This is a genomic window from Rhodoferax sp. (assembly GCF_023700745.1).
In the GTDB taxonomy this organism is placed as follows: domain Bacteria; phylum Pseudomonadota; class Gammaproteobacteria; order Burkholderiales; family Burkholderiaceae_C; genus Rhodoferax.
This window is the reverse complement of record NZ_JAMPYG010000008.1, coordinates 57,672-113,537: the sequence shown is the minus strand read 5'-3', so window position 1 is coordinate 113,537 and position 55,866 is coordinate 57,672. Positions and strand designations below refer to the sequence as shown.

52 protein-coding genes and 1 other RNA gene (2 of these 53 running past the window's edge) are annotated in these 55,866 nt (G+C 62.0%); 24 read left to right on the top strand and 29 right to left on the bottom strand.

Going from position 1 to position 55,866, the window contains the following annotated elements; translation table 11 throughout:
• The 7 genes from NDJ10_RS08520 to NDJ10_RS08490 all read right to left on the bottom strand — a co-directional run.
• Window positions 1-692, bottom strand: partial view of an enoyl-CoA hydratase gene (locus tag NDJ10_RS08520; protein ID WP_296161127.1) — the 5' portion only. 85 nt of this gene lie to the left of the window's left edge; only the first 692 of its 777 coding nucleotides appear in the window; the start codon lies at window positions 690-692; the stop codon falls past the left edge of the window.
• A 19-nt stretch (window positions 693-711) separates the two neighbouring features.
• The gene (locus tag NDJ10_RS08515) at window positions 712-1,908 is read right to left on the bottom strand and encodes an acetyl-CoA C-acyltransferase (RefSeq protein ID WP_296161125.1); all 1,197 of its coding nucleotides are present in this window, start codon (window positions 1,906-1,908) and stop codon (window positions 712-714) included.
• 96 nt (window positions 1,909-2,004) lie between these two features.
• Window positions 2,005-4,404: a 3-hydroxyacyl-CoA dehydrogenase/enoyl-CoA hydratase family protein gene (locus tag NDJ10_RS08510; RefSeq protein WP_296161122.1), complete on the bottom strand. Its 2,400-nt coding sequence runs from the start codon at window positions 4,402-4,404 to the stop codon at window positions 2,005-2,007.
• 22 nt (window positions 4,405-4,426) lie between these two features.
• Window positions 4,427-6,223, bottom strand: coding sequence for an acyl-CoA dehydrogenase C-terminal domain-containing protein (locus NDJ10_RS08505; RefSeq protein WP_296161120.1), 1,797 nt, complete (start codon window positions 6,221-6,223; stop codon window positions 4,427-4,429).
• An 84-nt stretch (window positions 6,224-6,307) separates the two neighbouring features.
• Window positions 6,308-6,988 (bottom strand): TetR/AcrR family transcriptional regulator, encoded by a 681-nt coding sequence (locus NDJ10_RS08500; protein WP_296161118.1) that lies wholly within the window; start codon window positions 6,986-6,988, stop codon window positions 6,308-6,310.
• 143 nt (window positions 6,989-7,131) lie between these two features.
• Window positions 7,132-8,169, bottom strand: coding sequence for a serine/threonine protein kinase (locus NDJ10_RS08495; protein ID WP_296161117.1), 1,038 nt, complete (start codon window positions 8,167-8,169; stop codon window positions 7,132-7,134).
• On the bottom strand, window positions 8,162-10,516 hold the full coding sequence (locus NDJ10_RS08490) for an ATPase, T2SS/T4P/T4SS family (RefSeq protein WP_296161114.1): 2,355 nt from the start codon (window positions 10,514-10,516) through the stop codon (window positions 8,162-8,164). The genes NDJ10_RS08495 and NDJ10_RS08490 overlap by 8 nt, the downstream gene beginning before the upstream one ends.
• 426 nt (window positions 10,517-10,942) lie before the next feature.
• Here NDJ10_RS08490 and NDJ10_RS08485 point away from each other — a divergent pair, with 426 nt between their 5' ends.
• The 7 genes from NDJ10_RS08485 (at window position 10,943) to NDJ10_RS08455 (ending at window position 19,388) form a co-directional block, all read left to right on the top strand.
• Entirely contained in the window at window positions 10,943-12,535 is a 1,593-nt protein-coding gene (locus NDJ10_RS08485; protein WP_296161112.1) for a choline dehydrogenase, read from the top strand.
• 31 nt (window positions 12,536-12,566) lie between these two features.
• Window positions 12,567-13,610 carry an L-glyceraldehyde 3-phosphate reductase gene (mgrA, locus tag NDJ10_RS08480; RefSeq protein WP_363318695.1) on the top strand — a complete coding sequence of 348 codons (1,044 nt, stop codon included), beginning with the start codon at window positions 12,567-12,569 and terminating at the stop codon, window positions 13,608-13,610.
• Window positions 13,607-14,494 carry a DMT family transporter gene (locus tag NDJ10_RS08475; RefSeq protein ID WP_296161110.1) on the top strand — a complete coding sequence of 296 codons (888 nt, stop codon included), beginning with the start codon at window positions 13,607-13,609 and terminating at the stop codon, window positions 14,492-14,494. The genes mgrA and NDJ10_RS08475 overlap by 4 nt, the downstream gene beginning before the upstream one ends.
• Before the next feature lie 28 nt (window positions 14,495-14,522).
• Complete coding sequence (locus NDJ10_RS08470; protein WP_296161107.1) at window positions 14,523-15,725, top strand: threonine ammonia-lyase; 1,203 nt, start codon at window positions 14,523-14,525, stop codon at window positions 15,723-15,725.
• 186 nt (window positions 15,726-15,911) lie between these two features.
• Window positions 15,912-17,759, top strand: a complete 1,848-nt coding sequence (locus tag NDJ10_RS08465) for a phosphoenolpyruvate carboxykinase (GTP) (protein WP_296161105.1) — start codon at window positions 15,912-15,914, stop codon at window positions 17,757-17,759.
• A 74-nt stretch (window positions 17,760-17,833) separates the two neighbouring features.
• Window positions 17,834-18,253, top strand: coding sequence for a universal stress protein (locus NDJ10_RS08460; protein WP_296161101.1), 420 nt, complete (start codon window positions 17,834-17,836; stop codon window positions 18,251-18,253).
• Window positions 18,254-18,296: 43 nt separating this feature from the next.
• Window positions 18,297-19,388 (top strand): NDP-sugar synthase, encoded by a 1,092-nt coding sequence (locus NDJ10_RS08455; RefSeq protein ID WP_296161203.1) that lies wholly within the window; start codon window positions 18,297-18,299, stop codon window positions 19,386-19,388.
• A gap of 18 nt (window positions 19,389-19,406) precedes the next feature.
• On the opposite strand, the gene NDJ10_RS08450 is transcribed toward NDJ10_RS08455, so the two are convergent.
• Window positions 19,407-20,672, bottom strand: a complete 1,266-nt coding sequence (locus NDJ10_RS08450; protein ID WP_296161099.1) for an anion transporter — start codon at window positions 20,670-20,672, stop codon at window positions 19,407-19,409.
• A gap of 58 nt (window positions 20,673-20,730) precedes the next feature.
• Here NDJ10_RS08450 and NDJ10_RS08445 point away from each other — a divergent pair, with 58 nt between their 5' ends.
• Window positions 20,731-20,940 (top strand): hypothetical protein, encoded by a 210-nt coding sequence (locus NDJ10_RS08445; RefSeq protein WP_296161097.1) that lies wholly within the window; start codon window positions 20,731-20,733, stop codon window positions 20,938-20,940.
• Here NDJ10_RS08445 and NDJ10_RS08440 read toward each other — a convergent pair.
• Complete coding sequence (locus NDJ10_RS08440; RefSeq protein WP_296161095.1) at window positions 20,937-21,875, bottom strand: LysR family transcriptional regulator; 939 nt, start codon at window positions 21,873-21,875, stop codon at window positions 20,937-20,939. The two genes, NDJ10_RS08445 and NDJ10_RS08440, sit on opposite strands and share 4 nt — an antisense overlap.
• A gap of 86 nt (window positions 21,876-21,961) precedes the next feature.
• On the opposite strand from NDJ10_RS08440, the gene NDJ10_RS08435 reads away from it, so the two are divergent.
• Window positions 21,962-23,311, top strand: coding sequence for an aspartate aminotransferase family protein (locus NDJ10_RS08435; RefSeq protein WP_296161093.1), 1,350 nt, complete (start codon window positions 21,962-21,964; stop codon window positions 23,309-23,311).
• 78 nt (window positions 23,312-23,389) lie between these two features.
• Window positions 23,390-24,913 (top strand): CoA-acylating methylmalonate-semialdehyde dehydrogenase, encoded by a 1,524-nt coding sequence (locus NDJ10_RS08430; RefSeq protein WP_296161092.1) that lies wholly within the window; start codon window positions 23,390-23,392, stop codon window positions 24,911-24,913.
• Between the two features lie 12 nt (window positions 24,914-24,925).
• On the opposite strand, the gene NDJ10_RS08425 is transcribed toward NDJ10_RS08430, so the two are convergent.
• Window positions 24,926-25,339: a YbaN family protein gene (locus NDJ10_RS08425; RefSeq protein WP_296161089.1), complete on the bottom strand. Its 414-nt coding sequence runs from the start codon at window positions 25,337-25,339 to the stop codon at window positions 24,926-24,928.
• Between the two features lie 84 nt (window positions 25,340-25,423).
• Here NDJ10_RS08425 and ald point away from each other — a divergent pair, with 84 nt between their 5' ends.
• On the top strand, window positions 25,424-26,539 hold the full coding sequence (gene ald / locus NDJ10_RS08420; protein WP_296161087.1) for an alanine dehydrogenase: 1,116 nt from the start codon (window positions 25,424-25,426) through the stop codon (window positions 26,537-26,539).
• 53 nt (window positions 26,540-26,592) lie between these two features.
• The gene (locus tag NDJ10_RS08415; protein WP_296161085.1) at window positions 26,593-28,569 is read left to right on the top strand and encodes an ATP-binding cassette domain-containing protein; all 1,977 of its coding nucleotides are present in this window, start codon (window positions 26,593-26,595) and stop codon (window positions 28,567-28,569) included.
• Between the two features lie 10 nt (window positions 28,570-28,579).
• Here NDJ10_RS08415 and NDJ10_RS08410 read toward each other — a convergent pair whose 3' ends face one another.
• Entirely contained in the window at window positions 28,580-29,068 is a 489-nt protein-coding gene (locus NDJ10_RS08410; RefSeq protein WP_296161083.1) for a MarR family transcriptional regulator, read from the bottom strand.
• Window positions 29,069-29,139: 71 nt separating this feature from the next.
• Window positions 29,140-29,895, bottom strand: coding sequence for a dihydrodipicolinate reductase C-terminal domain-containing protein (locus tag NDJ10_RS08405; RefSeq protein ID WP_296161081.1), 756 nt, complete (start codon window positions 29,893-29,895; stop codon window positions 29,140-29,142).
• 154 nt (window positions 29,896-30,049) lie between these two features.
• On the opposite strand from NDJ10_RS08405, the gene NDJ10_RS08400 reads away from it, so the two are divergent.
• The 3 genes from NDJ10_RS08400 (at window position 30,050) to hemG (ending at window position 32,676) form a co-directional block, all read left to right on the top strand.
• Window positions 30,050-31,384 (top strand): chloride channel protein, encoded by a 1,335-nt coding sequence (locus NDJ10_RS08400; RefSeq protein ID WP_296161079.1) that lies wholly within the window; start codon window positions 30,050-30,052, stop codon window positions 31,382-31,384.
• Window positions 31,385-31,593: 209 nt separating this feature from the next.
• Window positions 31,594-32,112: a flavin reductase family protein gene (locus tag NDJ10_RS08395; protein ID WP_296161078.1), complete on the top strand. Its 519-nt coding sequence runs from the start codon at window positions 31,594-31,596 to the stop codon at window positions 32,110-32,112.
• Between the two features lie 15 nt (window positions 32,113-32,127).
• Window positions 32,128-32,676: a menaquinone-dependent protoporphyrinogen IX dehydrogenase gene (gene hemG, locus NDJ10_RS08390; RefSeq protein WP_296161076.1), complete on the top strand. Its 549-nt coding sequence runs from the start codon at window positions 32,128-32,130 to the stop codon at window positions 32,674-32,676.
• Here hemG and NDJ10_RS08385 read toward each other — a convergent pair.
• Genes NDJ10_RS08385 through NDJ10_RS08375 form a run of 3 tightly spaced genes read right to left on the bottom strand, consistent with a single transcriptional unit; the run spans window position 32,666 to window position 34,471 of the window.
• Entirely contained in the window at window positions 32,666-33,238 is a 573-nt protein-coding gene (locus NDJ10_RS08385) for a YceI family protein (protein WP_296161074.1), read from the bottom strand. The two genes, hemG and NDJ10_RS08385, sit on opposite strands and share 11 nt — an antisense overlap.
• Before the next feature lie 53 nt (window positions 33,239-33,291).
• A complete protein-coding gene (locus NDJ10_RS08380; RefSeq protein WP_296161072.1) occupies window positions 33,292-33,867 on the bottom strand; it encodes a YceI family protein in 576 nt (191 codons plus the stop codon).
• A 28-nt stretch (window positions 33,868-33,895) separates the two neighbouring features.
• Complete coding sequence (locus NDJ10_RS08375) at window positions 33,896-34,471, bottom strand: cytochrome b (RefSeq protein ID WP_296161070.1); 576 nt, start codon at window positions 34,469-34,471, stop codon at window positions 33,896-33,898.
• Window positions 34,472-34,653: 182 nt separating this feature from the next.
• Here NDJ10_RS08375 and NDJ10_RS08370 point away from each other — a divergent pair, with 182 nt between their 5' ends.
• The 3 genes from NDJ10_RS08370 to NDJ10_RS08360 are packed head-to-tail and all read left to right on the top strand — an operon-like array spanning window position 34,654 to window position 36,675.
• The gene (locus tag NDJ10_RS08370) at window positions 34,654-35,481 is read left to right on the top strand and encodes a class III extradiol ring-cleavage dioxygenase (protein ID WP_296161068.1); all 828 of its coding nucleotides are present in this window, start codon (window positions 34,654-34,656) and stop codon (window positions 35,479-35,481) included.
• On the top strand, window positions 35,478-36,173 hold the full coding sequence (locus NDJ10_RS08365) for an alpha/beta hydrolase-fold protein (protein WP_296161066.1): 696 nt from the start codon (window positions 35,478-35,480) through the stop codon (window positions 36,171-36,173). Before NDJ10_RS08370 ends, NDJ10_RS08365 begins: the two co-directional genes overlap by 4 nt.
• Before the next feature lies 1 nt (window position 36,174).
• Window positions 36,175-36,675: a hypothetical protein gene (locus NDJ10_RS08360; RefSeq protein WP_296161064.1), complete on the top strand. Its 501-nt coding sequence runs from the start codon at window positions 36,175-36,177 to the stop codon at window positions 36,673-36,675.
• 27 nt (window positions 36,676-36,702) lie between these two features.
• Here the strand turns inward: NDJ10_RS08360 and NDJ10_RS08355 are convergent, their stop codons facing one another.
• Both NDJ10_RS08355 and NDJ10_RS08350 read right to left on the bottom strand, forming a co-directional pair.
• Complete coding sequence (locus tag NDJ10_RS08355; protein WP_296161062.1) at window positions 36,703-37,950, bottom strand: CaiB/BaiF CoA-transferase family protein; 1,248 nt, start codon at window positions 37,948-37,950, stop codon at window positions 36,703-36,705.
• 362 nt (window positions 37,951-38,312) lie between these two features.
• Window positions 38,313-39,506: an acyl-CoA dehydrogenase gene (locus NDJ10_RS08350; protein WP_296161059.1), complete on the bottom strand. Its 1,194-nt coding sequence runs from the start codon at window positions 39,504-39,506 to the stop codon at window positions 38,313-38,315.
• 161 nt (window positions 39,507-39,667) lie between these two features.
• On the opposite strand from NDJ10_RS08350, the gene NDJ10_RS08345 reads away from it, so the two are divergent.
• From NDJ10_RS08345 to htpX, 3 genes are all read left to right on the top strand, one after another.
• A complete protein-coding gene (locus tag NDJ10_RS08345) occupies window positions 39,668-40,582 on the top strand; it encodes a LysR substrate-binding domain-containing protein (protein ID WP_296161058.1) in 915 nt (304 codons plus the stop codon).
• A gap of 80 nt (window positions 40,583-40,662) precedes the next feature.
• Window positions 40,663-41,799: an aminotransferase class V-fold PLP-dependent enzyme gene (locus NDJ10_RS08340; RefSeq protein ID WP_296161057.1), complete on the top strand. Its 1,137-nt coding sequence runs from the start codon at window positions 40,663-40,665 to the stop codon at window positions 41,797-41,799.
• Between the two features lie 133 nt (window positions 41,800-41,932).
• Window positions 41,933-42,808: a protease HtpX gene (htpX, locus tag NDJ10_RS08335; RefSeq protein WP_296161056.1), complete on the top strand. Its 876-nt coding sequence runs from the start codon at window positions 41,933-41,935 to the stop codon at window positions 42,806-42,808.
• Window positions 42,809-42,813: 5 nt separating this feature from the next.
• Here the strand turns inward: htpX and NDJ10_RS08330 are convergent, their stop codons facing one another.
• Both NDJ10_RS08330 and cysK read right to left on the bottom strand, forming a co-directional pair.
• Complete coding sequence (locus NDJ10_RS08330) at window positions 42,814-44,547, bottom strand: FAD-dependent protein (protein ID WP_296161053.1); 1,734 nt, start codon at window positions 44,545-44,547, stop codon at window positions 42,814-42,816.
• Window positions 44,548-44,638: 91 nt separating this feature from the next.
• Entirely contained in the window at window positions 44,639-45,556 is a 918-nt protein-coding gene (gene cysK, locus NDJ10_RS08325) for a cysteine synthase A (RefSeq protein ID WP_296161051.1), read from the bottom strand.
• Window positions 45,557-45,671: 115 nt separating this feature from the next.
• On the opposite strand from cysK, the gene rnpB reads away from it, so the two are divergent.
• Window positions 45,672-46,015: RNase P RNA component class A (gene rnpB / locus NDJ10_RS08320), an RNA gene on the top strand.
• A gap of 1 nt (window position 46,016) precedes the next feature.
• Here rnpB and NDJ10_RS08315 read toward each other — a convergent pair.
• A complete protein-coding gene (locus NDJ10_RS08315) occupies window positions 46,017-46,541 on the bottom strand; it encodes an Rrf2 family transcriptional regulator (RefSeq protein WP_296161049.1) in 525 nt (174 codons plus the stop codon).
• A 137-nt stretch (window positions 46,542-46,678) separates the two neighbouring features.
• Here NDJ10_RS08315 and nhaR point away from each other — a divergent pair, with 137 nt between their 5' ends.
• Both nhaR and ddpX read left to right on the top strand, forming a co-directional pair.
• Window positions 46,679-47,575 carry a transcriptional activator NhaR gene (gene nhaR / locus NDJ10_RS08310; protein ID WP_296161200.1) on the top strand — a complete coding sequence of 299 codons (897 nt, stop codon included), beginning with the start codon at window positions 46,679-46,681 and terminating at the stop codon, window positions 47,573-47,575.
• A gap of 34 nt (window positions 47,576-47,609) precedes the next feature.
• Complete coding sequence (ddpX, locus tag NDJ10_RS08305) at window positions 47,610-48,158, top strand: D-alanyl-D-alanine dipeptidase (protein WP_296161047.1); 549 nt, start codon at window positions 47,610-47,612, stop codon at window positions 48,156-48,158.
• Window positions 48,159-48,181: 23 nt separating this feature from the next.
• Here the strand turns inward: ddpX and NDJ10_RS08300 are convergent, their stop codons facing one another.
• The 9 genes from NDJ10_RS08300 to NDJ10_RS08260 form a co-directional block, all read right to left on the bottom strand.
• Window positions 48,182-48,979 (bottom strand): RNA pseudouridine synthase, encoded by a 798-nt coding sequence (locus NDJ10_RS08300; protein WP_296161045.1) that lies wholly within the window; start codon window positions 48,977-48,979, stop codon window positions 48,182-48,184.
• A 46-nt stretch (window positions 48,980-49,025) separates the two neighbouring features.
• Window positions 49,026-49,844 (bottom strand): M90 family metallopeptidase, encoded by an 819-nt coding sequence (locus NDJ10_RS08295; RefSeq protein ID WP_296161043.1) that lies wholly within the window; start codon window positions 49,842-49,844, stop codon window positions 49,026-49,028.
• Window positions 49,845-49,857: 13 nt separating this feature from the next.
• A complete protein-coding gene (locus NDJ10_RS08290) occupies window positions 49,858-51,576 on the bottom strand; it encodes an MBL fold metallo-hydrolase (protein ID WP_296161040.1) in 1,719 nt (572 codons plus the stop codon).
• 182 nt (window positions 51,577-51,758) lie between these two features.
• Window positions 51,759-52,307 carry a crossover junction endodeoxyribonuclease RuvC gene (gene ruvC / locus NDJ10_RS08285; protein ID WP_296161038.1) on the bottom strand — a complete coding sequence of 183 codons (549 nt, stop codon included), beginning with the start codon at window positions 52,305-52,307 and terminating at the stop codon, window positions 51,759-51,761.
• Between the two features lie 20 nt (window positions 52,308-52,327).
• Window positions 52,328-53,323: a phosphatidate cytidylyltransferase gene (locus tag NDJ10_RS08280; protein ID WP_296161036.1), complete on the bottom strand. Its 996-nt coding sequence runs from the start codon at window positions 53,321-53,323 to the stop codon at window positions 52,328-52,330.
• A 3-nt stretch (window positions 53,324-53,326) separates the two neighbouring features.
• The gene (locus NDJ10_RS08275) at window positions 53,327-54,001 is read right to left on the bottom strand and encodes a lysophospholipid acyltransferase family protein (RefSeq protein WP_296161034.1); all 675 of its coding nucleotides are present in this window, start codon (window positions 53,999-54,001) and stop codon (window positions 53,327-53,329) included.
• Complete coding sequence (locus NDJ10_RS08270; RefSeq protein WP_296161032.1) at window positions 53,998-54,777, bottom strand: transglycosylase domain-containing protein; 780 nt, start codon at window positions 54,775-54,777, stop codon at window positions 53,998-54,000. Before NDJ10_RS08270 ends, NDJ10_RS08275 begins: the two co-directional genes overlap by 4 nt.
• Before the next feature lie 3 nt (window positions 54,778-54,780).
• Window positions 54,781-55,617, bottom strand: a complete 837-nt coding sequence (gene aroE / locus NDJ10_RS08265) for a shikimate dehydrogenase (protein ID WP_296161030.1) — start codon at window positions 55,615-55,617, stop codon at window positions 54,781-54,783.
• A 21-nt stretch (window positions 55,618-55,638) separates the two neighbouring features.
• Window positions 55,639-55,866 carry the 3' end of a TonB family protein gene (locus NDJ10_RS08260; RefSeq protein WP_296161028.1) on the bottom strand. Its footprint extends 627 nt past the window's final position, so only the last 228 of its 855 coding nucleotides appear in the window; its start codon lies off the right edge, out of view; it ends in the stop codon at window positions 55,639-55,641.

The following is a 55,866-nucleotide window of genomic DNA, read 5'->3' as shown; positions in this document are numbered from 1 at the left end:
AACAGCGTGCCTTCTTCGGCCATGCGCTCGGCCACCAGGCTGGCTTGGCCCTGCTTCATCAAAAGCTTGGTGGCGAGCAGCGAAGTCAAGGGCTTGGCGGCCAGTTTTTGCGCCTGGCGCCGGGCCAGGGCGTTGGCTTCGGCGGGTGGCACGATGCGGCTGATCAGACCCATCTCCAGTGCCGCCTCGGCCAAGAAGGGCTCGCCCAGCAACAGCGCCTCGGCCGCGCGGCCATAGCCCATGCGCTGTGGTGCCAGCAGGCTGGAAGCGGCCTCGGGGCAGACGCCCAGGTTGACAAAGGGCATGGAAAAGGCGGCGTTGTCACCGGCATAGACCAGGTCGCAATGGAACAGCAGGGTGGTGCCAATGCCCACCGCCGGGCCGCACACCGCGGCCACAATGGGTTTGCTGAAGCTGCTGATGGCGCGCATGAAACGGAACACCGGTGCCTCCAGCGTGGTGGGCGGGTTCTGCAGGAAGTCGGCAATGTCGTTGCCGGCGCTGAAAATGGTTTCGTGCCCCTGGATCACCAGCACCCGTACCGCAGTGTCCGCCTGCGCCTGCTCCAGCACATCGGCCATGCCGGCGTACATGGCGGTGGTGAAGGAGTTCTTTTTGGCGACGCGGTGGATCGTGAGGGTGGTGATACCTCCGGCGGAGTCGAGCAGAAGATCAGGGGACAAATTTTTCATGGGCCGTAGCGTACCAGACTCAGACCCGTTCGAAGATGCCGGCGGCGCCCTGGCCCATGCCGATGCACATGGTGACCATGCCGTATTTGCCCTGGGTGCGCTGCAGGGCATGGATCAGCGTGGCCGCGCGAATGGCGCCGGTGGCGCCCAGCGGGTGGCCCAGCGCAATGGCGCCGCCCATCGGGTTGACCCGGGCCGGGTCCAGTCCCAGGGTGTTGATGACCGCCAGTGACTGCGCGGCAAAGGCTTCGTTGAGCTCGATCCAGTCGATCTGGCCGAGCGTCAAGCCGGCATGGCGCAGTGCCACTGGAATCGCTTCGATCGGACCGATGCCCATGAACTGCGGCGGCACCCCTTTGGCCGCAAAACTGACAAAACGCGCCAGCGGCTTCAGGCCAAACTGCTTCACGGCCTTTTCGCTGGCCAGGATCAATGCACCGGCACCGTCGGAGGTTTGCGAGCTGTTGCCCGCCGTCACCGTGCCACGCGCCGCAAACGGGTTTTTCAGCTTGGCCAGGCCTTCCAGCGAGGTGTCGGCGCGCGCGCCTTCGTCCAGCGTCACCACGCGTTTGCTCTCGATGACTTCACCGGTGGCCAGGTTGGGCGAACGGTCGATGACCTCGATGGGCGTGGTTTCAGCGCTGAAATAGCCGGCTGCCTGCGCGGCCAGGGCGCGCTGGTGCGATTGCAGCGCAAAGGCATCCTGTGCTTCGCGGCTGACCTTCCACTGCGTGGCCACTTTTTCGGCGGTCAGTCCCATGCCGTAGGCGATGCCGATGTTTTCGTCCTGGTCGAACATCATCGGCGAGTAGGAGGGCGCATTGCCACCCATGGGCACCATGCTCATGCTCTCGACACCGGCGGCCATCATGACGTCTGCTTCTCCGACCCGAATGCGGTCGGCGGCAGTCTGGATCGCCGACACCCCCGACGCGCAAAAGCGGTTGATGGTGATGCCGCCCACGCTCACCGGCAGGCCGGCCAGCACGGCAGCGGTGCGTGCAATGTTCAGGCCCTGCTGTCCCTCGGGCATGGCGCAGCCGCAGACAATGTCTTCGATCGCGTTGGGGTCCAGTCCCGGCACCTGCGCCAGCGCCGACTGCAGCACCTTGACCAGCAGGTCGTCCGGGCGCATGTTTCTGAAAAAACCGCGTGATGACTTGCCAATAGGCGAGCGTGTGGCCGCGACGATATAGGCTTCTTGAATTTGTTTCATATTCATATCTCAATCAATTAGGGAAAGAGCAATTTCTTAATCAGTTGAGGACAGAGCAAAATTGCTGCGCAATTCTTGGTCTGTCCCGCAAACACATTAATTTCGAACCGGTTTGCCGTTTTGCATCATGCCCATGATGCGTTCCTGCGTTTTCGGGTTGCCCAGCAGGGTGCCAAAGGCCTGGCGTTCCAGTGTCATCAGGTAGTCCTCGTCGACCAGACTGCCGGCATCGACATCGCCACCACAGACCACCCAGGCAATCTGGCAGCCAATGAAGTAGTCGTAAGCGCTGATGAAGCCGCCGTCGCGCATGTTCACCAGGCTGCCCTTGATGGTGGCCAGGCCGCTGCGGCCCGCCACCGGGAACTGGCGTTTGAGCGGCGGCTGGTAGCCGCTGTCGAACATCGCCTTGGCCTCGTTGATGGCGACAAAAAGCAGCTCGTCCTTGTGCGGCACGATCACGTCGCTGTCCAGCAAATAACCGAGTTTGCGTGATTCGAGCGCGCTGGTGCCGACCTTGGCCATGGCGGCCGCAGTGAAGCCCTCGCTCAGGAACGGCAGCAGGTCCTTGCCGGTGGACAGCGCGGCGTTTTCGGCCGCGCGCCGGGCAATGTAGGCCAGGCCACCGCCACCGGGTACCAAGCCCACACCGACCTCGACCAGACCGATGTAGCTCTCCATTGCCGCCACACGTTTGGCGGTGTAGGCGGCCAGCTCGCAGCCGCCACCCAGCGCCAGGCCGCGCACGGCAGCCACCACCGGCACGTTGGCATAACGCAGTTTCAGCATGGCTTGCTGCATGTCGTATTCGGCAGTCGCAATCGCCTTGACCCCACCGGTCATGAAGGTCGGTAGCATGGCCTGCAAGTCGGCCCCGGCGGAGAACACCTCGTCGTTGGACCAGATCACCATGCCTTGGTACCTGTCTTCGGCCAGCGCCAGGCCTTGCAGCAGGCCGGCGATCACGTCCGGACCGATCGCGTGCATCTTGGTCTTGATACTGGCAATCACCACCGCATCATCGAGCGTCCACAGGCGGATGGCATCGTCTTCGAACAAGGTGGTGCCGGCCTGGGCCGCAGAGGGCGCCTGCGCGCCCAGCACACTTTCGGGGAAGTGCTGGCGCGCATACACGGGCAGCTGGCGCACCGGGACAAACTGGCCGCTGGAGGGGTTCCAGGAACCCTGCGGCGTGTGCACGCCACCGGCTTCAGCCACCGGACCCTTGAACACCCAATCCGGCAGCGGCGCGTTGCACAGTGCCTTACCCGCGTCGATGTCTTCCTTCACCATGTTGGCCACGGTGAGCCAGCCGGCTTCCTGCCAGAGCTCGAATGGGCCCTGTTTCATGCCGAAGCCCCAGCGCATGCAAAAGTCGACGTCGCGTGCGTTGTCGGCAATGGTGCCCAGATGCACGGCGGCGTAATGGAAAGCGTTGCGCAAAATTGCCCACAGGAATTGCCCTTGCGCGCCCTCGCTGTTGCGCAGCAGCTGCAGGCGTTCGCCGGCGGGCTTTTTCAGCATGCGGGTATAGACCTCGTCGGCTTTTTCGCCGCCCGGCACATAGGTTTTGGTGGCCAGGTCAAAACGCATGACATCGCGGCCGACTTTTTTGAAAAAACCAGCCTTGGTTTTTTGCCCCAGGTGGCCCATCTCCAGCAGGGTTTTCAGGACCTCGGGGGTGGCAAAACTGGCGTAGAACGGATCGCTCTCCAGGTTCAAGGTGTCCTGCAGCGTCTTGATGACATGGGCCATGGTGTCGAGCCCCACCACGTCGGCGGTACGGAAGGTGCCCGAGCTGGCGCGACCGAGCTTTTTGCCGGTCAGGTCATCGACCACGTCGTAGCTCAGGCCGAAGTTCTGCACCTCTTTCATGGTGGCCAGCATGCCGGCCACGCCAACCCGGTTGGCAATGAAGTTGGGCGTGTCCTTGGCGCGCACCACGCCCTTGCCCAGCTTGCTGGTGACAAAGGCTTCGAGGTCGTCAAGGATGTGTGCCTGGGTGGTTGGCGTGTTGATCAACTCCACCAGCAGCATGTAGCGCGGCGGGTTGAAGAAGTGGATGCCGCAAAAGCGCGGCTTGATTTCCTCGGGCAGCACCTCACTGAGTTTGGTGATGGACAGCCCCGAGGTGTTGGACGCGACAATGGCATGCGGTGCGACGAATGGGGCGATTTTTTTGTACAGGTCCAGCTTCCAGTCCATGCGCTCGGCGATGGCCTCGATCACCAGGTCACAGTCCCGGAGCAGTTCCATGTGCTCCTCGTAGTTGGCTTGTCTGATCAGCGCAGCGTCTTCAACCACGCCCAGCGGTGACGGCTTGAGTTTTTTCAGGCCCTCCACAGCCCGGCTGACGATGCCGTTTTTCAGGCCCTCTTTGGCCGGTAAATCGAACAAAATGACGGGCACTTTGCAATTGACCAGGTGCGCGGCAATTTGCGCTCCCATGACACCCGCGCCGAGCACGGCGACTTTTTTGACATTGAAACGAGTCATGTTGGTTTCCTTGAGTGATTGATCAGGCGAGTGCGGCGTCGGTGTCCATCAGTACTTTACTGCCAGTGCGTGCAGTGCGCATCAGGGTGGTGGTTTCGGGGAATAGTTTGGCAAAATAAAAGCGTGCCGTTTGCAGCTTGGCCACGTAAAACGGGTCGGTATTGCCAGCGGCAATCTGACGCAGTGCCACCTGCGCCATGCGTGCCCAGAAGTAGCCAAACACCAGGTGACCGGCGACGCGCAGGTAGTCCACGGCGGCCGCGCCCACTTCGTCAGGATTCTGGAAGCCCTTGAAACCGAGTTCGGTGGTGAACTTGGTCATTTGCTCGCCCAGCATGGCGATCGGGGTGATGAACTCGGCCATCTTTTCATTGACGCCTTCTTCTGCCACCAGTGTGCCAATCAGCTTGCCAAATTTCTTGAGCGTGGCGCCGTTGTTGCCCAGGATCTTGCGGCCCAGCAGGTCCAGACTCTGGATCGTGTTGGTGCCTTCGTAAATCATGTTGATACGGGCGTCGCGCACAAACTGTTCCATGCCCCATTCCTTGATGTAGCCGTGACCGCCAAACACCTGCAGGCAGCCCGAGATGGCGGCCCAGCCGTTGTCGGTGATGAAGGCTTTGACGATGGGCGTCAGCATGGCCAGCAATTCGCCCGACTCCTTGCGCACCGCTTCATCGGGGTGGTGGTGTTCTTTTTCCAGCAACATGGAGCTGAAGCACATCAGGGCGCGGCCACCTTCGGCGTAGGCTTTCGCGGTGAGCAGCATCCTGCGCACATCGGGGTGGACGAGGATCGGGTCCGCCGGTTTGTCTGTCGCCTTGGGGCCGGTCAGGGAGCGCATCTGGATGCGATCCTTGGCATAGGCCAGGGCGTTCTGGAACGCCACTTCGGTCAGGCCCAGCGACTGGTTACCAACGCCCAGGCGCGCCGCGTTCATCATCACGAACATGCCCTGCATGCCCTTGTTGGGCTGGCCCACCAGCGTGCCCACGGCGCCGTCGAGAACGATCTGCGCGGTGACGTTGGACTTGATGCCCATTTTGTGTTCCAAGCCGCCGCAGTAAATGCCATTGCGCGCTCCCAGTGAGCCATCGGCATTGACCAGGAATTTGGGGACGATGAACAGGCTCACGCCCTTGATGCCGGGGGGCGCATCGGGCAGGCGGGCCAGCACCAGGTGGATGATGTTGCTGGTCAGGTCGTGTTCACCGGCGCTGATGAAAATCTTGTTGCCGGTGAGTTTGTAGCTGCCGTCGACCTGCGGTTCGGCCTTGGTGCGCATCAGGCCCAGGTCGGTGCCGCAATGGGGCTCGGTCAGGCACATGGTGCCGGTCCACTCGCCGCTGCTCATTTTGTGCAGGTAGGCGGCTTTTTGCTCTGGCGTGCCATGGGTTTCGAGCGCGGCATAGGCGCCGTGCGTCAGGCCGGGATACATGGCCCAGGCCTGGTTGGCCGAGTTCATCATCTCGTAAAAGCACTGGTTCACGATGAGCGGCAGGCCCTGACCGCCAAATTCGGGCTCGCAGGACAGCGCGGCCCAGCCGCTATCGACATACTGGGCGTAGGCCTCTTTGTAGCCGGCAGGAGTGGTGACCGCATGGCTGGCGGCATCGTAGGTGCAGCCCTCGGTGTCGCCGCTGATATTGAGCGGCAGCAGCACCTCACTGGCAAATTTTCCGCCTTCTTCGAGCACCGCGTTGATGGTGTCGGCGTCGATCTCGGCATGCACCGGCATGGCCTGCAAATCGGCCATGACATTGAGCACTTCGTGCATGATGAATTGCATGTCGCGCAGCGGCGGGGTATAGGTGGCCATAGTGGGTTCTCCTTGAGTCTGAATTGAATGAGTTGAATGGATTTAGTACAAATGCAAATTGTCAGAACGCATGTTCATGGCGCGTCAGTGACGTGGGAAACCGGGGATTTGGGGTTTGCCATAACGCAGCAGGATGTTTTCGAATCCGGTATTGGCGCGGGCAATGGCGCCAGGGCTCTTCAGGAAGCGGGCTTCGTAGTGCAGCGCCAGAATCAGGCCATGGATCTCGAACGCCATCTGTGCCTCATCGGCATCGGGCACCAGATGCCCTTCCTGCTTGGCCAGCACCACGGCGCGGTGCATGGCCGCCAGCCAGGTCTGCACCGAGTTGGCCAAGGCGTCGCGCACCGGGCCGGGGCGGTCGTCAAACTCGACCGCACCGCTGATGAAAATGCAGCCCGACTGAATTTCGATGGCGACCCGCTGCATCCAATTGGCAAACAGGGTGCGCACCCGGGGCAAGCCTCGCGGCGCGTTCAGGGCCGGGAAAAACACCTCGTTGGAAAAACGCTGGTAGTACTCGCGAATGACCGATATCTGCAACTCTTCACGAGAGCCAAAGTGGGCAAATACGCCGGACTTGCTCATGTGTGTCACTTCTGCCAGCGCGCCAATACTTAAGCCTTCCAGGCCAATCTGCTCAGCCAGGCCCAGGGCGGCATCGATGATGATCTGTTTGGTCTGCTGGCCTTTTTGCAGCGCGCGGGCACTGCTTGTACGCTTGCCAGGGTGTTCGCTGATGGCGTTGGGTTGGGAAGGATGCATGGCCAGGGTGTTTAAATAGTACGGTCGTGCTATTTTGCAGCAATTGGCAGGCGAAAAGCACCCTGGCCTGCGTATTAGGGGGTGTTATCTAAGGGAATCGCGGGTAAACACCTAGTCTTGTCGCCGCAAATGCGGCGTTGTCGCTACACCACCAGGGGTTCTTCCTGCATGGCTTCAATCTGTTCCTGCAGCATTTGCACCTGGCCTTGCCAGTAGTCGCTGGAACCAAACCAGGGAAAGTGCCTGGGAAAGGTGGGGTCATGCCAGCGCCGGGCCAGCCAGGCGCTGTAGTGCAACAGACGCAAGGTGCGCAGCGGTTCAATCAGCACGAGTTCACGCCGGTCAAAAGGGCGAAATTGCTCATAACCGTCCACCAGGGTGCCCAGCTGGCGCGCGCGCTGTGGCCGGTCGCCACTGAGCAGCATCCACAGGTCCTGTACCGCCGGCCCCATACGGGCATCGTCCAGGTCGACAAAATGCGGCCCCGGTTGGGCGCTGGCGGGTAACTCCAGGGGCGTCCACAAAATATTGCCGGGGTGGCAGTCGCCATGCAGTCGAAGTCGCTGCAGCGTCTCGCCTGGGGTGGCTTCGCCCGTCAGGCAGGGATGGCCGGCAATCAGGTCAAGCGCTTGTTGCGAGACCTTGGCCCAGCTCGATTGCACGTCGAGCGGCACCTGGTCATGGGCCAGCAGCCATTCCCGCGAGGCGATGCCAAAACTGGCCAGATCAAGCGCGGGCCGGTACTTGAACGCCTGGACCGCGCCGACCGCGTGAATGCGCGCCAGAAAGCGGCCGACCCATTCCAGCACGTCGGTGTCGTCGAGCTCCGGCAGGCGCCCGCCGCGCCAGGGGCTGACGCTGAAGGCAAAACCGCCAAAGTGGTGGAGTGTGTTGCCGTTCAGGGTAAGGGGCCCGACCACCGGGATCTCGGCGGCCATGAGTTCCTGCGCGAAGGCATGCTCTTCAAGAATCTGCTCGGCATGCCAGCGCCCGGGGCGGTAGAACTTGGTCACCACCACAGCCCCGTCTTCCAGGTGCAACTGGTAGACACGGTTCTCGTAAGAACTGAGGGCCATTTGACGCCCGTCGCCAAACAGCCCGACGCTGGCCAGCGCGTCCATCACCACATCGGGTGTGAGCGATTGGTAGGGGTGGGCGGCGGCGCTAGCGTGTTCAGGCATTGCTATTGGCCCGAACCTCTTCAATGCTGGTCAGACCGGCCAAGACCTTGCCAATGCCGTCCTGGCGCAGAGTACGGAACTTGCCCGATTGGAAGGCTTCAAGCTGGACCAGTTCGGAGCGTGCGCCGGTTTGGATCAGGCGCCTGATGCCCGGATTCACCGTCAGCAATTCATGCAGACCGATGCGTCCCGACAGACCGGTGCCCATACATTTGGGACAGCCCGGGGCGCAGAAATGCTTGAGTTCACCCTGGCTGCCAAAATCGCGTAACCATTGCGCCAGCACTTCGTCGCGGGATGGCCGCAAGGCATCCGGGAAGGCGTGCAGGTAGTCATGCAGCAGTTCTTCGACAAAGTCGTCGTCGGCGCGCTCGACGGTGCGGCAATTGGTGCACAACTTGCGTGCCAGCCGCTGCGCCAGCACCGCCAGCAGGGAATCGGCAAAATTGAACGGGTCCATGCCCATGTCCGTCAGCCGGGTCACGGTTTCGGCTGCGCTGTTGGTGTGCAGGGTGGACAGGACCAGGTGCCCGGTGAGAGAGGCCTCGATGGCGATCTGGGCAGTCTCGACGTCGCGAATCTCGCCGACCATGATGATGTCGGGGTCGGCACGCAGGAAGGAGCGCAGGGCTTTGGCAAAGGTCCAGTCAATCTTGGGGTTGATCTGCACTTGGCGCAAATCGGGCTGGGTGATTTCGATTGGGTCTTCGGCGGTCCAGATTTTGCGTTCCGGCGTGTTGAGGTAACCCAGTACCGAATGCAGCGTGGTGGTTTTCCCCGAGCCAGTCGGGCCCACGCACAGCACCATGCCATAGGGCCTGGAGATGGCGTCGTGCAATTGGGCGTAATTGGTCTCTGTGAGTCCGAGCTTGGTCAAGGCAATCGGTTTGGTTGATGCGAGCAAACGCATGACCACGTCTTCAAGGCCATTGACCGTGGGGATGGTGGCGATACGCAATTCCAGGCGGTGTTTGGCTGAAAACTTGCTGAAATTGATTTTGCCGTCCTGCGGTTTGCGCCGCTCGGAGATGTCCAGGTCGGCCATGATCTTGAGCCGTGCCACCAGCGCTGAGCGGTAGGTGTGCGGTAACTCCAGGTAGGGCGACAGCATGCCGTCCTGGCGGAACCGGATGCGCACCTTGGCGCGCCGCGGTTGCGACTCGACGTGAATGTCGGACACGCCCCTGGCGTGGGCTTCGATGATCATGGTGTTGATCAGCCGCACCAGGGTGTTGTCGGACTGCTCAATCGGTTTCTCTCCATCGTGGGCTGCGTCTTCTCCCGAGCTGCTGAGCTCCATCGATTCGAGCAATTCGCTGGAGCTGGTTTGCGGTGCGCCCGTGTCGTCCAGGCCTGGCAGATCCTCATCCAGTGCGCTGTGGTGCAAGCCATATTTTTCGTAGGTTTCGCGGATTTTCTGCTTGATCTGCAGTTCGTCACCCAGCGTGGCGATGACCCGGCATTGCACCAGGAACTCCAGCTCTTCGAGCATTTTGCGGCGGGTTGGGTCCATCGCTGCCACCACCAACATGTTGTCGTGCAACATCAATGGCATCACATTGAGACGCTGGGCGGTGCTCATCGGTATTTTTCTGAGGGCGCTGTCTGCAATGGGAAACAGCTTGACATCTACCACCGGGTAACCCATTTTGCGAGCCAGTGCGATGTTGAGGTCCCGGCGCGTCAGAAAGCCCATTTTGATGAGCAATTCACCGAGCGGCACGGAGCGTTCTGTTTTTTGCTTTTCCAGGGCGAGTTTGAGTTGCTCGTCGTTGATGTAGCCCAGCATGGTCAGCGCCTCGCCGACCCGGATCATCGGCATTTTTGACTGTTGTGCCAGTGCTTGCATCAACTGCTCGGGTAAGAGTACGGCGGTATCCAAAAGATAATCTCCCAGTTTTCGACTGCGTAAATGGACTTGCTCTTCGGCTGCTTGTTCGACCTGCTGCTCTGTGACCACCTGTTGGTCGACCAGCACTTTGCCGATGTGACTGCCCAGGGTGAAATTGGTAAAGGCTTCGTGCGGTATGAAGACCCGTTCGATCGACCCATCGGTGCCGACAGGGGTGAACAGGTACAGACCGTCGTCTGACTTGACGCAACCGACGGTCAAGCCCGTTATCGGTACGCCGTTTTTGAGTTCGAGGCTGTACTCCACGATGGCCCGGTGACCCAGAATTTCTGCAAACTCTTCGGGGGAACTGATTTCTTGCCGGTGCAGCAGCTTCTTGAGATGAAGGCGAAAAAACTGTGAAAAAGGGACAGAAACGGCATTTTTATTTTGCTCGATCTGGATGACAGCGACCCTTTTGCTGGTGTTCAGGGTAATCAGCAAACAGCGGCGCATGGCGCCGTTCAGGCCCTCGATGTCACATGCTTGTGGTTCACGCCAGGGCTCAGGGCCCTCGTAACTGGCAAAAGGAGGCGTTGGCCAGCTAAATTCAGATGGCTGTACAGGCGTCTTGTCCAAGCCTGCTGTTGCCGTACTGTGCATGCCTTGAGGCAGCGACTCCTCACTCTTTTTGGAAAACAAAGTGCCAGCCAGGGTCATTATCTTCTCGACATCAAATAATTGATAAATACAACAAAGGCAGTCATTGCGATTTCCCCCAATTCAATACAAGCAATTTGGCGTCATCATGCCGCAATTTGGCCTTGGCCGTTGGTTTCTCCCAAAGTTTGCAGGCTATTTGGGCATTAACCTCTACACACACTCGTGCATTTGCGCTAACTTTTGGGCTGATTTTTTAAACCCTGAAAAATGAAGAGCGCCATGTTTGATTACCTCATTATCGGCGGCGGCTCAGCCGGCTGCGTGATGGCCGCCCGCCTGTCGGAAGATCCGAGCATCACGGTGGCGCTGCTGGAAGGGGGGCCGGTGGACAGCAGCGTGCTGATTCACTGTCCTGCGGGGCTGGCGGTCATGGCCAAATTCAGCCTGCTGGGCTGGGGCCTCACCACCGTGGCGCAAACCGGCCTCAACGGTCGATCGAGTTACCAGCCGCGCGGCAAGGTGCTGGGCGGCTCCAGTTCCCTCAATGCCATGGTCTACACCCGTGGCCACCCGGCTGACTACGACCACTGGGCAGCGCAGGGCAACCCCGGTTGGTCGTATGCCGAGGTTCTGCCTTATTTCAAAAAAGCCGAACACAATGAACGCGGTGCCGATGATTTTCATGGCATCGACGGCCCCCTCAATGTGATGGATCTGCGCAGCCCCAACCGCTTTGGCGAACTCTTTGTGCAGGCGGGCGAGCAGGCTGGCTATCCGCGCAACGCCGATTTCAATGGCGCCAACCAGGAAGGCGTGGGCCATTACCAGGTGACGCATAAAAACGGCGAGCGTTGCAGCGCCGCCAAAGCCTACATCACACCCAATCTGGCGCGGCCCAATCTGAAGATTTTCACCGGCGCACTCGTCACCCGCATCATGCTGGATGGCAAGCGTGCCGTGGGCGTCGAGTATGTGCATGAGGGCCAGACCCGACGGCTCAAATGCCGTCGCGAGGTGTTGTTGTGCGCGGGTGCCATCCAGTCGCCCCAATTATTGATGCTCTCGGGTATTGGCCCGCGCGAGCACCTGCTGGCGCAGCAGATCGCGCCGATCCACCACCTGCCGGGCGTGGGCCAGCATTTGCATGACCATATTGATGTGGTGCAGGTGGTGGATGCTCCCCGCGGCAAGGACCTGTTTGGCGTTTCGCCGGGCGGTGTTTTCCGCGTGCTCAAGGGAATTTTTGAGTGGCGCCACACGCGCAGCGGCATGCTGACCACCAATTTCGCCGAGGCCGGCGGCTTCATCAGGAGCGACCCGGCAGAAGCGTTACCCGACCTGCAGCTGCATTTTGTGATTGGCAAGCTCATCAACCATGGCCGCACCACCACGCTGGGTCACGGGTTTTCCTGCCATGTGTGTTTGCTGCGTCCGCACAGCCGCGGCAGCGTGCGCCTGGCCAGCAAGGACCCGCAGGCGCTGCCGCTGGTGGACCCGGCATTTCTGAGCCATCCCGATGACATGGACCGCATGGTGCGCGGCTTCAAGCTGATGCGCAACATTCTGCAACAGCCGGCGCTGGCGCAATTCGCTGGACGCGAGCTGGCGGCCACCGCCAGGGCGCAAACCGATGCCGAGATTGAGCAAGCCATCCGCAACCTGGCCGACACCATCTACCACCCGGTGGGCAGTTGCCGCATGGGCCCGGGTGACATGGACGTGGTCGATGCCGAATTGCGCGTGCATGGCCTGCAAGGCTTGCGCGTGGCGGATGCGTCCATCATGCCGCGCATTGTGAGCGGCAATACCAATGCACCGGTGATCATGATTGCCGAAAAAGCCGCCGCTATGATCAAGGCCTCGGTTCGTTGATCCACACGTCTGTTACACCACTCTGATTTCCATGACCTACCAAGCCAAGCCCGCGCGTTACGACGCCATGCCCTACCGGTTTTGCGGCAAAAGCGGCCTCAAACTACCCGCCATTTCACTCGGTTTGTGGCACAACTTTGGCGATGCCACGTCGCTGGCCAGCCAGCGCGAGATGCTGCGCACAGCCTTTGACCTGGGCATCACCCACTTTGACCTGGCCAACAACTACGGCCCGCCTTACGGCAGCGCCGAGCTCAATTTTGGCGCGCACCTGCGGCGCGACTTCAAACCCTACCGTGACCAGCTCATCATCTCCAGCAAGGCCGGTTGGGACATGTGGCCCGGTCCCTATGGCGGCGGTGGCGGTTCGCGCAAACACGTGCTGGCCAGCCTGGACCAGAGCCTGCAGCGCATGGGGCTGGACTATGTCGACATTTTTTACTCGCATCGCTTCGACCCCGACACGCCGCTCGAAGAAACCATGGGGGCGCTGGCCAGCGCCGTGCAGCAGGGCAAGGCGCTGTATGTGGGCATCAGCAGCTATTCGGCCAGCAAGACGCGCGAGGCCGCCGCCCTGCTGCGCAGCATGGGCGTGCGTCCCCTCATTCACCAGCCCTCGTACAGCCTGTTGAACCGCTGGATCGAGACAGAGCTGCTCGATGCGCTCGACGACACCGGGATGGGCTGCATTGCCTTCAGCGCGCTGGCGCAAGGCCTGCTGACCGACAAATACCTCAGCGGCGTGCCCCAGGATGCACGCATCAACCGGCCCGGCGGCGGCTCCTTCAAACCCGATTTCTTGAACGAGGCCAACCTCCGGCATGTGCGCGCCTTGCACGAAATGGCGCAGGCACGCAGCCAGAGCCTGGCGCAAATGGCCATCGCCTGGGTGTTGCGCGACGCCCGCGTGACCAGCGCCCTGATCGGTGCCAGTTCAGCCGCCCAAATTACCGAACTGGCCGGCGCGCTCAAGCACCTGGACTTCAGTGCGGATGAGCTCACGGCAATTGACCAGCACGCGGTGGACGGCGGTATCAACCTGTGGCAAAAACCATCGACCGACCAACGCCCTTGAAACACGATCTTCACGCGCGCGCCAACCTGCTGGCGCTGGCCGCGATTGCCATGTGGGGCAGCCTGGCCAGTCTCGGGGTGGCGTTGAGTCATGTACCACCGTTTCTCCTCACTGGCTTGTCGCTGATGGTGGGCGGCCTGATTGCGCTGCCGCTCTCGGGTTTCCGGCTGGTGGCATGGCGGGTGCCGTTGCCCACCCTGGCGCTCGGTGTCTATGGCCTGTTTGGCTACCACTTCCTGCTCTTTGTCGGCTTGCAAAATGCGCCGCCGGTACAGGCCAATCTGGTCAATTACCTGTGGCCGCTGCTGATCGTGGTGCTGGCGCCGGTGCTGCTGCCGGGCTTGGCCATGCGCTGGCAGCATATTGTGGCCGGACTGATTGGCTTTGCGGGTGCCGCCATGGTGATTCTGGCTGGCGTTGATGGGGGGGCCGATTCGGGTGCCCATGTGCCGGCCGGTGTGCAAAGTGACTGGCTTTGGGGTTATCTGGCCGCCGCAGTCGCAGCCTTCATCTGGTCCACCTACTCGCTGCTGACGCGTCGTGTGCCGCATTTCGACACCGCAGCCATTGGCACTTTTGCCTGGATCTCGGGTCTGCTCGCCTTGCTCTGCCACGCGCTGATGGAGCCGAACGTGGACTTGAGCCTGCGCGACTGGGCGCTGATTGGCCTGATGGGACTGGGGCCGCTGGGCGGTTCCTTCTTTTTGTGGGACAAGGCGCTCAAGATCGGCGACGCGCGCCACATCGGCCTGCTGAGCTACCTGACGCCGCTGCTGTCCACGTCCCTGCTGTTGTGGGTCAGCGGCCGCGCCCTGACCTGGCCGGTGGCGCTGGCGGGTGTGCTGATTGTGGGGGCGGCCTGGCTTGGTACGCGTGTCAGGTAGGTCTGCTGTCACCGTGCACAATGTCACCATGATTGAACTCTCACATATTCAAGCGGCTGCCCGGCGTCTGCAAGGGCATTTGCTGCGCACGCCCTGCGTGGCATCCAAAACGCTGTCGGACATCACCGGGGCCCAGGTGGTGCTCAAGTTCGAGAACCTGCAATTCACCGCTTCGTTCAAGGAGCGTGGTGCCTGCAACAAGTTGTCGCAACTCAACGCCGCAGAGCGCGCCCGGGGTGTCATTGCAATGAGCGCCGGCAACCATGCGCAGGGCGTGGCTTACCACGCACAACGGCTCGGGATTCGCGCGGTGATCGTGATGCCGCGCTTCACGCCGGGCGTCAAGGTTGAGCGCACGCGCGGTTTTGGCGCTGAAATCGTGCTGCACGGTGACACGCTCGACGAGGCGCGCGCGCATGCCTTGCAGTTAGCCCAACAGCAGCAACTTGTCTTTGTGCACCCGTATGATGACCCCGACATCGTCGCCGGCCAGGGCACGGTGGCGCTGGAGATGCTCGACGACGTGCCCGATCTCGACACGCTGGTGGTGGCGATTGGCGGCGGCGGCCTGATTGCCGGCATGGCCACGGCGGCCCGGGCGATCAAGCCCGGCATCGAGATCATTGGCGTGCAGGCTGCACGCTTTCCAGCCATGTTCAACGCCATCAAGGGCACCCACCTGCCACAAGGCAGCAGCAGCATTGCCGAAGGCATCGCGGTCGGTACACCCGGGGCCTTGCCGCAAACCATCGTTCGCGACAAAGTGAACGACTTGGTGCTGGTGGACGAAGGCGACATCGAGCAGGCCATCGTGATGCTGCTCGAAGTCGAAAAAACGCTGGTCGAAGGGGCCGGTGCCGCTGGCCTGGCGGCTTTGCTGAAATACCCCGAACGCTTCAAAGACAAGAAGGTGGGCGTGGTGCTGTGTGGCGGCAACATCGACCCGCTCTTGCTGGCCGCCATCATTGAGCGCGGCATGGTGCGCGCCGGCCGCCTGGCGCGACTGAAGGTGAGTGCCCGCGACGTGCCCGGCACGCTGGCCCTGATTACCGCCACGGTGGCTACCGCCGGGGCCAACATCAACGAGGTCCACCACCAGCGGGCCTTCACCACGCTGGCTGCGCAAAATGTTGAGGTTGAACTGGTGATTCAGACCCGTGGTCCGCAGCACATCACCGAGGTATTGCAAGCCTTACAGCAGGCCGGCCTGCAGAGCCAACTGGTGCAATAAGACCGCCGGATTGCCTGCGGACCATCGCCTTGATGCATTCCTCGGTCCGAATCAATAGCTTCGCAACTATTGATGTAACCGTCAGGTAACTGTTACTCGGTTTCTCTAGAATCAATAGCTTTGGGTGGTCGTGCCAACCTGCCGGACACCCCGCCATTTTTATAACATCCAGAGGACTTAGCCGCCATGTCGAGCCTGAACCCCAACCCGCCAAGCCACGTCAAAAACGCCAAACTCATCGTCTGGGTGGCTGACATGGCGGCACTTGCCCAGCCTGACAGCATTTACTGGTGCGACGGCTCCGAGGAAGAATACGCCCGCTTGTGCCAGCAGTTGGTGGATGCCGGTACCTTCAGGAAACTGAACCCCGCCAAGCGCCCCAACAGTTTCCTGGCCAGTTCCGATCCGAGCGACGTGGCCCGCGTGGAAGACCGCACCTACATTTGTTCCGAGAAAAAGGAAAACGCCGGCCCGACCAACAACTGGATGGCCCCCGCCGACATGCGTGCCACCCTGCGACCGCTGTTCGAGGGCTGCATGAAGGGCCGCACCATGTATGTGGTGCCGTTCAGCATGGGGCCGCTGGGCTCGCACATTTCACACATTGGCATCGAGCTCACTGACAGCGCCTACGTAGCGGTGAGCCAGAAAATCATGACGCGCATGGGCAAGGCGGTGTACGACGTGCTCGGTGCCGACGGTGACTTTGTGCCCTGCATGCACACTGTGGGCGCGCCGCTGGCGGCGGGTCAGGCCGATGTGAAGTGGCCTTGTAACAGCACCAAGTACATCGTTCATTACCCTGAAACCCGCGAAATCTGGTCTTATGGTTCGGGCTATGGCGGCAATGCCTTGCTTGGCAAGAAGTGTTTTGCGTTGCGCATTGCCTCCAATATGGGACGTGACCAGGGCTGGCTGGCCGAGCACATGCTGATCCTGGGCGTGACCAATCCGCAGGGCAAAAAGTACCATGTGGCCGCCGCCTTTCCCAGTGCCTGTGGCAAGACCAATTTCTCCATGCTGGTGCCCCCGGCAGGCTTTGATGGCTGGAAAGTGACCACGATTGGCGACGACATTGCCTGGATCAAGCCGCACGCGGACGGCAAGATGTACGCCATCAACCCTGAAGCGGGGTATTTTGGCGTGGCGCCGGGCACCAATTTCCACACCAATCCGAACTGCATGGCCAGCCTCGATAAAAACGTGATTTTCACCAACGTTGCACTGACCGATGACGGCGATGTCTGGTGGGAGGGCATGGAGCAGGACGGTGGCGGTTTGCCCGCGCACCTGATCGACTGGCAGGGCAAGGACTGGACGCCCGAAATTGCCAAGGCCACCGGTGCCAAGGCGGCACACCCGAATTCGCGCTTCACCGTGGCGGCGGGCAACAACCCGGCGCTCGACCCCGAGTGGGACAACCCGGCGGGTGTCGCCATCGACGCCTTCATTTTTGGTGGCCGCCGTTCCACCACGGTGCCGCTGGTGACGGAGTCCCGCACCTGGATGGAAGGCGTTTATATGGCGGCCACCATGGGCTCCGAGACCACCGCGGCGGCCGTCGGCCAGATGGGTGTGGTGCGCCGTGACCCCTTTGCCATGTTGCCGTTCTGCGGCTACAACATGAGCGACTATTTCCAGCATTGGCTCGACATGGAGCACAAACTCGAAGAATCGGGTCACACCCTGCCCAGGATCTTCTGCGTCAACTGGTTCCGCAAGAACGAGGCCGGCAAATTTGTCTGGCCCGGCTACGGCGACAACATGCGCGTACTCAAGTGGATGATTGACCGCCTCGAAGGCAAGGCGCAGGGGGTGGAGACCATGTTTGGCATCGCCCCCCTGTTTGACGAAATCACCTGGACCGGCTTGCCCTTCAGCGCCGAGCAGTTCAAGACCGTGACCAGTATCGACAAGGCTGCCTGGGCTGAAGAGCTCACATTGCACGCAGCTCTTTTTGAGCAACTGTCCTACCATTTGCCGCAGGCGCTCATTGACACCAAGGCCGAGTTGGCACAGCGTCTGCAAGATTGAGGCTGTACTTGACGTGTGACAACATACCGCTGTACCGCTTGGGTAAACTGACATCCCGTTTAAGGAGTTCCTTCATGAAGATTCTTCTCGCCGTCGATGGCAGTCCGTACACCAAGAAAATGCTGGCCTATCTGGCTGCCCATGAGTTGTTTTCGCCTAAAAACGACTACACCGCCTTCACGGCACAGATGATGCTGCCGTCGCAGGCGCGTGCCGCGCTTGGCAAGGAACTGGTGACCAAATATTACGAGGACGAAGGTCAGCGCGTCATGACTCCGGTCCAGAAATACCTGGAGCGTCAGGGGGTCAAGGCCAAATGCATCTGGAAGACCGGCAACGCGGGTGAGTTGATTGCCAAGCTGGCCGAGGCTGAAAAATTCGACCTTGTGGTCATGGGGTCGCACGGCTATGGTGCCCTGGTCAATCTGGTGGTGGGATCGGTCGCGACCAAAGTGCTGGCCAGCTGCAAAGTGCCTGTGTTGATCGTGCGCTGAAGTTGCTTCGAACAAGTCAAAGGAGGCCTTGGTGGCTAAAGGAATGATTTTGGCCGCCGGTCAGGGCACGCGCGTGCGTCCCTTGACGCGGGACTTGCCCAAGCCCATGGTGCCCATTCTGGGCAAGCCGGTGATGGCGTATCTGATCGAGCACCTGGCGCGTCACGGCATCACCGAGATCATGGTCAACGTGGCCTGGCATCATTACAAGATCGAAGAGTATTTTGGTGATGGCCGGCGTTGGGGTGTGCAGATTGGCTATGCCTATGAAGGCGTGCGTGACCATGGTGAGATCTTGCCGCGGCCGATGGGCTCGGCCGGCGGCATCCGGCGCATCCAGGATTTCAGCGGCTTTTTTGACGAGACCACACTGGTGCTGTGTGGTGACGCGCTGATTGACTTGGACATCACGGCTGCCCTGGCAGAACATCATGCCAAGCAGGCCTTGGCCAGCGTGGTCGCAATGGATGTGCCCCTGGCCGATGTGCAAAATTATGGCATCGTGGTGGCGGCGGCCGATGGGCGCATTGCGTCGTTCCAAGAAAAGCCCAGGCCTTCCGAGGCCAAGTCGACCCTGGCAAGCACCGGCATTTATATCTTCGAGCCGGCGGTGCTCGACCTGGTGCCGTCGGGTCAGGTGTACGACATTGGCGCCCAGCTGTTTCCTGACCTGGTCGCTCATAAGTTGCCGTTTTATGTGCAGAACCGGCCTTTTCAATGGCTCGACATCGGTCGGGTAGGCGATTATTGGTCGGTGTTGCAGCAGGTGTTGCGCGGTGAGGTGGCTGACATGACGATGCCGGGACGGCAGATCAAACCGGGCATCTGGGTCGGGCTCAACACCTCGGTCGCATGGGATGAGGTGTCTATTGAAGGCCCGGTGTATATCGGTTCGAGTGTGCGCATCGAGCCCGGCGTTTCGATCGTGGGCCCGGCCTGGATTGGTCACGGCTGTCATCTGCGCACCGGCTGCAAACTGGTACGCAGTATTTTGTTTGAATACACACGCATTGCCGCTGACATGCGCATTTATGAAATGATCGTGTCGCCTGACTATTGCGTGGACCGCCATGGCGACACGCTGTACCATGATGACGATGCCACCCAGTTGCGCTGGGGTGACGCCCGGGCCTGAAGGCCCATCCCGAGCCCGTCATCCGGGCCAGCGCAGCCAGCCCCACAGCAGGCCAAGCGTCAGCAGCGTCACCGGCACGCCCACGCGGGCATGCATGCGCCAGTCGATGGCCACCCCGCTTTTTTGCGCCAAGTCGACCACGATCAGGTTGGCAATGGAGCCCGTCAGCAGCAAATTGCCCGCCAGCGTGCTCACCAGTGCCAGCGTCACGCCGGCGTCCGGGCCGCTCAGGTGCGGCAGCAGCAACATCACGGCGGGCACGTTGGACACCAGATTGGACAAGCCGACACCGGCCACCAACAAGACGCCGGGGTCGGCCAGATGCACGCCCTGGGCCGCCAGCCAGACCACCGCCTGACCCGCCAGGCCAGTGGACTCGAACGCGTGGTTGACGACAAACAGACCGATGAACAACACCAGCAATGGCCAGTCGATGAAACCCATGACGTCGGACGAGTGCAGGCGCCGGCTCAGCAGCAGCACGCCGGCACCCACCAGCGCGGCCACCTCGCGCGGCCAGTCGGTGAACAAAAAAATCAGCATCAGCGCCGTCGCCACCGCCAGGCCCTTGGCGGTCTGCCAGGCATCAAATGGCGGGGCTTGCAGCGTGCCAAAACCCTCGGGCAGATCGGCGGGCATTGCCGCCCCGCATGTGTCGCCCGGTTTTTCCCGGCCCGATGCCCACACCAGCCAGGCCCACAGCAGCCCCAGGCTCAAGGCCACCGGCAGCAGTGCCTGGCGCACATAGCCGCCAAAGGGCAGTTGCAGCACCGCGCCGATCAGCATGTTTTGCGGGTTGCCGATCAGGGTGGCTGCGGAACCGATGTTGGCGGCGCAGGCCAGCCCCAGCAAAAACGGTACCGGATCCAGGCGCCGCTGCAGGCACAGGTGCGCCACCAGCGGCGTCATGGCCAGGCAGATGATGTCGTTGGAAAACACCGCCGACAAGACGCCGGCCACGCCGATGAGAGCGCCCAGCAGCGCGTTGCGCCCCAGCGGCAACGCCGCCACCCGGTGCGTGACCGCGGTGTAGAAGCCGCCCAGTCGCATTTGCGCCGACACCACCATGAACGAAAAAAGCAACAGCACGGTGGGCAAATCGACGGCGCTCGCCGCTTGCCCGGTGCTCATGGCGCCAACGCCGATCACAGCAATGGCCCCGAGCAGCGCCACGCCCGAGCGGTCCAGCTTCAGGCGCGGCAGGCCACCCAGGATCATGCCGGCATAGACGGTGACAAAAATCGTCACAATGCCCCAGTCGAGCAGGCCATGTTCAGGTGTCATGCAGAGTTCGCGGCGGTCCGTAAAATGGGTGCCAACTTTAACCTTTTTATGTTTGCCCATGACTTCAAAACACCTGCAACGTGGCGTTTTCAACGGCGGTGTCATCGCTCTGCTGATCGGCGCGCTGGCGCTGGGTGTCTTGCTCGTCTACTCCGCTGTCTCGGGTTATGAATTGCCATTTTGGCCGGCCATGGCCGTCATTGCCGTGAACGTGGTCGCGGCTGGCCGCCTGGCCTGGGGTGTGATCCAGGCCAAAAAGCGCCGTTAACCGACCGTTTGGTGCGCCTGGCGCAAGGCGGCCTGAAACGCCTGTGTCACGCGCGCCGGTTGTGGCGAGGTTCGTACGATGCTGAAAAAGCTGCAGTGGTAGGTGAACAAGTGGGGCTGCACGGCGTGCATGCGGTCCTGGCGCACAAAACTCTCGGCGTAGTGGTCGGGCAAGAAGCCCAGAAAGCAGCCCGACAGGATCAGCGTGGCAATCGATTCCTGGTCGTAGCCGGTGGCCGCCCGACTGAGCTTGACTTGCTGGGTCAGCTCCATGTTGGGCGAGTGGTAGCCCAGCCCGGCAAAAGCGTAATGGCGCAGCGCATCCCAGCTTTGTGGCTGTTGTCTTGCATCCGGCGCAAACAAGGGGTGGCCGGCACTGGTATAGAGGTACATGGTCTCGGTAAACAGCTCGTCATAGGTCAGCACGGCCGAGCTGCGGTGGCCCGGAATGATGCCGACCTGAAACTGGCCGTCCAGCACACCGCGTTCGATGCTGTTGAGCGGTGCCACATGCAAGTGCAGGCGCACTTCCGGGGCTTGTGCGGCAAACTGCTTGATGGCAGCGCCAATATGCGACTGCGGGTTGCTGGCGGTCTTGTCAAACACCGCGATGTGCAACTCACCACCCATGCGCTGGTGAATTTCGTCGACGCGGCTGCGAAAGGCATCGACCCCGGCGAGCAGGCGCAACGTCTCGGCGTATATCTGCTCGCCTTCCGGCGTCAGGGCAAAACCGGCGCGGCCACGCCGACACAGGTTGAGCCCAAGGCGCGTTTCCAGGTCCTTGATATGGCGGCTCACCGTGGAGGTGCCAATGTTGAGTTCCAGCTCGGCAGCCGCCATGCCGCCGCAGTCCACCACGGTCTTGAAAACGCGCAGCAGGCGGATGTCCATGTCGCTCAACTGCCCCAGGGCAGCGCGTGTTTTTACTTGCATAAACTGGCAACCAAGTTGTGATGGTTAAACATTTATAAGAGTAACAGAGTCGCGCAAAATCGCCAACTCGCACTTTTGGAGAACCCATGAACATGCCCGACACCCAAGCCCTGACTCGCCCCCGCACCGACGCCGCCTGGCTCGATGCGCACTGGATGCCGTTCACCGGCAACCGCGACTTCAAGGCCAACCCGCGCATGATGGCCTCCGCCAGCGGTTGCTACTACACCGACCTCGACGGCCGCAAGATTTTTGACGGGCTCTCGGGCCTGTGGACCTGCGGCCTGGGCCACGGCCGGGCCGAAATCGTGGAAGCCGCTCGCCATCAACTCGCCACGCTCGACTATTCCCCGGCGTTCCAGTTTGGCCACCCGCTGTCTTTTGCGCTGGCCAACAAACTCAAAGAACTCACACCCGCCGGGCTCGACAACGTCTTTTTTACCGGCTCCGGGTCAGAGTCGGCCGATACCTCCCTGAAGATGGCGCGGGCCTACTGGCGTGCCAAGGGTCAAAGCAGCAAAAGCCTGCTGATCGGCCGCGAAAAGGGCTACCACGGTGTCAACTTTGGCGGCATCTCGGTGGGCGGTATCGGTGGCAACCGCAAGGTGTTTGGCCAGGGCATTGCCGCCGACCATCTGCCGCACACCCAGCCGGCGGCCGGCTCGTTCATCCGCGGTTGTCCCGACCAGGGCGCTGCACTGGCTGACGACCTGCTCAAGCTGATTGCCCTGCACGACGCGTCCAACATTGCCGCCGTCATCGTCGAACCCATGTCGGGCTCGGCCGGTGTGGTGGTGCCGCCCAAAGGCTATTTGCAGCGCCTGCGCGACATCTGCACCGCCAACAACATTCTGCTGATTTTTGACGAAGTCATTACCGGCTTTGGTCGTCTGGGGGCCTACACCGGGGCCGAGTATTTTGGTGTCACGCCCGACATCATGAACTGCGCCAAGCAGATCACCAACGGCGCGCAGCCGTTGGGTGCGGTGATTGCCAAGAAAGAAATCTACGACACCTTCATGGCCGCTGGCGGCCCCGACTACATGCTCGAATTTGCCCACGGTTACACCTATTCGGCACACCCGGTGCCGTGCGCGGTGGGCCTGGCCACGCTGGACATCCTGGTGCGTGAAAACATGATCGACCGCGTCAAGGCGCTGGCCCCCCATTTTGAGAACGCCGTGCATTCGCTCAAGGGCTGCAAGCATGTGGTCGACATCCGCAACCTGGGACTGGCCGCCGGCTTCACCATCGATGCGCTGCCCGGCGAACCCGCCAAGCGGCCTTATGAAATTGCCAAGACGATGCTTGCCAAAGGCTTTTACGTGCGTTATGGTGGCGACACCATCCAGCTGGCGCCGCCGTTCATTTCCACGCCTGGGCAGATTGACAGCCTGGTCAATGCGCTCGGTGAAACCCTGCAGCAAACCGCCTGAAGTGTGGCCGTCATGGCGAGTGCAACGCTCCTCGCGATGACGCCAAATTTTTAATTATTCAAGTACCCAACCGACGCCATGCAAACCCTGCCTCAAATCCAGAATCTTCCCCAAATCCAGCACCTCATCGACGGCCAGCTGGTCGCAGGCGGAACGCGTCAGGCCGATGTTTTCAACCCCGCCACGGGTCAGGCCGAAAAGCGCGTGCTGCTGGCCGACAAGCTCACGGTGGAGCAGGCCATTGCCAGCGCCCATGCGGCTTTTCCGGCCTGGCGCAACACGCCGCCGCTCAAGCGCGCGCGCGTCATGAGCAAGCTCAAGGAACTGCTTGAAGCCAATGCCGACGCCATCTGCGCGCTGGTCACGGCCGAGCATGGCAAGGTCCTGAGCGACTCCATGGGCGAGTTGCAGCGCGGCATTGAAAACGTCGAATACGCCAGTTACGCGCCCGAGTTGCTCAAGGGCGAGCACAGCCGAAATGTCGGCCCGGGCATCGATTCCTGGAGCGAATTCCAGGCCCTGGGCGTGACCGCCGGCATCACCCCGTTCAATTTCCCCGTCATGGTGCCGCTGTGGATGTGGCCGATGGCCGTGGCTTGCGGCAACACCTTCATTTTGAAACCGTCCGAACGCGATCCGTCCAGCACCTTGCTGGTAGCCGAACTGGCGCTGCAGGCCGGCCTGCCACCGGGCGTGCTCAATGTGGTGCATGGCGACAAGGAGGCGGTCGACACCTTGCTGACCGACCCGCGCGTCAAGGCCGTGAGTTTTGTCGGCTCGACCCCGATTGCCGAATACATCTACGCCACCGGCTGCGCCCACGGCAAACGCGTGCAGGCTTTGGGTGGCGCCAAAAACCACGCCGTGGTCATGCCCGATGCCGACATTCCCAACGCCGTCAATGCCCTGATGGGCGCGGCTTATGGTTCTTGCGGCGAACGCTGCATGGCGATTCCGCTGGTGGTGGCGGTGGGCGATGCCACCGCCGATGCCGTGGTGGCCGGCCTGCAGGCCGAAATTGCCAAAATGAAGGTCGGCCCCGGCACCAACGCCAGCTGCGACATGGGCCCGCTGGTGACCCGGGCGCATTTCGAGAAGGTCAGGGGCTATGTCGACCAGGGCGTGCGGGAGGGCGCCACGCTGGTGGTGGACGGCCGCGGCGTCAGCGTGCCCGGTCACGAAAATGGCTACTTTCTGGGCGCCTGCCTGTTCGACAACGTCAAGCCCGGCATGGTGACCTACCAGGAAGAAATTTTTGGTCCGGTGCTGGGCGTGGTGCGGGTCAAGACGCTGCAGGAAGCGATGGACATGATCGATGCCCACGAATATGGCAACGGTACCTGCATCTTTACCCGCGACGGCGAAGCCGCCCGTTTCTTCAGTGACCACATCCAGGTCGGCATGGTCGGCATCAACGTGCCGCTGCCGGTACCAGTGGCCTACCATTCGTTTGGCGGCTGGAAGCGCAGCCTGTTTGGCGACCTGCACGCCTACGGCCCCGACGCAGTGCGCTTCTACACCAAGCGCAAAACCATCACCCAGCGCTGGCCCAGTGCGGGTGTGCGCGAGGGCGCGGTGTTCGCCTTCCCCAGCAGCCGCTAAGAGCGGTACGGCTCAGCCCCGGTCCGACGTCGGCAGGCGCCACATCCAGAGCGCCACCAGCGCGCAGCAAGCGCCGGGAACCCAGCCGATGTTGGTTGGCATGAACCACCAGGCGACACCTGAGCTGATCGTCATGGTGGTCCAGGCGACCTGCTTGGCGCGCAGGGGCACGGCGCGCTGGCTGCGCCAGTCCCGCACCATCGGGCCAAAGCGCGGGTGAGTCAGCAACCACTGCTCGTAGCGTGCACTGCCCAGCGAAAAGCAATAGGCGGCCAGCAGCACAAAAGGGGTGGTGGGTAACAGCGGCAGCACGATGCCAATCACGCCCAGCAGCAGGCACAGCGCGCCGCAAAGCAACCAGACCCAGCGCACCCAGCGGGGGCGCGACGGTGGCGGAGGGGCAACAGGGGGTAGCGTGGATGACAAAATTTGAAGCGGTGTTGACAAACAGGGGGCCATTGTCGGGCTGTTTAACGCACACTTCGAGTTTTCCATTTCGAGGAGATCCCCATGCTGGTCGGACTGCCCAAGGAAATCAAGAACCATGAATACCGGGTCGGCCTGACGCCGGCCAGCGTGCGCGAATTGGTGCACCACGGCCACCAGGTGCTGGTGCAAACCGGGGCGGGCGCCGCCATCGGCCTGAGCGACGATCAGTACCTGGCCGCCGGCGCCATGCTGGCCCAGGATGCGGCACAGGTGTTTGCCGCAGCGGACATGATCGTCAAGGTCAAGGAGCCGCAAGCCCATGAGTGCGCCATGCTGCGCCCGGGGCAAATTTTGTACACCTACCTGCATCTGGCGCCTGACCCCGCGCAGACGGCGGCGCTGGTCAAGTCGGGCGCGGTGTGTATTGCGTATGAGACCATCACCGGCCCCGGCGGCGGCCTGCCGCTGCTGGCGCCGATGAGCGAGGTGGCGGGGCGCATGGCGGTGCAGGCCGGCGCCGCCCACCTGGAAAAGTCCAGGGGTGGCATGGGCGTGCTGCTCGGGGGCGTGCCCGGTGTGCCTGCTGCGCATGTGGTGATTCTGGGTGCTGGTGTGGTCGGCACGCATGCGCTGCAAATGGCCGTGGGCCTGGGCGCCCGCGTCACGGTGCTCGACAAGAACGTGGACCGCCTGCGCCAGCTTGATCTGGTGTTTGGCAACCGCATCAACACGCTTTATTCAAACGACCACAGCGTCGAAGAGGCGGTGCTGGACGCCGAACTGGTGGTGGGTGGTGTGCTGATTCCCGGTGCCGCTGCGCCCAAACTGGTCACGCGCAACATGATCAGCCGCATGAAAAAGGGCGCCGTGGTGGTCGATGTGGCGATTGACCAGGGTGGCTGTTTTGAGACCTCGCACGCCACCACCCATGCCGACCCCACCTTTGTGGTCGATGGCGTGGTGCATTACTGCGTGGCCAACATGCCCGGTGCGGTGGCGCGCACCAGCACTTTTGCCCTCAACAACGCCACCATTGCCCATGCCGTGACGCTGGCGGACCAGGGCTGGCAGCAGGCGCTCAAGGCCAACCCGCACCTGAAAAACGGCCTCAATGTGGCCCACGGGCAGGTCACTTATGAGGCGGTGGCCAGCACGCTGGGTTACGCCCATGTGCCTGCGGACGCGCTGCTGGCGTGAGTCTGCCTGATGCGGTCTGATGGGCGCACCGGGCAGGGGATAATGCGCGCCACATGGCACTCATCACACTACTTGACGCACAACTGGCTTTCGGACACGTCCCGCTGCTGGATCACACCACTTTTTCCCTGGAAACGCAGGAGCGCGTCGGCTTGATCGGCCGCAACGGCGCGGGCAAATCCTCGCTGCTCAAGATTCTGGGCGGGCTGGAAAAGCCCGACGACGGCACCTTGCAGGTGCAGGGCAACACCCGCATTTCCTATGTGGCGCAAGAGCCGCAGCTTGATTCTGACGCCACCGTGTTCGAGGCCGTCAGCGCCGGTCTGGCCCGGGTGCGCGAACTGATTGACGAATATTCCCAGGGCCACGGCGACCTGGACGCGATGCAAAGCGAAATCGAATCGCTGGACGGCTGGAACTGGGAGCAGCGCGTGGGCGAGACCCTGCACCGGCTGCACCTGGACGCCGATGCGCGCATCAGCACATTGTCCGGCGGGAACAAGAAGCGTGTGGCGCTGGCCCAGGCGCTGGTGGCCGCGCCCGACGTGCTGCTGCTTGACGAGCCGACCAACCACCTTGATCTGGACAGCATTGAGTGGCTGGAGGGCCTGCTGTGCGACTTCAAGGGCAGCATCGTCACGGTGACCCACGACCGCTCGTTTCTGGACAATGTGGCGACCCGCATCGTCGAGCTCGACCGTGGCAAGCTGCAAAGCTATCCCGGCAACTTTGCCGCTTACCTGCTGCAAAAGGAAGAACAGTTGGCGCAGGAAGCTGTGATCAACGCGCGCGCTGACAAGCTGCTGGCGCAGGAAGAGGTATGGATCCGCCGCGGCGTCGAGGCGCGGCGCACCAAGGCACAGGGCCGCATCAACCAACTGGCCGTGCTGTGTGCCAACCGCGAGGCCAGGCGCGAGGCGCTGGGCAGCGTCAAGCTTGAGGTGGCCAGTGGCGCCCTCAGTGGCAAGCTGGTGGCGGAGCTCACTCATGTGAGCAAGAGTTTTGGGGCACGAAAAATTGTTGACGACTTCTCCACCGTCATCCTGCGCGGTGACAAGGTCGGCTTGCTGGGCCCCAATGGCGCCGGCAAGACCACCCTGCTCAAATTGATACTGGGTGAAATCAAGCCCGACCCGGCACCTGCCAACGCGCCCAGGCCAGGGCCGGGCGAGAGCGCCTGGGGCACGGTGCGCCAGGGTGCCAACATCACGGTGGCCTACTTTGACCAGATGCGCAACGCGCTCGACCTGGACGCCACGCTGGAAGACTTCATCAGCCCGGGCAGTGAGTGGATCGAGATTGGCAACCGGCGCCAGCACGTTAAAAGCTACCTCGGCGATTTTCTGTTCTCACCGGCACGCGCCAATTCGCCAGTGCGTTCGCTGAGTGGGGGCGAACGCAACCGCCTGTTGCTGGCGCGCCTGTTTGCCCGCCCCGCCAATGTGCTGGTGCTCGACGAGCCCACCAACGACCTCGACATCGACACGCTCGAACTGCTGGAGGAGTTACTGCAAAATTTTGAAGGCACGGTGTTTCTGGTCAGCCACGACCGTACCTTTCTTGACAACGTGGTCACCAGCACGATTGCCTACGAGGGCGACGCCAAGTGGCGCGAGTACGAGGGCGGCGTGACCGACTGGCTGACGCAGAGCAGGCGTGCCAACGAGATCGCCAGAAGCAAGGGCCAGAAAGGCGCGCAGCCGTTTCACTATGAGCGCGAACCATTGGCAAAGGCACAGGCGGTGGCATCCAGCAGTTCCGCTTCGCCCGCGGCATCGCCTGTTCCCGGTGCGGCACCTGCCAAAACCCGCAAGCTCAGTTTCAAGGAGCAGCGCGAGCTGGATGGCCTGCCGGACCTGATTGCGGCACTGGAGGCCGAGCAGAAGGAAATTGCCGACTTGCTGGCCGACGGCAGCCTGTACGCCATCGACAATGCCCGCGCCCTGAAGTTGGCCACCCGCAGCGCGCAGATTGACGAAGCACTGATGACGGCGCTGGAACGCTGGGAGCTACTGGGTACGCCGGCTTGAAATTGCCGCGCTACAACTGCGCCAGCGGAATGCTGCCAGCGTTTTCATCGGCTTTGAGCAACGCAATCAGCTCGGCCAGATCCTGATCGAGTCGTTGCAGGGTTTGCGGACTCAACTCATCGAGTGCGGCCGGCAGAATCCCTTCGAACGGCCCCGGCACCCTGGCCAGCAGGGTCTGTGCCTGATGGGTAATGTGCAAGTGCACATGGCGTTTGTCCTGGGCGTTCTTGTCCATGCGGATCAGTTCTTTTTGGTGCAAGGCTCTCACCAAATTGCTGGCGGTGGACTGGTGCACATCCATGCATTTAGCCAATTCGCCCATGCCAATGCCTGGCTGGTCGCGAATCACGCTCAGTGCCCAGACCTGTGCACCGCCCAAACCGACCTGTTTTTCAATTTGCTTGAAATGGCTGCGGATGGCGTTGAATACCACCCGAAAGCGGCGCAAAACCTGGCTGGATTGGTCTGACTGGCTGTCTTGTGCGTTGGTGCGCGGCATAAAATTCTTGGTGCTAATGCAGAGCCCGGAATCATAGGGCCGAACGTGCTGGTTCGCGCTCTAAATTTGAGTCAGGGTTGCTTGCTCAGTAACTCTTTTCTCACCATCCGCATCATCAAATCGTCAAAGGTGTAAAAGCCATTCTCACAACGGGCCAGTTCAGCCAGCGCAAAAGCGGCCCCGGTGCCAAAGGCGCGGCGTTCGATCGAATTGTGAATGAGGCGCACGGTCTGGTACGGAAAGCCAAAAATCACCTCATGGTGGCCGACGATGCCGCCCAACCGCAGCGAGGTGATGCGATCCTCGTCGACGTCGATCGTCTGTGCAATTTTGCGTGCTGTGCCGGAAACCTCGGGCTTTTCCCGAAAGTGCTGCTCGACAATTTCGACGTCGGCAAACGGCGCGATCTTGCGCAACAGGCGTGCCGCCATGATCAGGAAGTTGATGCCCACCGTGATGTTGGGTGAGCACAGCACGCGTGCGTTCTTGGCCAGGGTGTGCGCATAGTCAAGGTCGGCGTCGCTGTAAGCGGATATCGCGCTGATCAGCATGAGCCCACGCATGCGCACCTGTTCGCCGTAGAGGTGCAGACTTTCGGGCCGGGAAAAATCCACCAGTGCGTCCACCGGGTGGCTATCGAGCCACTGGCCCCAGTCATCGGGCGTGGCCAGGGCCACCAAAGGCGTGTCAATCCCGGAGGGTGTTGGTGCCATGGTGACCGCAGAGCGGCGTGCAATCCAGCACAATTCATAGCGCGGGTCTTCCTGAAGCACCTGCGCTACCGCTTGTCCTGCTTTGCCAAAACCCACCAATCCGACTTTGATCATGAGGCTCCTCCTTGTGGTTGATTGTGGCACCCGTCCAACACGGCGTGCCACTTGGGGGCATTATGCTTAAATACGTTTGTCGCAATGTATTTTGCCCGCACAATCTGTCCAGACTTCCCTTTTCCTACGCTTGCCATCCAGCCCCATGAAGACCATGAATTCAGATGTCAACAGCGACGAAATCCTGCATGCCATCCACAAGGAAGTGATTGACTGGCGTGCCTGGACCGGGCGTGTGCTGGTGATGGTTTTTGCTGCCCTGGCGGGGCTGACGGTGGTGGCGTTCACCAGAATGACCGAACTCGCATTTGGCGCGTTCGAACATGTCCAGCGGCTTTACTGGTGGGCGCCGTTGCTGTGGACGCCCTTGTGTGCCGCCGCCATTGTCTGGGTCATGCGCCGTTATGCCATGGGCAGCGCGGGCTCGGGTATTCCGCAGGTGATGGCGGCGCTGGACGGCGGTGTGTCACAGGCCAACCGCAGTCTGTTTGTGTCGCTCAAGCTCAGCTTCGCCAAAATGGCGCTCGCCACCTGGGGTCTGCTGGCGGGCTTGTCACTTGGGCGCGAAGGCCCTTCGGTGCAAATTGCCGCCGGGGTCATGCACCATGCCCGGCGTTGGTTGCCGGACAAATCGCAGGTGTCCGAACACGGTCTGATGATGGCTGGCGGCGCTGCCGGTATTGCGGCAGCCTTCAACACCCCGCTGGGCGGCGTCATGTTTGCCATTGAAGAACTGTCGCGCAAGCCCGAACAACGCTCCAGCGGTCTGCTGCTGGCGGCCATCGTGCTGAGCGGCCTGATGGCGGTGTCGATTTACGGCAACGCGACCTACTTTGGGGTGATCCGGGTGCAACACCTGAGCACGGCACTGCTCTTGCCGGGGCTGGCCGTGGCAGTGCTCAGTGGTCTGGCCGGCGGGCTGTTTGCACGGCTCTTGCTGGTGTCGATCCGGGGCGAATCAGGCGACCGCTTCAGCCACTGGCGCAAGCGCAACCCGGTGGTGTTTGCCGCTGCTTGTGGGCTGATCGTTGCCGTTATCGGGCTGGTCAGCCACGGCAACACCTTTGGTACCGGCTATGCCCACAGCCGCGCCATGCTCGAAGGCAACGATGACACCTCGCCGTTTTATGTGCTGCTGAAGTTCATGGCCACCTGGATCACGGCCTGGGCCGGTGTGCCCGGTGGCATCTTTGCGCCCGCGCTGGCCATTGGCGGTGCCCTGGGCAACGATGTGGCGCAGTTCATTGGGTATGCCAATGCGCCGACCTTGATTGCACTGGGTATGGTGGGTTTTCTGGCGGCCGTCACACAAGCGCCACTGACCTCGTTCATCATCGTCATGGAAATGGTGGCAGGCCATGGTCTGGTGCTGAGCCTCATGGCCTCGGCGGTGGTAGCCAGCGGCGTGTCGCGCCTGATGAGTGTGCCACTGTACAGTGCGCTGGCGCTATTGCAGTTGCAGCGCTTGCCCAGAAACGAGCCGACCTAAAAAAAGGAGCCCCGAGGGGCTCCAAACTCGCTTGTTGTTCTGATCGCTAAAAAAGAACAACCAGCATATTGTATTTGAACAAATACATTTCTGTTTAGGGGTATACCCCTGATTGGCATTGCCGCGTCCAATGGGCGCAGCAATGCCGCTTGACACTGTATTGCCCACTGCAGCACTACGTTGATGCGTTATCGGTTAAATTGCACAGGATGTTTTTGAAATCCCAAGGCGCAAACGCCAGTCCCCCGTTATTCTCCAGTACCGAATTTCGTACGGCCCTTGGCATGTTTGCCACCGGGGTCACCATTGTCACGGCGCGCGCCGCCGATGGCCGCCTGGTCGGCCTGACCGCCAATTCTTTCAACTCGGTGTCACTCACGCCGCCGCTGGTGCTGTGGAGCTTGTCGCAGGCGGCGACATCGATGGAGGCTTTTCGCCAAGGCTCCCATTACGCCATCAACATCCTGGCGGCCGACCAGCAGACGCTGGCGCTGCGCTTTGCCACCCGTGGGCTGGATCGTTTTGCCGATGTGGCGTTTGTCGAAGGACGCTGTGGTGCGCCCTTGCTGGCAGGTGCTGTGGCCACTTTTGAATGTTTCAACCGCAGTCGCTACACCGAAGGCGACCATGTGATTTTTGTGGGCGAAGTGGAGCATTGCACACACCGCGAAGGTGTCTCGCCGCTGCTTTATCACGGCGGAAAGTTTTACACTGAGCACCCTTTGTAAACTGGTAAGCCTGCCATGACGGAACCCACTGCTGAACGCATTTTGATCGCTTATGCCACCACCGACGGTCATACCAAACGGATTTGCGATCGGATGAAGCAGGTCATGGAGGGTTTGGGGCGGCCGGTGACGGTGGCCTTGCTGGCTGAAGCCGGGGCGCTGGACCTGAACAGCTTTGAACGCATTGTGATCGGCGCCAGCATCCGTTATGGCCACCACCAGCCACTGGTGACGGAATTCATTGGTCGGCATCAGGCGCTGCTGGAGAGCCGGCCCAGCGCATTTTTCTCAGTCAACATCGTGGCGCGCAAGCCCGACAAGAACACCCCTGAAACCAATCCCTATTGCCGCAAGTTGCTCAAAAGCATCAGATGGAAACCCCGTCTGACGGGGGTGTTCGCTGGCAAGCTGGATTACCCAAGGTATGGTTTTTTTGATCGCCAGATGATCCGGTTCATCATGCTGATCACCAAGGGCCCCACCGACCCGACAGCGGTGGTGGAGTTCACCGACTGGGGGCAGGTGGAGGCGTTTGCGCGTCAGGTGTGCGAAATTACTGCTTGATGGCTTCGACCTGGATCAGCAGCCGTACGTTTTTCGGAAACCCCCAGTCAATGCCGTAGTTCACCCCAAACTGGGTGCGGTCGATGGTGGCTTCGAAGTCGCCGCCGCACACTTCACGCTTGAGCATGGGGTTGTCGTAGCAATTGAAGTTGGTGGCCTTGAGCGTGACCGGCTGTGTTTTGCCGAGCAGGGTCAGGTTGCCGGCGATGTCGGCCAGCTTGTCGCCGTTGAAGTTGAACTGGGTGGACACAAAGGTCATCTTGGGAAACTTGGCGGCGTCCAGCAGCTCGGCGCTTTGCAGGTGCTCGTTGAAGGCGCCAAAGCCGGTGTTGACCGACTTGGTGTCAATGGCGATATCGACCTTGCCGGTCTTGGCGGCGCGGTCAAATTCAACCTTGCCTTCTTTTTTGTCAAAACGGCCGCGGTTGGTCGAGGTGCCAAAGTGGTCGATCTCAAACGTCACGTAGGTGTGGGCCGGGTCAATGGCGTAGTTGGCTGCCTGGGCCTGGGAGCCCAGCGCGAGCAGGGACAAGGCAGCAGCAGAAATGAGGGATAAACGCATGGAAAGCTCCAGAGAGGGTTAAGGGAAAGGTAAAAAAATGCTTGATCGGTCGATCAGGGCAGCTTGGGGATCCCGCTCAGGGCCAACTTGAATCTGACCTGCACGTCATCGGCCACCATCGAGGTGTCGGCCCAGTCGCCTTCGCCGATCCTGAATGCCAGCCGTTTGATGGGTAGCACACCGGTTGCCGTGGTGGTGGCGCCGTTTTGTGACATGGCCAGCGGCACGGTCACATCGTGGCTTTGGCCCTTGATGGCAAGCTTGCCCGCCACTTCGTACTTGCCTCCACCCAGGGACTTGAAGGCGGAGGACGTGAATTGGGCTTGCGGGAATTTGGCGGTGTTGAACCAGGTGGCTTTGGGCAGCTCGGCATCCATTTCAGGCGCGCCCAGCGTGGCGCTGGCGATGTCGACGGCCAAGGTGACTTTGCTGGTTGCCAGTTTGGCCGCGTCAAAACTGATCTGGGCATCGAACTTCTTGAAATGCCCTTGCACCGGCACCCCCATCTGTTTGACTTCGAAGGCGATGCTGCTCTGGCTGGTCAGCAGCTTTTGCTGGGCCGCAGCGGGCATGGCAGCAGCGCTGAATGCCACGGTCAGGACGGCGGGAATGAGGGCGAAAAAATTCATGGTGTGGACTCCGTGACAGGCGGTGTGTTCAGGAACGGGTGGGCAACATGCGTGACAGCAGGCCGTCACGGTCCACCAGGTGGTGTTTGAGTGCCGCGGCGATGTGCAGACCGGCCAGCGCCAGCAGCGCCAGCGCCATCAGCTTGTGCAAAGGCTTGATGAGTTCAGCCAGCTCCTTGTTGACGGGCAGCAAATCGGGCAGGGGCATCTGGCCAAACCAGACAATCGGGAACCCGGCCGCCGAGCTGTAGGCCCAGCCGACCAGCGGCACGGCAAAAAACAGCAGGTATATCAGATGGTGCGTGGCATGGTAGGCCCGGATTTGCCAGCCCGGCATGTTCCTGGTCACGGTGATGGGCAATGTCGGTGGACGGTGTGTGACGCGCCACACCATGCGCCATACCGTCAGCGCCAAAAACGTGACGCCCGCCCATTTGTGCCAGTTGTAGAGTTTCAGTCGCTGCGGGGAAAAAGGCAGATCGGTCATGTACACGCCAACCACAAACATGGTCACGATGACCAGCGCCAGCAACCAGTGCAAAACCATGGCCGTCGCGCTGTAGCGGGCGGCTGTTGGCACTCGGGCGGACAGGGGTGGGGTCAAAATGCTTCTCCGGAAATGGGTTGGACAGGGTTTATCCTGCTGCGATGGAAAGAAGTTTATGGGTCTATTAATCCAAATCGGTTCAATCTGATTGATGTTGTGATTCGATTTATTTGAATGATTAAATCCTGGGTTATTGCATACTCGGTTCAGCTACACCTCTCAACCTTCTGGAAATTGCCATGAACACGACCCAGCTGCGCGCGCCCGTTTTCTTCATCTCGCATGGTGCCCCCACGTTGGCCTTGGAGCCCGGGCTCCTTGGCGCCAATCTGCGCGCCCTGGGGCAACAACTCACAGGTATCAAGGCGGTGCTGGTGGTGTCGCCGCACTGGCAAACCCGCGAGCTGCAGGTACTGACAACACCGACCCCTGAAACCGTTCACGACTTTGGCGGCTTCCCGGCTGCGCTGTATGCGCTGCAGTACCCGGCGCCGGGTCAGCCCGAGCTGGCCTTGGGCGCGCTGCAGCTGTTGGCTCAGGCGGGTTGGTCTGTGAGCGCGGAGGCGCATCGTGGTCTCGACCATGGCGCCTGGGTGCCACTGTTCCACTTGTTGCCGCAAGCCAACGTGCCAGTGTTCCAGGTCTCCATGCCGCACCATCTGGATACCGCCGGGGCGCTGGCCTTGGGCCGGGCGCTGGCGCCGCTGCGCGACCAGGGCGTGCTGATCGTGGGCTCCGGCAGCATGACGCACAACCTCTACGAGCTGCAGCGCCCTGCAGCGCCTGCTGTCGACTACGCTGTCGAGTTCGCCCATTGGGTCCGTCAGGCCGTCAGCCGCGCCGACGTGGCGGCGCTGCTGGACTACCGCCGCCTGGCGCCACATGCCGAGCGTGCCCACCCCACGCAGGAACACTTTTTGCCTTTGCTGGTGGCGCTGGGCGCCAGCCACGAGGCCGAGGCCGCGCAGGTCATTACCGGCGACATCACCTATGGTGTGCTGTCAATGGAGTCCTATGGCTGGGGTTTGCGCAACGCGGCAAGCCCGGTCGCAGAGGTGGCAGCATGAGCTTCTTGAACCCAGGGGTGTCGCCCTTGCAACAGGGCGCCGACTTTGCCTTGGCGTTTCGCATCCGGCAACCCCAGCCGGACAGGCCCAGGGCCTTGCTGGTGTTGCTGCATGGCGTGGGTGGTTCCGAGTCCAACCTGGCTGAGCTTGCGAACGACGTCAATCCCGACACCCTGGTGGTGTTGCCGCGCGGTCCCTTGACCTTGGGGCCGGGTCAATTTGCCTGGTTTCGCGTTGCCTTCACCGCCAGTGGCCCGCGCATCGAAGCGCAGGAGGCCGAGCAAAGCCGCCTGGACCTGATCCGGTTTGTCGCGCAGGTGCAAGCGGCCTACGGCATTGCACCGCAGCAGACCGTGATTGCGGGCTTCAGCCAGGGCGGCATCCTGAGCGCCAGCGTCGCCTTGACGGCGCCTGAAAGCGTGGCCGGTTTCGGCATCTTGTCCGGTCGCATCCTGCCTGAACTCGAACCCCATCTGGCCGCACCGGCACGCCTGGCCGCGCTGCAGGCTTTTATCGGCCATGGCGACTTTGATAGCAAGTTGCCGGTGCTGTGGGCGCAGCGCTCGGAGGCTTTGTTGTCGCAATTGGGGGTGGCGCATCGCAGTCGGCGGTACCCCATCGACCACGGCATCAGCGCGGCCATGCAGGCCGATTTTCTGCAGTGGCTCAACGGTGTTTTAAAGGTTGAATGACATGACGCCTGCGGCACCCCGGTCCGATACGGTTCAGCCGGTGCTGCACATTGGGGCGCACCAGACGGTCTTTTGGGCGGGTAGCGGTGCCGCCGCACAAACGCTGTCACTGGCCATGGGTTTCAGCCGAACCGCAACGGAGTGCTTTGGCCACAGCCCACCGTCAGCGGGTGAGCTGGAGGCCGCCATCATGGTGGTCGAGGACGAGCTCAGCCGCGTGCCAGTCATCGCGGCGCCGCAGGCCACGGTGCGTGCGCCGGCGGCTGTCATTGAAGCGCTCGGGCGCAGCGCAGGGCTTGCCGACGGGGCGGCCAGCGTACTTTCACTGAATCAGGTAGAGCGCCTGTTTAACCTGCTGGCCGCTTTGTCGATGGGACGTCCCGCGGCGAGCGCCGGCATTCCGGCCGACCTGCAGTTCGCCGCCACGCTGCTGATCCTGCGCGAGAGCATGCACCATCTGAAATTTGATGCCGTCCACCTCGAAGCCGTAGCCCGTGCCTGACGGGCGTCCGCCGCGCTGGTTTCATCGCTAGACCACACCGCGTTGGCGCAAGCCTGCCACTTGCGCCGCATCCAGCCCTAATTCAGCCAGCACCTCGTCGGTGTGCTCACCCAAGGCGGGCGGCGGACGGTGCAACACCGGCGGCGTCGCCATCAGGCGCAGTGGACTGGCCACCGTGGCGATGCTTGCCACCGCGCCTGCGGCTGGCTGGCAGCTGGCGACGGCTTGGTCCACCCTTAAGCCGCGCGCCTGCACCTGGGCGTCGGCAAAGGCCTGACCCATGTCGTTGATCGGACCGCAGGGCACGGCTTTGTCTTCGAGCAGCGCAATCCACTGCGCCGTGCTGCGCGTGCGCGTGACCGCCTGCAGCGCCGGAATCAGGGCGGTGCGGTGTTGGACGCGCAGGGTGTTGCTGGCAAAACGTGCATCTTTTGCCCACTCGGGGTGGCCGGCGGCTTCGCAAAAGCGGGCAAACTGGCCGTCGTTGCCGACCGCCAGCAACATGCTGCCGTCCAGGGTTTCGAAGGTTTGGTAAGGCGCCAGGCTCGGGTGCGTATTGCCCTGGCGCTGCGGTACCTTGCCAGTGTTCAAAAAACCTGCCGCCTGGTTGGCCAGTACCGCCATGCCCACGTCCAGCAGTGCCATGTCGATGTGCTGGCCCTCCCCCGTGCGATGCCGCACTTCGATCGCGGCCAAAATGGCACTGCAGGCGTAAATGCCGGTGAGCACGTCAATCAGCGCTACGCCCATGCGCATCGGGCCGCCGCCGGGCTCGCCGTCGGCATGGCCGGTGATACTCATCAGGCCGCTCATGGCCTGGATCATCAGGTCGTAACCGGCGCGTTCGGCGTACGGTCCGTCCTGGCCAAAGCCGGTGACCGAGCAGTAAATCAGGCGCGGGTTGACCGCTTTGAGGCTGTCGTAATCCAGTCCGTACTGTTTCAAGCCCCCGACCTTGAAGTTCTCCACCAGGATATCGCTTTGCGCCGCCATTTTGAGGATCAGCGCCTGGCCCTCGATTTGTGCCATGTCGAGCGTGATGGCCCGTTTGTTGCGGTTGCAGGCGGTGAAATAGGTGGCCTGGTTGGTGTCCTTGCCTTGCGCATCCTGGAGGAAGGGTGGCCCCCAGTGGCGCGTGTCGTCCCCCGCACCGGGGCGTTCGACCTTGATCACGTCGGCACCCAGGTCGGCCAGCATCTGGGTGCACCAGGGGCCGGCAAGCACGCGCGAGAGGTCGAGAACCTTGAGGTGGGAGAGGGCGGCTTGTGTTGTCATTTTTGTTTTTGGCCTTTAAGCCAGGATTCATTCGTTAGCAGGTTGGTTTTGGTGACTGGCCATGGGAGCTTAGGCTGGGGGCCTCATACGCGCTTCGCTTTGCGAAATCGGCCCCTAGCCTAAGCCCCCATGGCCTGGGTCGAGCGTGCGTTTGCAAAGATGAATAACAACTTGGGCTTGCATTTCAGTTTCAATCTCAGCAAAGCAGAGCGTGCACAGCAGCGGGTGGGGTATTGGGATTCGCCGATTTCGCAAAGCGAAGCGCGTATGAGGCGGAGCCCAGTACCCCGCCCGCTGCCCTCACAGACCATCCAAAACTGCCGTCTCACAAAAAAATGAAATCAATTGGAATCTGACCCCAATTAGTTGAACGCCGCAATGCCCGTCTGCGCCCGGCCCAGAATCAGCGCATGGATGTCGTGCGTGCCTTCGTAGGTGTTGACCACTTCCAGGTTCACCAGATGCCGCGCCACGCCGAACTCGTCGCTGATGCCGTTGCCACCCATCATGTCGCGCGCCAGGCGCGCCACGTCCAGCGCCTTGCCGCAGGAGTTGCGTTTCAGGATCGAGGTGATTTCCACCGCCGCCGTGCCTTCGTCCTTCATGCGGCCCAGGCGCAGGCAGCCCTGCAGGCCGAGTGCGATTTCGGTCTGCATGTCAGCCAGCTTCTTTTGAATCAACTGGTTGGCGGCCAGCGGGCGGCCGAACTGCTGGCGGTCCAGCACGTACTGGCGCGAACGGTGCCAGCAGTCTTCGGCGGCGCCCAGCGCGCCCCAGGCAATGCCGTAACGCGCGCTGTTCAGGCAGGTGAACGGGCCTTTGAGGCCTTGCACTTCGGGGAAGGCATTTTCTTCGGGGCAGAACACGCCGTCCATGACGATCTCGCCAGTGATGCTGGCGCGCAAACCCACTTTGCCGTGAATGGCCGGGGCGCTCAAACCCGCCGCGCCCTTGTCCAGCACAAAGCCGCGAATCGGGCCGACCGCGCCGGACTCGGACACTTCTTTGGCCCAGACCACAAACACATCGGCGATCGGGCTGTTGGAAATCCACATCTTGCTGCCTGACAGTTTGTAGCCGCCGGGCACCTTGACCGCGCGGCTCAGCATGCTGGCCGGGTCCGAGCCGTGGTTGGGTTCGGTCAGGCCGAAGCAGCCGATCCACTCGCCGGTGGCGAGTTTGGGCAGGTACTTTTGTTTGGTGGCTTCATTGCCAAATTCAAAAATAGGCACCATCACCAGTGAACTTTGCACACTCATCATCGAGCGGTAACCGCTGTCCACACGCTCGACTTCGCGGGCGATCAGACCATAAGCGACGTAGTTCAGGCCGGGGCCGCCATAGGCTTCGGGGATCGTGGGCCCAAGCAGGCCGAGTTCGCCCATTTCGCGGAAGATGGCGACATCGGTTTGCTCCTTGCGAAAGGCCTCGATCACGCGCGGCTGCAGCTTGTCCTGGCAGTAGGCAGCGGCAGCTTCCTTGATCATGCGCTCGTCGTCGCTGAGTTGGTTGTCGAGCAAAAAGGGGTCTTGCCAGTTGAAGCTTGCTTTGGCCATGGGGTTCTCCGGTGGATGTTGAATAGCGCAATGGTAGCGCCCATGCGAGCGACTTGGCAAACGACTTGTTCTCACTTTGAATTGAGAAAAAATCATATATTGAGTCAATTAAAGCGGATAAATAGACTTATTTGAACAGTTTTGTGTACATTACGCACATCATGCGCAGAAAGATCCCTTCTCTCCAGGCACTGGCCTGCTTCGAAGCAGCGGCCCGCCACCAGAGCTACACCCGTGCTGCACAAGAGCTGGCACTGACCCAGGGCGCGGTGTCGCGCCAGCTTACCGCGCTGGAAGATTTTGTGGGCGTGGCCTTGTTCAAACGCACCCGCCATGGCGTCAGCTTGACCGCGCGCGGGCGCGACTACGCAGCGCAGGTGGCCTTGCGCCTGCAGGCGCTGGAGCAGGATACGCTTGACGTGATGAGCACACAGGGGCGGGGTAGCGTGTTGCATCTGGCGGCTGTGCCCACCTTTGCCACGCGCTGGCTGATTCCGCGCTTGCCCGGGCTCAAACGGGTGCAGCCCGAACTCACCGTGCACATCGAGACGCGCACCCGGCCCTTCATGTTTGCCGACACGCCGTTCGATTGCGCGCTGTTTGCCGGCACGCCCGAGCAAGTTGGCCAGTGGGCCGGCACCCAGGCGACCAAATTGCTCGACGAAGTGGTGCTGCCGGTGTGCCACCCCAGCCTGCTGCAAGGGCTGGACAAGTTGTTGCCGGAAGCGCTTATGAGACTCCCCTTGCTGCAGCAAAGCACTCGCCCCGACGCCTGGCGGCAGTGGTTCGAGGCACAAGGTGTGGTCGCGCCGCAGGCCCTGTCAGGGGCTCGTTTTGAGCTGTTTTCCATGACGGTGGCTGCGGCCGTCCATGGCATGGGCCTGGCCTTGGTGCCGCGCTTGCTGATCGACTCCGAACTGGCGCGCGGTGACCTGGTGGTGGCTTGTGACCGGCCCCTGGACAACCAGCGTGCCTATTACCTGGTGCGCCCCGCAGGGCAGGACCACCTGGCGGCGACCCAGATTTTCCTGGATTGGCTGGTTCAAACGGTGCACCAGGTGCCGCCTCAGGTTTGACTGGGTTATTCAGGGTGTTCACGGTTCACCCCCCGTGCTAAGCTAAACGCATTGACAACCCATTCACAGGAGCGTTTTCCATGCCCGGACTTCTTCCCCACATCGACCCTGATGGCCTGCTTGAGTTCTCTGTGGTCTACACCGACCGTGCGCTCAACCACATGTCGCAACGCTTTCAGGGCGTGATGAAAGACATCTCCAGCATCCTCAAGGAGGTTTACCACGCCCCCTCGGCGGTGCTGGTGCCGGGCAGCGGTACCTTTGGCATGGAAGCCGTGGCGCGCCAGTTTGCCACCGGCAAAAAGGCGCTGGTGATCCGCAATGGCTGGTTCAGCTACCGCTGGACGCAGATTTTTGACATGGGGCAGATCCCGGCAGAGTCCATCGTGCTCAAGGCCCGGCGCACCGGGGCGGACAAACAATCGCCCTGGATTCCCTGCCCGGTGGACGAGGTGGTGGCCAGCATCCGCGCCAACAAGCCTGACGTGGTGTTTGCCCCGCATGTGGAAACTGCCGCCGGCATGATGCTGCCCGACGACTACCTGAAAGCCGTGGCTGATGCGGTGCATGAAGTGGGCGGTCTCTTTGTGCTGGACTGCATCGCCTCGGGCGCCATGTGGGTCGACATGGAAGCTACCGGGGTCGATGTGCTGGTGAGTGCGCCGCAAAAAGGCTGGAGCGGCTCGCCCTGCTGCGCCATGGTGATGTTGAGCAGTCGGGCGCGCGCTGCCATTGACGTCACCACCAGCACCAGCTTTGCCTGCGACTTGAAGAAGTGGCTGCAGATCATGGAGACCTACGAAAAAGGCGGTCACGCCTACCACGCCACCATGCCGACCGACGCGCTGACCCGCCTGCGCGAGGTCATGCAGGAAACCCGCGCCTACGGGTTCGAGAAGGTCAAGGCTGAGCAGGCGGCGCTCGGTGCCAGGGTGCGCACCCTGTTCGAGAGCCGCGGTATCAGGAGTGTGGCTGCCGAGGGCTTCAAGGCCCCCGGCGTGGTGGTGAGTTACACCAGTGATGCCGACATCCAGAACAGCAAGAAATTCCTGGCGCTGGGCCTGCAAACCGCCGCCGGCGTGCCGCTGCAGTGTGACGAGCCCGCCGATTTTTCAACCTTCCGCGTTGGCCTGTTCGGTCTGGAAAAGCTGCACAACGCCGACCGCAGCGTGGCCCACTTGGCAACGGCGCTCGACGCCATGGGCATCACGGCCTGACGTGCAGGGCGCCCGTTAAATGGGCACTTGATGTGGGGGAATTAGGCACTCCCCGACTTGATTTCCGGCCTTTCGCCACTACCATTCGCTCACCGGAACGGGGCTACCGTTTGATTGAGTGAAAAAGGAAAACATGAAACGCATTTTGTTGTTTGTTCTGACCAATGTGATGGTCGTGGCGGTGCTGGGCATTGTGGCCAGTCTGCTGGGCGTGAACCGCTACCTCACGGCCAACGGACTCGATTTGGGCGCCTTGCTGGGTTTTGCGCTGGTCATGGGTTTTGGTGGTGCCATCATCTCGCTGTTGATCAGCAAATCCATGGCCAAGTGGACTGCCGGCGTGCGCATCATCAACCAGCCGGCCAATGTCGATGAAGCCTGGATTGTCGAGACCGTGCGCAAGCTCGCCGACAAAGCCGGCATCGGCATGCCCGAGGTGGGTATTTTTGAGGGTGCGCCCAATGCCTTTGCCACCGGAGCCTTCAAGAATTCGGCGCTGGTGGCGGTCAGCACCGGCTTGCTGCAAGGCATGACGCATGAGGAAATAGAGGCCGTCATTGGCCATGAAATCGCCCACGTCGCCAATGGCGACATGGTCACCATGACGCTGATCCAGGGTGTCATGAACACCTTTGTGGTGTTCCTGAGCCGTGTCATTGGTTATGCGGTGGACAGTTTCCTGCGCAAGGGCGACAGCGAAAACACCGGCCCCGGTATCGGCTACATGGTCACGACCATCGTGCTCGACATCGTGCTGGGTTTTGCGGCCGCCATCGTGGTCGCCTGGTTCAGCCGCCACCGCGAGTTCCGCGCCGACGCGGGTGCTGCGCAATTGATGGGACGGCGCCAGCCCATGATCAACGCCCTGGCCCGTCTGGGCGGCATGCAGCCCGGCGAATTGCCCAAGAGCGTGGCCGCTTTTGGCATCACCGGGGGCATTGGCAAGTTGTTCTCCAGCCACCCGCCCATTGAAGACCGCATTGTGGCCTTGCAAAACGCCCAGGCCTGAGGCTGTTACCCCGCACTGGCCAGCTGCCTGGCCAGTGCCTCGGCCACTTTGATGCCATCGACCCCGGCCGACAAAATCCCGCCCGCATAACCCGCGCCTTCGCCGGCCGGGTACAGCCCCTGGGTATTGACGCTTTGAAAATCATCGCCGCGCGGCATGCGCAGCGGTGACGAGGTGCGCGTTTCCACCCCGGTCAGCACCGCGTCGGGCATGTCAAAGCCCTTGATCTTCTGGCCAAAGGCCGGCAACGCCTCGCGCAACGCGGCAATCGCGTAGTGCGGCAGGGCGGGGTGCAGGTCGCCCAGCTTGACGCCCGGCTTGTAAGAGGGCAGTACCGTGCCAAAGCTGGTTGACGCCTGGCCCGCTATGAAGTCGGCCACCAGTTGGCCCGGCGCCTCGTAGTTGCTGCCACCCAGCAGGTAGGCGCCGGATTCGAGCCGGCGCTGCAGGTTGATGCCCGCCAGCGGGTGCGTTGCGCTGGGATTTCGCGCTTTCAGACGTTCGGATTCTTCCGCATAACGCAGGCCTGCAGCGCTGCCAAAGGCGTGCACAAATGCGGCTTCATCCTGGTCAAAGTCGACGGGCTCAATGCCCACCACCATGCCCGCGTTGGCATTGCGCTCGTTGCGCGAATACTGGCTCATGCCATTGGTCACCACGCGGCCGGGCTCGCTGGTGGCCGCTACCACCGTGCCACCGGGGCACATGCAAAAGCTGTACACGGCACGGCCGTTGCTGGCGTGGTGCACCAGCTTGTAATCGGCCGCGCCCAGGCTCGGGTGACCGGCGTGGCGGCCCCAGCGGGCGCGGTCGATCACGCTTTGCGGGTGCTCAATGCGAAAACCCACCGAAAACGGTTTGGCATCCACCGTCACGCCGCGCTCGTGCAGCATGGCAAAGGTGTCGCGTGCGCTGTGGCCCAGCGCCATCACCACCTGGTCGGCGCGCATCTCATGCGACTGCCCACTTGCCTGGTCGAGCACGGTGAGGCCGCGTACCTGGCGGCCTTGGGGGCCGTCTTCCACCAGCACGTCGGTGACGCGCTGCTCAAAGCGGATCTCGCCCCCCAGCGCGATGATCTGGGCGCGCAGGCTTTCCACCACCTTGACCAGCTTGAAGGTGCCAATGTGCGGGTGCGACTCCACGAGGATCTCGGGCGGTGCGCCGGCCTTGACAAATTCCTCCATCACCTTGCGCCCCAGATGGCGCGGGTCCTTGATCTGGCTCCACAGCTTGCCGTCGGAAAACGTGCCGGCGCCGCCTTCGCCAAACTGCACATTGCTTTCCGGGTTGAGCACATGCTTGCGCCACAGGCCCCAGGTGTCCTGGGTGCGCTCGCGCACCTTTTTGCCGCGCTCCAGCACAATCGGCTTGAAACCCATCTGCGCCAGGATGAGCGCCGCAAAAATGCCGCAAGGGCCAAAACCCACCACCACCGGGCGCAGCGCCAGACCGGCCGGGGCCTGCGCCACCAGCCGGTAACTCATGTCGGGTGTGGCAATGACGTGCGGATTGCCTGCGTGTTGCTTGAGCAAAGCGGTTTCCTGCGCAGGGCTGGCCAGCGTCACGTCGACGATGTAAACCACCCGCACCTGCGCCTTGCGGGCATCGAAACTGCGCTTGAAGATGTGCCATTCGACCAAATCCTCTGGCTCTATCACCAGCGTGTGCAGAATCAGCGTGCTGAGGTCGTCGGGCGTGTGGTCAAGCGCGAGCTTGAGTTCAGAGAGTCGGATCATGTTGCGTGCCGGTTGGGCTTGTGTTTATCAAGCAGAAGCAGCGCATTTTAGTTTTAGTGACGATCCATGGCGTTCTGCCGTCACACGTCCATCAGCTGGGCAGAAAACCTTCGACCGACAAATAGCGCTCGCCGGAATCGTAGTTAAAGCCCAGTACCGTTGCACCAGCGGGCAACTCGGGCAGTTTTTGCGCAATGGCGGCCAGCGTGGCGCCGCTGGAAATACCCACCAGCAGGCCTTCTTCACGGGCGCTGCGGCGGGCGTATTCGCGGGCCGGTTCGGCATCGACCTGGATCACGCCGTCGAGCAGGTCGGTGTGCAGATTTTTGGGAATGAAACCGGCGCCAATACCCTGGATCGGATGTGGGCCGGGCGCGCCACCCGAGATCACCGGCGAGAGCACGGGTTCGACCGCAAACACCTTCAGCTTGGGCCATTTGGTCTTGAGCACCTGGGCCACACCGGTGATGTGGCCGCCGGTACCGACGCCGGTAATGAGCACGTCAATGCCCCCAGGAAAGTCAGCCAGGATTTCTTGCGCGGTGGTGCGCGCATGCGCGTCGATGTTGGCCGGGTTTTCGAACTGCTGCGGCATCCAGCTGCCGGGGGTGGTGGCAAGCAATTCTTCAGCCCGCGCAATCGCACCCTTCATGCCCTTTTCACGCGGGGTCAGGTCAAACGAAGCGCCATAGGCCAGCATCAGCCGCCGCCGCTCGACACTCATGCTGTCTGGCATCACCAGAATCAACTTGTAGCCCTTGACCGCGGCCACCAATGCCAGACCGACACCGGTGTTGCCCGAGGTGGGCTCGATGATGGTGGCGCCGGGTTTGAGCGCGCCGGAGGCTTCCGCGGCTTCCACCATGGACAGGGCGATCCGGTCCTTGATGGAGCCACCAGGGTTGCTGCGCTCAGACTTGACCCATACCTTGTGCGTGTCGCCAAACAGGCGGTTGATGCGGATGTGGGGCGTGTTGCCAATGGTTTGCAGGATGTTGTCGGCTTTCATGCGGGGACTCCTCAAAGTGATGGAGCAGTCATTTTGAACCAATTGATCGATTGTTTGGGGTATATGGATAGAACCCCGGGCTCTAAGCCCGCTTTAGCCGCGATAATGGGCCGGTGAAGCCCGCCAGACTGCCGCTGGTGCAATTCTGGAAACAGAGCACTGGAGGAACGTCCGGACTGCATAGGGCAGCGTAGCAGCTAACGGCTGTCCACTGAAAGCCCGGGGCGCAAGTCCTGGGTATAAGGTGAGGATCAGAGCAACAGAGACGAGCCGATTAAGTTCGGGTGAAACGGGCAATCTCTACGCGCAGCAATACCAAATAGGCACACGTTGATGGGGCCCCCGGAGTGTGCGGGTAGGTAGCACCGAGCTACTGAGTGATCAGTAGCCCAGATTAATGGCAGTCACACAGAAGGCAACTTCTGTGCACAGAATCCGGCTTATCGGTGGGCTTCACACTTTATCCCCGCGCCAGCAAGGTCTGACCCAGCGCAAACACCGAATTGGGCGCGTTGGTGCGAACCGGCTGCTGCACCGGTTTCTTGAATACACCGCGATTGGGTGCGGGTTTTTGTTCAACCTTCACCCCTTTGGCCAATTGGTCCAGCACCAGGCTGCGCAGCGTGACCGACTGCATGAAGTCCAGCACCTTGGCGTTCATGGTGTCCCACAGATCTTGCGCCATGTCGGGGTTGGCGCAAGCCGGTTGCGCAGTCGCCTTGGGCTCCTGGTCTTCGACGGCGCCAATGATGTCAGCCACGGTGATGGCATCGGCACGTTGGCCCAGGGTGTAGCCACCGCCGGGACCGCGCGTGCTGGTCACCAGCCCCTGCTGGCGCAGTTTGCTGAACATCTGTTCCAGGTACGACAGCGAAATTTGCTGGCGTTCGGCAATGTCAGACAGCGGCACCGGACCCAGCTTTTCGCGCAGGGCCACATCGATCATCGCGGTGACGGCAAACCGTCCTTTGGTACTTAAACGCATATTAATTCCTCCTGTCAGTGTCGGTAAATCAGACACACCTCAAACTATAAGGTTCAAATCACTTCGTGTAAATTCGAATAATTAATGAATTTACTTCGAAAAAAATGAACAATAGCCAAATACCTGAGGCCATTCACATGAATTTCAAGCATCTTTACTATTTTTGGGTCACGGCCCGTGCGGGCGGCATCATGCGCGCCGGCGAGCAGTTGCACACCACCCCGCAAACCCTCTCGGGGCAGATCAAGCTGCTCGAAGACTGGCTCGGCCGCAAGCTGTTTCGCAAGAGTGGCCGCGGCCTGGAACTTACGGAGCACGGCCGCCTGGCCTTGGGCTATGCCGACCAGATATTCAACCTAGGCAGCGAGCTGGAAAGCAGCCTGCGCCAGGTACGCGGCGCCCAGCGGCGGCTGGATTTCAGGGTGGGCGTGGCTGATTCGCTGTCCAAATCCATCGCCTATCGGCTGCTGGAACCGGCTTTCTCGATCGCCGAGCCGGTCAAGCTGCTGTGCAGCGAAGGCAGCTTTGACGACCTGCTGGCGCAACTGGCGCTGCACCGGCTTGATCTGGTGATTGCCGACGAGCCCATGCCCCGGCGCGTCAGCGTCAAGGCCTACAGCCATGCGCTGGGCAGCAGCGTGATGAGTTTTTTTGCTGCACCCGGCCTGCTGCCGCGCTTGGCTGGCAAGTTCCCCGCCTGCCTGGATGGCGTGCCCATGCTGGTGCCGGGCGCCACGGCCTCGGTGCGCCAGCAGCTCGAAGGCTGGTTTGCCAGCCACCAGATCGCGCCGGTGGTGGTGGGCGAGTTTGACGACGCCGCGCTGATGAAGGCCTTTGGCCGCGAGGGCCAGGGCGTGTTCATGGCCCCGCGCGTGCTTGAAGAAGAAACCTGTAGCCAGTTTGGCGTGCAGGTGATCGGTCACACGGCCGAATTGGTAGAAGAGTTTTACGCGATCTCGGTCGAGCGGCGCATCAGCCATCCCTGTGTGTTGGCCATTACCGACGCCGCGCGCGGCCAGCTGTTCAGCGTTTGAGTTTTTCAGGGGCCTGCAACCGGATAATGCAGCCATGCCACTGCGTGAAATCAGCCACCCCGCCATCGACATCGATCTGCGCTACGCCACCCCGGACAACTTCACCGGGAAAACCATTTACGACCACGCGGTCGCCTATTTGCATCAGGAGGCCTTGGCGGCCCTGGTGCGCGCAGCCGAACTGGCAGCCGCTCAGGGCCTGCGTCTGCGGGTGCTGGATGCCTACCGGCCAGCCGCTGCGCAGTGGCGCTTGTGGGCCGCGCTGCCCGACCCCCGGTTTGTTGCCGACCCGCGCCTGGGCTCCATGCACACGCGCGGTGTCGCGGTGGACCTGATCTTGTGTGACGCCCATGGGGTGCCGCTGGACATGGGCACGGCCTTTGATGAAATGACAGAACAGTCCTTTCACGGTTCGACCGACATTGCGGTGATCGCCCAGCGCCACCGGGGTCTGCTATTGGGCCTGATGACCCTGGCCGGCTGGACGCATCACCCCTATGAGTGGTGGCATTACAACCTGCCTGATCCCACCCGCTACCCGCCACTTGGCGACGGCGCCGAGGGCAGCTTTTTGATGGACTGACCCGCCTCTGCGGCCGGGGCGTTTTAAAAGCGCTCGCCGTCGTGCAGATAGCGCCATTGACCTTCGGGCAGGCCGGACAGGGCTACCCGGCCCACGCGCTGGCGCTTGATGCCCTGGATGCGCAGGCCCACACGCTCGCACAGGTAGGCGATCAGCCCCGGGTGCGTGCCCTTCATGGCAAAGCGCAGCCGGGTGGACGTGTCCGACGTACTGTTGACGCTGACCTTGACCGGCGGCAGCGGCTGGCCGTCGGAGCTCAGGCCCGCATTCAGGCGCTGCAGCAGCTCGGGTGCCACCTCGCCTGCCACCTCCACCACCAGTTCGTGTTCCATGATGGCCGCGTCTTCGGTGAGCTTGCGCAGCACGCGCCAGTCCTGGGTGAACACCACCAGCCCGCTGGCGGCCAGCTCCAGCGGTACGCAGGTACTGAGTTTGGCAAAGTGGTGTTTGAGCAAGCGCACACCTGACGGGTCTTGCGCCCAATGATTGGCTGGCAGCAGCAGTTGTTGCGCCGGTTTGACACGTTTGCCAGCTTCACCAGGCGCCGCCATGGCCTCGAAGCCGGGCGGCTTGTGCAGCAGCAGCGTGACATCGGTGAGCGTCATCAGGCTGGCGTGCGGGTCGACTACCACGGTCTGATGCGTCATCCGTGCCATCGGTTCTTCGACCACCTTGCCGTTCACGCTGACCCAGCCGCCTTCGATGTACTGCTCGGCTTCGCGGCGCGAGCAACGCATCAGCTGCGCCACACGTTTCGACAGGCGCTCGCCGTCCTGCGTGAGCGGTTTGGTGGGCGGCTTGGGTTTTTGGGGTTTGATCATTGGTCGCAATGGTAACCAATGGCGTGACGGGGCGGTTGGCTGACGGCTACCAGCTCAACGGGTCCAACTGGTAGAACTGGCTGAGCTCCCGGTACAACGCCGGGTGTTCTTCGGCCATGGCCCCGGGTTGCTCAAAAAACACCTCCGAGATCACCGCAAAAAATTCACCCGGATCGGTGGCGCCGTAATCGCTGAACAGCGACGGCGCGCCACGCGCCACGCGGGCTTGCAGGGTGGCAAATTCTGTACCCAGCACGTGGGACCAGCGCTGGTACTGCGCCCGCCGCTTGAGCATGGGCGCGCCGTTGGCGCTGCCGGTTTCCTGATCCAGCTGGTGGGCAAATTCATGAATGGCCACGTTTTGCCCATCATCTACCACCGCCGCACCGGCCAGCGTGTCCTGCCACGACAAGATCACTTGCCCCTCTGACCACGACTCGCCCGCCAACACCTCGCGTGTGCGGTGCGCCAGGCCGATGTGGTCCACGTGGTCGCGCTGGACCACAAAACTGTCGGGATAAATCAGGATCTGGCGCAGCTTGGGGTAGTAGCTGCTGGGGCGGTTGACGATGAGCAGGCAGGCGTGGGCGGCAATCGTGACCCGGATCTCGTCGCTGATTGACAGACCGTTGCAGCCGATGAACGCCTTCTCGGCCAGAAACACCTGCATGTGCTGCTGCAGCTTCAATTGCAGGTCGGCGGGCAGCAGGTGCACATAGGGCACGCGTCGCTGCAAGACTTCGCCCCAAGCGGTGGGAAAGGGTCGGGTCCGCAGGCTTTGACGTTTGCGCTCGGTCAGCCAGGGTGCACCCACCAGCCACAGCACCACCAGCAGGCCCAGGCAAAAAATGATGACAGCCGGCATGCCGCTGCGGTGTTTAGGGCATCAACGAGGTGATGCGCGCCACATGCGCCATCAGCGATCGCCTGGCCACCGGCCACATGCGCTGCGGCACATCGGCATATACCAGTGACAGCCAGTCGTCCAGCGTGCCGTCGGGGTGCGCCTGCATGGCCGCCATCACCTTGGCCTCACGCTGCAGGCGGTGGGCTTTAAGGCGGGCGATCGCGGCTCGGGCCTCGTCATCCGGTCCGCCGAGCACATAGCCATGGGCGGGCAGGATGTACTTGAGCTGGTGCTCGGTGCAGGCCGTCTGCAGCAGGTCCAGCGAGTCCAGATAGTCGTCCATGTCGCCATCGGGCGGGTCGATCACTGTGGTGCTGCCGTTCAGGATGTGATCGCCGCTGAACAGCAGGCCGTCTTCCAGCAGCATAAGGCACAAATGATTGGCCGCGTGACCCGGGGTGTAAATCACCTGCAGCGTGTGGGTGGTGTTGTCGGACATCCATCGGCCCGAGGGCGGGCCTCCTACAGGGGCCCCCTGTGGGAGCGGCGCCCCCGCCGCGAAGGTATTCGTGCCAAGCACCAAAACCTCGCCGTTCTGCAGCGCCCTGTCAGGCATAAAAATGCTATTGGCCCGCGCCGTCTCTTTGCTTGGCAGTCCCAGAATCGGCGGCACGGTGTGGCACATGGCCTGCAGCGGCCGGGCGCCGGGGGAATGGTCGGGGTGCGAATGGGTGCAAACAATCATGCGGATGTCGCCACCCGCCGCCCGCCACAGTTTGTCCAGGTGCGCGGTATCGGCCGGGCCCGGGTCGATGGCGATGAAACCGGTGTCGGGGTCGCCCACCAGGTAACTGTTGGTGCCCGGGCCGGTCATGGCGCCGGGATTGGGCGCGGTCAGGCGCAGCACGTTCTTGAGCAGCGGCACGGCCTGCTCGCTTTGCCAGTCCAGCGGGTGTGCAATTTGTCCGTCCGGACAAACCAGCGCCAACTCGCCGTAGGCCGACTCATGTTCCATATGGCGCTGCTCGCGCCCGGCCAGCAGCCCGGTGCGCGGGCAACTGGTCCACAGTGGCTCTTCTGACACCGCGCAGGCCTGCAGCACGGCATCCACCGTCGCCAGGTCCTGCAGGCGCTCCAGCGTGATGATGGTCGGGTAGATCATAAAAAAGCTGCCCGCCTGGTGCCGGGCCAGGGCGTCCCCGGGGCGCACCCACACCGGCTCGAACTGCTCGGCCTCGTCGGCCACGGGCTCTTGCCCTTCAGGCATCCGCGCCACCAGAAACGGCACATCAAAGCGCTTGGGCGAATCGCGGTCGGTGATCCAGCGCGCCAGCACATGGATGTCGCTGGCAGCCAGCGTCAGGCCGCGCGCCGTGCATTGCGCGCCAAAGTCGCCTTGCCGGTCCATCGCGTCAATCTCGGCCTGCGTGGCCCAGCTGCCATCCAGGTGGCGCGCCAGCAGCACGCCCAGCTCTTCAAAGCTCTCGCGAATCCCGGCAATCGCCTCCGTCAGCGCCTGCGCGCTTTGCGTGGCGCGGCGCTGCGTCAGGGCGTGGCAGCAGCCATCCGCAGCGTCAATGCCGCCACCCGGAAACACATAGGCACCCGGCACAAAACTCGCCTTGCTGGAGCGCCGCGTCATCAGCACTTCGAGGCCGTCGGGCGTGTCGCGCAGCAATAGCACCGTGGCGGCATCGCGGGTGGGTGCGGGTGGGCGGGGAGGGTGAAGAAGTTGGGAGGGGCGGGGCATGGGCAGAGGATATCAGGCTGTCATCAAACCCGACAGGTATATGGATGCGGAAACCGTTTTCTGGAAATACTGCGGGTCCGGAACGCGCAAAGCAACGCGTGGTTCGATGTTTTGACCAAAGGACAGACGCCTCGCGCGCGATTGATGAAGATGCCGACGGCCATTCAGGCTTCAGCACCAGGTCAACGGCTCCGCCCCGCCTTGTATTTCCCTTTCCCCGCGCCAATCACCCCATCCGCCAGCGCCAGCCGGGCCATGGCTTTGTGGGCGTGGGCGTGGGTGATGGCCAGGCCCAGGGCGTCGGCGGCGTCGGGGCCGGGCAGGCTGGGCAGATGGAGCAGGCGCTTGACCATTTCCTGAATCTGGCTTTTGCTGGCGCGACCCCAGCCCACCACCGCCTGCTTCATTTGCAGGGCGGTGTATTGCGACACCGGCAGGTCGAGCGATACCAGCGCGGTGATGGCGGCGCCGCGGGCCTGGCCCAGCAGCAGGGTGGATTGGGGGTTGACGTTGACAAACACGATCTCGATGGACGAGGCATCGGGCTGGTAGCGCGCCACCACTTCGCGGATGCCGTCGAACAGCACCTTGAGCCTCTCGGGCAGCAGGTCTTTGTCGAGATGGGTGGTGCTGATGGTGCCGCTGGCCACATAGCGCAGCTCGGTGCCGTCCACGTCCACCACGCCAAAACCGGTGGTGCGCAGGCCGGGGTCGATACCGAGAACTCTCATGGTTGTTTTATGGTTGGCGGCTACAGGCCAAAATACCAGTGCGCCGAATGAAAGAACACCGGCGCGGCAAAACACAGCGAGTCGATGCGGTCAAGCATGCCGCCGGCGCCGGTCACGCTTTTTCTCTGACCACGCCAGATCGGGATGCCGCGGTCGCGCTTGAGCGCCTTCATGACCAGGTGCCCGAGCGATCCGGCGGCGCAGGCGACGAACGACAAGGCAAAGGCCTGACCCGGTACAAAGGGCGTGATGCCCGCCAGCACGGCCCCCAACAGGCTGCCCGCAGCCATGCCCCAGCCCCAGCTGTGCCAGGTGAAGCTCTGGCTGATCTGCGCCGCTACCGGGGTTTTGGGCCGGTAGCGGGCCACCAGATGCTGTGTGACCATGCAGGTTTGCACCACCAGCACCAGAAACAGCACCAGAAAAGCGTTTTGCTTGTCGTAACGCGGAAAGTCCAGCAGCATCAGGGCCGGCACATGGCTCATGCCGTAAATGCAGACCATGATGCCCCATTGCAGCTTGGCGTTGCGCTCCAGAAAACGCACCGGGTCGTTGGCCAGTGCGCTCGCCACGGGTAGCGCCAGAAACACATAGACCGGGATGAACACGGTGAACAGGTTGAAGTGCTCGGTGCCCACCAGAAAGTACTGCAGCGGCAATACCGCAAAAAATGTCAGAACCAGGCTGCGGTGGTCGCCCTGGCGCGTGGGCGACAGCGTCAGGAACTCACGCAGGGCAAAAAAGGAGCCCAGCGCAAACAGCACCAGACGGGTGATGTCGCCCGCCAGCCAGGCCACCCAGAAGACAAAAATCAGCGCCCAGCTGGTGCGCAGCAGATTGCTCAAATCCTGAATGCGCTCACTTTGGGCTTGCTGCGCCTGCACGTCTTCATGCTCGCGCATGGACAGCAAAAACAGCGTCAGCGACGCAATCACCAGCAGGCCGAACACCAGCACAAACATGGCGCCCACTTGTTGCGCCGGGCTGAGGTTTCTCAAGGTTTGGTGAAGGGACATGGTTCAGATGTCGCGCAGGGCGATGACGGCGTTACGGGCGCGTGGCAAAAAAGTGTGGCAGTCTTCACCGGGGAGCACTTGCATGGGGGCACCAAAGGTGACCGAGCACAGCACCGGGACCGGTACCACTTCGCCCTTGGGCATGACGCGCTGCACATTGGCGATCCAGGCCGGAATGAGCTCGACCTGCGGGAACTGGAGCGCCAGGTTATAGAGCCCGGCCTTGAAGGCCTGCGGGTCATCAAAATGACCGCGCGTGCCTTCGGGAAACAAGATCAGCGAGTCACCGGCCGCCAGGGCTTCGACCAGCGGTTCCAGCGGGTCTTCCTGCGCATGGCGCTCGCGCGAGACATAAACCACGTTGAACACGGCCGTGGTGAGCCATCGCTTGAAGGCGGATTTGGTCCAGTATTCCCGGGCGGCCACTGGCCTGGTGTTGCGGCGTAATTCCTTGGGCAGTGCCGCCCAGATCATCACCAGGTCGGCGTGGCTCTGGTGGTTGGCAAAATAAATGCGCTGCTCGGCTTTGGGCGGACAGCCCCACCAGCGCGCCTGGGCCCCGGTGAGTACGCGAATGAGTCCCAGCAAAAACAGGCTGACCCCGGCGGCCGCCAGAGGGGATGCCCAAGCCGTCACGCGGCTGCGCCAGTTGCCTGGTTCTGGCCGGTCCTGGCTCATGGCAGTTCAGCCCCTTGCAGGCGTCGCGCAATGCTGGCGGCGCGCCCCGCCACATAGCTTGAATTGGGCAGCTTTTCAAAGTACTTGGGGCGTGGCAGCATCACGGCCAGCCGGGCGGCTTCATAGCTGCTGAGCTTGGCTGCAGGTTTGCGAAAATAGTGCTGGGCCGCGGCCTCGGCGCCAAAAACGCCTTCGCCCCATTCCACGTTGTTGAGGTAAATTTCAAGAATGCGCTCCTTGCTGAGCACGGCTTCCAGCAACAGCGTGAGGAAGAATTCCTGACCCTTCCTGAGCATCGTGCGTTCACCCGACAAAAACAGGTTTTTCGCCAGTTGCTGGGTGATGGTGGAGCCGCCCACCACCTTGGGGGCCTTCACCGCCTTGGCTGGCGGCCTGGCGGCATTGGCCGTTACGCGGGGCGGATTGCGGGCGTCCAGCCGAGCTTGCGCCCTGGCCGCCTGCTCTTCGGCCTTGGCGTTTTTTTCCCAAGCCTTTTCCAGCGCATTCCAGTCCACACCGTCATGGTTGGCAAAGCCGTCGTCTTCGCTGGCGATCACCGCGCGCTTGAGGTGGCTTGAAATCTTGTCGTATGGCAGCCATTGCTGACGCCAGCGCAAGGCGTCTTTCTGGGTCGCCACACGCCAGGCTTCGGAGCGCTGAAAGGCGGTGGATTGCGGGTCGATCACCAGCATGGCGACAACGCGCACCACAAAAAACAGCTGCAGCAGCAGCATGGCAACTGCCACCAGGCTGAGCCAGCGCAAAAACGGTTTCATGCTTTATCCCTGAATGACCTTGTGCAATTCAGCCAGCACCTGGGCTGAGGGCGGGCGCACGCCACGCCAGATCAAAAAGGCCTCGGCGGCTTGCTCGACCAGCATGCCCAGACCATCGCGTGGTACCGCGCCATGGGCGCGTGCCCAGTCCATGAAACCCTGGGCGCCGGGGCCGTACATCATGTCGTAGGCCAGGGCGCCGGGCTTCAACACGCGGGCGGCCACGGGCACCGCGGCACCGCTCAGGCTGGTCGCGGTGGCGTTGATGACCACATCAAAGGGGTCGCCCAGCCCATGCAGGGTATGCGCTACCAGCTCCGTCTTTTGTTGTGTGGCCAGGGGTAAATGGCGTGCCACCAACTCGGTGGCTTTGTGCAGCGTGCGGTTGGCCACGCTGATGTGCGCCGGGCCGGCTTGTAGCATCGGACCCAGCACGCCGGCAGCAGCGCCGCCTGCGCCAATCAGCAGCAGGCGCAAGCCCCTGAGGGGCAAGCCGGCGTTGCGTTCAATATCAATCACCAGGCCAATGCCATCGGTGTTGTCACCCAGGATCTGGCCGTCCCTGAAGGTCAATATATTCGAGGCTTGCGCCAGCAAACCCCGCTCGCTGGTGTGGGTGGCAATTTTGGCAGCTTCAAACTTGAACGGCACGGTGATGTTGCAGCCCAGCCCGCCTTCACGGATGAAGGCTTGTACGCTGGCATCAAAGTGGGTCAGCGGGATTTCGCGCTTTTCGTAGTGCAGATGCTGGCCGGTGAGCTCGGCAAAACGGGCATGAATCCAGGGCGAGCGGCTGTGGGAAACCGGGTGGCCCATCACGCAGTAGAGGTCGGTGGTCATTGGTTGCTTAGGAGGATGGGGTTAATTGGCGCTGACTTTGGTTTCCAGCGTGTCTTCTCGTGTGAAATTAAAGCGCGACACCACGGCAATCTCGTCGGCTTGCAATCGCATGGCATGGCTGAATTTACCAAAAGGTCCGGCGCTGTTGGCAATGGCGCGCGCGCGCTGGTCGAGCGCCAGGTTGCCGGAGCTTTGCACCACTTCGGTGGCCATGACTTCGCCGCGGTGGTTGATGGTCACCACCATGGT

Bases quoted from the DNA above. Each gene is read 5' to 3' on its own strand.
- NDJ10_RS08515 (WP_296161125.1), bottom strand. From the start codon at position 1,908: ATGAAACAAATTCAAGAAGCCTATATCGTCGCGGCCACACGCTCGCCT.
- NDJ10_RS08510 (WP_296161122.1), bottom strand. From the start codon at position 4,404: ATGACTCGTTTCAATGTCAAAAAAGTCGCCGTGCTCGGCGCGGGTGTC.
- NDJ10_RS08505 (WP_296161120.1), bottom strand. From the start codon at position 6,223: ATGGCCACCTATACCCCGCCGCTGCGCGACATGCAATTCATCATGCAC.
- NDJ10_RS08500 (WP_296161118.1), bottom strand. From the start codon at position 6,988: ATGCATCCTTCCCAACCCAACGCCATCAGCGAACACCCTGGCAAGCGT.
- NDJ10_RS08495 (WP_296161117.1), bottom strand. From the start codon at position 8,169: ATGCCTGAACACGCTAGCGCCGCCGCCCACCCCTACCAATCGCTCACA.
- NDJ10_RS08490 (WP_296161114.1), bottom strand. From the start codon at position 10,516: ATGCGCCGCTGTTTGCTGATTACCCTGAACACCAGCAAAAGGGTCGCT.
- NDJ10_RS08485 (WP_296161112.1), top strand. From the start codon at position 10,943: ATGTTTGATTACCTCATTATCGGCGGCGGCTCAGCCGGCTGCGTGATG.
- mgrA (WP_363318695.1), top strand. From the start codon at position 12,567: ATGACCTACCAAGCCAAGCCCGCGCGTTACGACGCCATGCCCTACCGG.
- NDJ10_RS08470 (WP_296161107.1), top strand. From the start codon at position 14,523: ATGATTGAACTCTCACATATTCAAGCGGCTGCCCGGCGTCTGCAAGGG.
- NDJ10_RS08465 (WP_296161105.1), top strand. From the start codon at position 15,912: ATGTCGAGCCTGAACCCCAACCCGCCAAGCCACGTCAAAAACGCCAAA.
- NDJ10_RS08460 (WP_296161101.1), top strand. From the start codon at position 17,834: ATGAAGATTCTTCTCGCCGTCGATGGCAGTCCGTACACCAAGAAAATG.
- NDJ10_RS08455 (WP_296161203.1), top strand. From the start codon at position 18,297: ATGATTTTGGCCGCCGGTCAGGGCACGCGCGTGCGTCCCTTGACGCGG.
- NDJ10_RS08450 (WP_296161099.1), bottom strand. From the start codon at position 20,672: ATGACACCTGAACATGGCCTGCTCGACTGGGGCATTGTGACGATTTTT.
- NDJ10_RS08445 (WP_296161097.1), top strand. From the start codon at position 20,731: ATGACTTCAAAACACCTGCAACGTGGCGTTTTCAACGGCGGTGTCATC.
- NDJ10_RS08440 (WP_296161095.1), bottom strand. From the start codon at position 21,875: ATGCAAGTAAAAACACGCGCTGCCCTGGGGCAGTTGAGCGACATGGAC.
- NDJ10_RS08435 (WP_296161093.1), top strand. From the start codon at position 21,962: ATGAACATGCCCGACACCCAAGCCCTGACTCGCCCCCGCACCGACGCC.
- NDJ10_RS08430 (WP_296161092.1), top strand. From the start codon at position 23,390: ATGCAAACCCTGCCTCAAATCCAGAATCTTCCCCAAATCCAGCACCTC.
- ald (WP_296161087.1), top strand. From the start codon at position 25,424: ATGCTGGTCGGACTGCCCAAGGAAATCAAGAACCATGAATACCGGGTC.
- NDJ10_RS08415 (WP_296161085.1), top strand. From the start codon at position 26,593: ATGGCACTCATCACACTACTTGACGCACAACTGGCTTTCGGACACGTC.
- NDJ10_RS08410 (WP_296161083.1), bottom strand. From the start codon at position 29,068: ATGCCGCGCACCAACGCACAAGACAGCCAGTCAGACCAATCCAGCCAG.
- NDJ10_RS08405 (WP_296161081.1), bottom strand. From the start codon at position 29,895: ATGATCAAAGTCGGATTGGTGGGTTTTGGCAAAGCAGGACAAGCGGTA.
- NDJ10_RS08400 (WP_296161079.1), top strand. From the start codon at position 30,050: ATGAATTCAGATGTCAACAGCGACGAAATCCTGCATGCCATCCACAAG.
- NDJ10_RS08395 (WP_296161078.1), top strand. From the start codon at position 31,594: ATGTTTTTGAAATCCCAAGGCGCAAACGCCAGTCCCCCGTTATTCTCC.
- hemG (WP_296161076.1), top strand. From the start codon at position 32,128: ATGACGGAACCCACTGCTGAACGCATTTTGATCGCTTATGCCACCACC.
- NDJ10_RS08385 (WP_296161074.1), bottom strand. From the start codon at position 33,238: ATGCGTTTATCCCTCATTTCTGCTGCTGCCTTGTCCCTGCTCGCGCTG.
- NDJ10_RS08380 (WP_296161072.1), bottom strand. From the start codon at position 33,867: ATGAATTTTTTCGCCCTCATTCCCGCCGTCCTGACCGTGGCATTCAGC.
- NDJ10_RS08370 (WP_296161068.1), top strand. From the start codon at position 34,654: ATGAACACGACCCAGCTGCGCGCGCCCGTTTTCTTCATCTCGCATGGT.
- NDJ10_RS08365 (WP_296161066.1), top strand. From the start codon at position 35,478: ATGAGCTTCTTGAACCCAGGGGTGTCGCCCTTGCAACAGGGCGCCGAC.
- NDJ10_RS08360 (WP_296161064.1), top strand. From the start codon at position 36,175: ATGACGCCTGCGGCACCCCGGTCCGATACGGTTCAGCCGGTGCTGCAC.
- NDJ10_RS08355 (WP_296161062.1), bottom strand. From the start codon at position 37,950: ATGACAACACAAGCCGCCCTCTCCCACCTCAAGGTTCTCGACCTCTCG.
- NDJ10_RS08350 (WP_296161059.1), bottom strand. From the start codon at position 39,506: ATGGCCAAAGCAAGCTTCAACTGGCAAGACCCCTTTTTGCTCGACAAC.
- NDJ10_RS08345 (WP_296161058.1), top strand. From the start codon at position 39,668: ATGCGCAGAAAGATCCCTTCTCTCCAGGCACTGGCCTGCTTCGAAGCA.
- NDJ10_RS08340 (WP_296161057.1), top strand. From the start codon at position 40,663: ATGCCCGGACTTCTTCCCCACATCGACCCTGATGGCCTGCTTGAGTTC.
- htpX (WP_296161056.1), top strand. From the start codon at position 41,933: ATGAAACGCATTTTGTTGTTTGTTCTGACCAATGTGATGGTCGTGGCG.
- NDJ10_RS08330 (WP_296161053.1), bottom strand. From the start codon at position 44,547: ATGATCCGACTCTCTGAACTCAAGCTCGCGCTTGACCACACGCCCGAC.
- cysK (WP_296161051.1), bottom strand. From the start codon at position 45,556: ATGAAAGCCGACAACATCCTGCAAACCATTGGCAACACGCCCCACATC.
- NDJ10_RS08315 (WP_296161049.1), bottom strand. From the start codon at position 46,541: ATGCGTTTAAGTACCAAAGGACGGTTTGCCGTCACCGCGATGATCGAT.
- nhaR (WP_296161200.1), top strand. From the start codon at position 46,679: ATGAATTTCAAGCATCTTTACTATTTTTGGGTCACGGCCCGTGCGGGC.
- ddpX (WP_296161047.1), top strand. From the start codon at position 47,610: ATGCCACTGCGTGAAATCAGCCACCCCGCCATCGACATCGATCTGCGC.
- NDJ10_RS08300 (WP_296161045.1), bottom strand. From the start codon at position 48,979: ATGATCAAACCCCAAAAACCCAAGCCGCCCACCAAACCGCTCACGCAG.
- NDJ10_RS08295 (WP_296161043.1), bottom strand. From the start codon at position 49,844: ATGCCGGCTGTCATCATTTTTTGCCTGGGCCTGCTGGTGGTGCTGTGG.
- NDJ10_RS08290 (WP_296161040.1), bottom strand. From the start codon at position 51,576: ATGCCCCGCCCCTCCCAACTTCTTCACCCTCCCCGCCCACCCGCACCC.
- ruvC (WP_296161038.1), bottom strand. From the start codon at position 52,307: ATGAGAGTTCTCGGTATCGACCCCGGCCTGCGCACCACCGGTTTTGGC.
- NDJ10_RS08280 (WP_296161036.1), bottom strand. From the start codon at position 53,323: ATGTCCCTTCACCAAACCTTGAGAAACCTCAGCCCGGCGCAACAAGTG.
- NDJ10_RS08275 (WP_296161034.1), bottom strand. From the start codon at position 54,001: ATGAGCCAGGACCGGCCAGAACCAGGCAACTGGCGCAGCCGCGTGACG.
- NDJ10_RS08270 (WP_296161032.1), bottom strand. From the start codon at position 54,777: ATGAAACCGTTTTTGCGCTGGCTCAGCCTGGTGGCAGTTGCCATGCTG.
- aroE (WP_296161030.1), bottom strand. From the start codon at position 55,617: ATGACCACCGACCTCTACTGCGTGATGGGCCACCCGGTTTCCCACAGC.